Raw genomic sequence first — 40,871 nt, 5'->3', positions numbered from 1 at the left:
GAGCCCAGCGGGATCATGGTCCGGTCCAGCGCCAGGTCGCGGTCGGAGAGCTTACGGATGTAGCGCAACAGCTGGGTTTCGGAGCGGTGCGTGTTGAACACCGGGTGCTGCAGGTATGCGGAGGAACGCTCGACGGCGGCGTCCAGGGCGAAACTGCCCGTGGACCCCACTGACGTGGCACCAAAGACAGCAAGAACGTCAGCCACGATGGCCGGCGTCGTGGTTTCGTCAGTGGAGATGCCGACGCTGTCGGCGTCGATGCTGCGGAGGTTGATGCCCTTCTCTTCGGCGGCGGCGATGATGCCGGCGGCCTTGCCCGGGACGGAAACCGTCACGGTGTCGAAGAAGCTGGTGTGTAGGACGTCCAGCCCGGCGGCCTTGAGCGAGGCGGCCAGGGTCTTGGCATGGCCGTGTGCGGTTTCGGCGATCGCCTTCAGGCCTTCGGGTCCGTGGTAGACGGCGTAGAAGGAGGACACGATGGCCAGCAGCGCCTGCGCAGTGCAGATGTTGGATGTGGCCTTCTCGCGGCGGATGTGCTGCTCCCGGGTCTGCAGCGCGAGGCGGTAAGCGGGAGTGCCGGCGTTGTCCTTAGAGACGCCCACGAGGCGGCCGGGAAGGGAGCGTTCCAGGCCCTTCTGCACGGCCATGTACGCGGCGTGCGGTCCGCCGTAGAACAGCGGGACGCCCAGGCGCTGGGCGGAGCCGACGGCGATGTCCGCGCCCTGCTCGCCCGGGGGCGTGATGAGCGTCAGCGCCAGCAGGTCGGCGGCCACCGTGACCAGGGCGCCGCGTTCCTTGGCGGCGGCGATGACCCCGGTGTGGTCGAAGACGCGCCCGGAGACGCCGGGCTGCTGGAGGACGACGCCGTTGATGTCGCCGTCGGGCAGTCCCTGGGACAGGTCGGCGACCTCGACCTCGAAGCCAAGCGCCTCGGCGCGGCCCTTGACGATCGCGATGGTCTGCGGCAGGGAGTCGGCATCCAGGACCGTCTTGCCGTCCTTGGCGTCCTTGTTTTTGTTGGCCCTGCGCATCAGCAGTACGGCCTCTGCCACCGCCGTCGCCTCATCCAGCAGCGACGCGTTGGCGATCGGCAGGCCGACCAGGTCCTGGACCATGGTCTGGAAGTTCAGCAGGGCCTCGAGGCGGCCCTGGGAAATCTCCGGCTGGTACGGCGTGTACGCGGTGTACCAGGCGGGGGCTTCAAGGATGTTGCGGCGGATCACCGGCGGCGTGACGGTGTCGTAGTAGCCCTGGCCGATCATCTGGACGGCGGTCTTGTTCTTGGCCGCGAGATTCCGGAGTTCGGCGAGGGTTTCGACCTCGCTCAGGGCCGGGGAGAGCTCCAGCGGGGAGTCCTGCCGGATGTCTTTCGGCACTGCCGTGTCAACCAGTGCATCGACTGTCTCGTAGCCGACGGCCTTGAGCATGGCTTCGACGTCGGCCTGTCGGCGGGCACCAATATGCCGGTCGACAAAGGAGGCGGAGGCTGAATCTACGGTCAAAAGGAACTCCATAACTAAGGGCGCGGGGTACGCCACAGTGATTCGGGTTCCTCCCCGCTCTGTATTGGACCTGAGAGTTTCCGCGTTGCTGCGCCTACGCACAGCTCCGCTTGCACCGTCGGTGAGCACAGCATGCCCTGAACCGTCCGCGTGTTGGCGGAACATTCAATGCGGGCAGCCTGCTGCTTTCCAGAGTTGCCTTGCCGCGGCGGTACATGGGCCTGAGAGATTCCTGGGGAGGTTTTGCTCCTACGGCGCCTGCTTGTACCTACTTGCAGGACTCTCCCGCCGCAGATCAAAGGCATATTCAGTTGAGCGGTGACAGCTGTCACAGAGGCTATTCTCCTACGCCGGGATCGCGTCTGCAAACTGTGGCGGCGTGGGCTGGCCCACCCCCGGCGCGCAACTACCCGCGCAGCCGGCTTACCCCCGCAGCCGGTCGAGGGCCGCAAGAAGGCTTTCGACGTCGACCGCGGTCTCCGACGGCGTCGCGGCCGGGCCGACGGACAGCATGGCGTTGAAGTACAGCCCGTCCCCCATATAGAGGACGGCCTTGGCGAGGCCAGGTCCGACGTCGCGGGCAATCTCGTCGAGCCACCGCTGCTGGATATGGGCGAACCGGCGCCGGGTCTCCTCGTGCGCCACCTCGGCGAGCCTGGTGGCGGCCACGATCGCACGGTCGAGCGGGGTGTCCGCCCAGACGGACGATTTGATGAAGTAGGCGGCAGCACCCTCGGGAGCCGCCGCCATGGCCTGGGCATCCGCCTCCGCGAACTCGTCCAGCCTGTCCAGCAGGACACTGATCAGCGCTTCCTTGTTCGGAAAGTGATACAGCAGCCCGCCCTTGGACACGCCAGCACGGGCGGCCACGGCGTCAAGTGTGGCGGCACGCTCCCCCACCTCGATCAGCAGGGATTCAAACGCATCGAGCACTGCGCCGCGGGCGACCGGTTTTCTGGGCATGGCTTCCATCATGCCCCTTCGCAGCGGGAGATCTGTAACTATACCGTCTAGACGGTATAGTTAACTTATGACCATGAACCCATCCCTGCCCCGGGAGCGCACACCTGCCGGCCAGGTCTCCAGCGGTGGCGGCGCGCGCGACTGGCTTGCCCTTGCCCTGCTGATGTTCCCTGTCCTCCTGGTGGCCGTGGACAACACCGCGCTGACGTTCGCCCTTCCCGCGGTCGCCCGCACCCTGGACCCCTCGGGCGTGCAGCTGTTGTGGATAGTGGACGCCTACGCCCTTGTCCTGGCCGGACTTCTCGTCGCCATGGGTAGCCTTGGCGACAGGATCGGGCGCCGCCGGCTGCTGCTGGTTGGCATTTCGGGATTTGCGGCGGTCTCAGCGGCATCAGCCTTCGCCCCGAGCGCCGAATGGCTCATTGCAGGCCGCGCGGCCATGGGATTCTTCGGTGCCATGCTCATGCCCTCCACACTGTCCCTGATCCGCAACATCTTCCGGGAGACCGGCAGGCGGAGGCTGGCGGTGGCCATCTGGGCTGCCGGGTTTTCCGGCGGCGCCGCGCTGGGGCCGATCTTCGGCGGCTGGCTGGTGGAGCACTTCTGGTGGGGCGCCGTCCTGCTCGTGGCCGTACCGATCATGCTGCCGCCGCTGGTCTTCGGCCGCTTCCTCATTCCTGAGTCCAAGGACCCCAGCCCGGGACGGGTGGACGGGCCCAGCATTGCACTGTCCATGCTGACCATGGTGCCGGTGGTCTACGGCATCAAGGAACTGGCCACCCACGGCCCCGGCGTGCAGTCCCTCGGAGTTCTGGCGTTTGGCCTGGGCATGTGCTTCGTCTTCGTCCGCCGGCAGCGGGCCCTCGCATCCCCGCTGCTGGACTTATCGCTGTTCAGGAACCGGGTGTTCAGCACTGCGATCACGGCCAACGTCCTGGCGCTGTTCTCCTACAACGGGTTCATCCTATTCTTGGCCCAGCACCTGCAGCTGCTTGAAGGCATGTCGCCCTCGCAATCCGGCACGGCGATGCTGCCTGCCCTTACTGCCATGGTGGTGGCGGGACTGCTGGTGGTTCCGCTGGTCCGGAAGGTTCGCCCCGGGTTCGTGGTGGCCGCGGGACTGGCGCTGAGCGCCACCGGTTACGCCCTCGTGGCGTTCGGGAATCACGACGCCGGTCCCACAGTGCTGCTGGCCGCCCTCCTTATTCTGGCGCTGGGTGTGGGATCTGCCGAGACCATCTCGAACGACCTGATTCTCGGAGCGGTGCCCGCGGACAAGTCCGGAGCGGCCGCAGCGATCTCGGAGACCGGATACGAAGTGGGCTCACTCTTGGGCACAGCCATCCTGGGATCGATCCTGACCGCGTCGTACCAGCAGCACCTTTCCCTGCCCGACTCAGTTGCCCAAACCATCCCGGCGGCGTCCGCAGACCAGGCCAGGGAAACGCTGGCCGGCGCCATGGAGCTGGTCGGGTCGCTGCCGACCCCGGTGGCCGAGGGCCTCACGGCGGCCGCCCGGGCAGCGTTTGATTCGGGTGTCCACATCACAGCGGCGATTGCGCTGGTACTGATGGCGGGAGCCTCGGTGCTCGCCGCCGTCGTACTTCGCCGCGTTCCGCGCGCGAAGTAGCCGGGACCCAGTAACCGGCGCCGCACCCACGGCAGCCGACACAGCAACGGGCAGCCCCGGAGAAATTCCTCCGGGACTGCCCCTACTCCAGCCGGCGGCGCGCGGCGCGCCGGCTACTTGGCGTCAGGGTGCGTGACGCTGGCCGACGCCTTCATGTTCTCGGCGCCTACCATCCACGCATACTGCTCGAGCTTTTCGATGAAGGTGTGCAGCAGGTCCGCGGTGGTGGGGTCTTCCTCATCCACCTCGTCATGGACCTTGCGCATGGTACCCACGGCCGCTTCGAGTGCGGCGACTATGCGGTCGATCGCATCCTTGGTGCTGATGAGCCCGTCGGGGAACTGCGGAAGGTGGGTCGCCTTCGCCACAGTGGCGCTGCGCCCGTCCGGCAGGGCATGCAGGGCGCGCATGCGCTCCGCCATGTCATCGGCAAAGGCCCGGGCGGCATCGACGATCTCGTCCAGCTGAAGGTGCAGATCCCTGAAGTTGGTTCCAACGATGTTCCAGTGCGCCTGCTTGCCCTGGATGTGCAGTTCGATCAGGTCCGCCAGAACGGCCTGCATGTTGTTGGTCAGTGTCGGTGAAGCCTTCATGAATCCTCCTCGAATAGTCCAGTGGTTTCGACGCTACCGCAGGCACTCGGGCACAGCGAGCACCGGAACCCGAATTTCACGATCAGCTTACTTACTATTTTGCGGCCCACGCCCAAGGGTCATAAACGAGCGGCATTCAATATGCCCTTGCCACACTCGCGCGGCACGTGCATACTAAATGAACGTCATTCATTTAGTGACGGTCGTCTCACTGGAGAAATCATCATCATGATCGAAATAACCTGCCTCAACGCGCCAGCTTCGCTCGCCCGGACAGAGCCGTCCGGACGTCCAGCCTTGAGGGTCGGCGTGGTGCAGCACCGCTGGCACAGCAGCGCCGCCGCACTCCACGCGGAACTCAACGACGGCATCGACCGTGCCGCCCGGCTGGGCGCCACCGTGGTGTTCCTGCCCGAGCTCACCCTCTCCCGCTACCCCGCAGACCAGGTGCCGGAGAATGACCTTGGGCGGCAGGGCGAGGACCGGCCGCGCCCTTCCGACGCCGCCGAGGACCTGCTGACCGGCCCCACCTTCCGCTTCGCCGCCGACGCCGCCCGACGGAACGGCATCACCGTGCACGCCTCGCTCTACCAGCGCGCCGGCAACCCGGACGGCCCGGATGACGGACTGGGGCTGAACACCTCCATCCTCGTGTCCTCGTCCGGCGAGCTCCTGGCCCGCACCCACAAGCTGCACATCCCGGTGACCGCCGGATACTACGAGGACAAGTTCTTCCGCCAGGGTCCGTCCGCGGAGGACGCCTACAGGGTCCACGCCCCGGCTGAACTCAGCGGCGCCCGGCTGGGCATGCCCACCTGCTGGGACGAGTGGTTCCCCGAACTGGCCCGCATGTACTCCCTCGGCGGCGCCGAACTGCTGGTGTACCCGACGGCGATCGGTTCCGAGCCGCTGTTCCCGGACTTTGACACCCAGCCCCTCTGGCAACAGGTCATCGTGGGCAACGGCATCGCCAACGGCCTGTTCATGGTGGTCCCCAACCGCTGGGGCCAGGAGGGCAGCCTGAACTTCTACGGCTCCTCCTTCATCTCCGACCCCTACGGCCGCATCCTGGTGCAGGCGCCCCGCGACGAGTCGGCCGTCCTCGTGGCCGACCTCGACCTGGACCAGCGCCAGGACTGGCTGACGCTGTTCCCGTTCCTGACCACCCGTCGCCCGGACACCTACGCCCGGCTCACCGAGCCGGTCCGCCCGGAGGAGCCGTTCGGCAGCGAGGTTTCGACGGGCTCAACCAGCGGGGTTTCGGCAAGCTCAACCAGCGAGGACGCGACCTCAACCGGCGAGCGGGTGAACGCATGAGCACGTGGTGCATGCCGGCCGAAACGGCGCGCCAGGAGCGGCTTTGGATGGCCTTCCCCACCGGCGGCTACACCCTTGGGGACACCGCCGCGGAGGCGCACGCCGCCCGCTCCGTCTGGGCCGCCGTCGCCAATGCCGCCGTCCAGTTTGAACCGGTCACCATGGTGGTGGACCCGTCCGACGTCGGAACCGCCGCCCGCTACCTGTCCCCCGCCGTCGAGGTGCTGACGGCGGAACTCAACGACGCCTGGATGCGCGACATCGGCCCGACATTCGTCCTGGACGGAAACGGCGCCCTGGGTGCGGTGGACTGGGTCTTCAACGGCTGGGGCGCCCAGGACTGGGCGAGCTGGGACAAGGACTCGCTGGTCGCCGCCGAAGTGGCCGGCCGCTCCCGCGCCCGGCACCTCGTGTCCGAACTGGTCAACGAGGGCGGCGGCATCCAGGTGGACGGCGAGGGCACGGTGCTTGTCACCGACACGGTGCAGCTGGATCCGGGCCGCAATCCCGGACTGAGCAAGGCTGACGTCGAAGCTGAACTGGCCAGGACCATCGGCGCCAAAAAGGTAATCTGGCTGCCGCGGGGGCTCACCCGTGACTCCCAGCGGTTCGGAACGCGCGGGCACGTGGACATCGTTGCCGCCATCCCGTCCCCCGGCACCCTGCTGGTCCATTCCCAGCAGAACCCCGCCCACCCGGACTACGAGGTGAGCCGCGAAATCATCAGCTTCCTGTCCTCCACCACGGATGCCGCCGGACGGGAATGGTCCATCATCGAGGTGCCGGCGCCCGTTGCCCTGACGGACCCGGAAGGCTTCGTGGACTACAGCTACATCAACCATGTGGTGGTCAACGGCGGCGTCATCGCCTGCACGTTCTCCGACCCCAACGACGAGAAGTCGCTCCGCATCCTCGCGGACGCATATCCCGGGCGCACAGTTGTGGGGATCGATGCCCGCGAACTCTTCGCCCGCGGCGGGGGCATTCACTGCATCACCCAGCAGCAGCCCGCTGCCGTCTAGAAAGGGCCAGTCATGAGCCAAACCACGCGTCAGAGCATCCCGCCCGGCGGGAAGAACGCTTCCCCGGCCGGCGAGGCAACGCACGGCATCACCGGGAAGGGCCTGAAGGGCGGGCAGCTGGGCCTCCTGGCCGTCGTCGTCCTGGGTATTTCGACCATCGCCCCGGCCTACACGCTGACCAGCGCCCTGGGCCCCACCGTGAATGAGGCAGGGCTCCAGCTGCCGGTGATCTTCCTCATCGGCTTCATCCCGATGATCCTGGTATCGCTCGCCTACCGGGAGCTGAACGCGGACTCCCCGGACAGCGGCACCACGTTCACCTGGGTCACCAAGGCGTTCGGCCCGTGGGTTGGCTGGATGGGCGGCTGGGGCCTGCTGGCCGCCAACATCATCGTGCTGTCCAACCTCGCCGGGGTGGCGGTGGACTTCTTCTACCTCTTCCTGGCACAGGTCACCGGGTCCCCCGAACTGGCGGATCTGGCCGCCAACAAGCCGCTGAACGTGCTGACGTGCTTCGTCTTCGTGGCGCTGGCCGTGTGGGTCAGCTACCGCGGCCTGCACACCACCAAGGTGGTCCAATACGGGCTGGTGGGATTCCAGCTGGTGGTTTTGGGCCTCTTCGTCGCCATGGCGTTCGCCAACTGGTCCACGTCCAGCACCGCCATCCCGTTCAGCTGGGAATGGTTCGACGTGACAAAGATCGAGACGTTCGGCCAGGTTGCCGCCGGCATCTCGCTGTCCATCTTCGTCTACTGGGGCTGGGACGTGTGCCTGACGGTCAACGAGGAAACGGCCAACGGGAAGAAGACCGCGGGCCTCGCCGGCACCCTGACGGCCGTCGTCGTCCTGGGCATTTACCTGCTGGTGACCATCGCCACCATGATGTTTGCCGGCGTCGGGGACACGGGGATCGGCCTCAACAACGAGGAGAACCACGCGAATGTGTTCACCGCCCTGGCCTCCCCCGTCATGGGCCCGTTCGCCATCCTGATGTCCCTAGCGGTCCTGTCCAGTTCCGCGGCGTCGCTGCAATCAACGTTCACGTCCCCCTCGCGCAGCCTGCTGGCAATGGCGCACTACGGCGCACTGCCCACGCAGTTCAGCCACATGAGCAAGAAGTTCTCGACGCCGGGCTTCGCCACCGTCGCGGCAGGCGTGCTCTCCGCCGGGTTCTACGCCGTGATGCACGTGGTGAGCGAGAACGTCCTCAACGACACCATCCTGGCCCTGGGCCTGATGATCTGCTTCTACTACGGGCTGACGGCCTTTGCGTGCGCCTGGTACTTCCGCGGCAGCGTCTTCAGCAGTGCCCGCAACTTCGTTTTGCGGCTGCTGTGCCCGCTGCTGGGCGGAATCGGCCTGACGGTGGTTTTCCTGCAGACCGCCATCGACAGCTGGGCCCCGGAGTTCGGCAGCGGTTCGGAGATCTTCGGCGTGGGGCTCGTGTTCGTGCTCGGCGTGGGGATCCTGGCCCTGGGGATCGTCTTCATGCTGGTGATGGCGCGCCTGCGGCCCGGCTACTTCCGCGGCGACACCATCCGCAGGGACACTCCGGCGCTGGTGGTTCCCGAATAGCGTTTCCGCCTTCACCAGCAGCGATGCCCCGCCTCCCGGCCTGAACTGGTCCGGGAGGCGGGGCATCGCTGCTTATGAGTGACTGTCAGGAAACGGAACGTATGGGGACCCCTTTATCCCCAGCCGCTCTGCCCCTGCGCAGGCACCTCACCAGTAGTGTGCGACGTCGACGACAAGACGGGAGCCGGAGCCGGGACCGTCCAGCGTGTACACCTTGAACGGCAGCCGGGCGCGGACGCCGAGGCCAAGGGTGGTGTAGCCCTCGAAGCTGCCGGCCCACGCGACCTGCCGGAACGTGTGGTACCCGGACACCTTGGTCACCTCGGACCGGTTGGCCGGGATGAAGGTGGCCTTGCCGGTGGCATTGTCATAGGCCGGCGAGTTGATGGTGAGCTGCAGGAATGCGCCGCCGCGGAGCTTGATCGGCTGGCCTGAGCCTTCCTGGGACACCTTGGATACGTAGCGGACGTTGTAGCCTTTGGCTTTGCCCTTGAGATCGATCACGAGGCGGTCGAAGCAGTAGTGCTGCCCTGTGCGGACATTGGTGACAGCTGCGGTGCTCATGGTCTGGTTTGCCTTCGCCAGCGAGCCCCACACCTGCCCGCAGTAGGAGGCCGCCGAAGCGGAGCCCGGCGCCAGCAGGCCCAGTCCAACAGCCATAAGGATGACTGTGAGCCAGACGGGAATTTTTTTCATTTGGCCACCCCTTTCGAGTGAGTGTTTGGATAGCTCCAGAATAGGAGCGCCAAAAGCACTTAACGAGGGATGTGGCCGGTTCGGGGCGCAACCGTTAATATCGCAAAAACCGGGTCACGGGGCCGTAATTCCCGGGGTTCTTTTCAGGGCTTCGAGAGACGTTCGTGGCCCTTTCTCCACGTTTCCGTTACCGCGGATAACGGCGTTGGTGGGGAAAAAGCGAGGCGCCGGCCTCCCCATTGGGAGCCGGCGCCTCGCGTGGCTTTGCTCTGAACGCTGCCTGGCTATGAAGGCTGCCTTGCCGCAAAGCGGGCAATGCGCGGAGGGCTATTTAGCCTTCGCAGTCGTGGCAGTACTTCAGGCCGTTCTTTTCCTTGGCTACCTGGGACCGGTGACGGACCAGGAAGCAGGATCCGCAGGTGAACTCGTCGGACTGCTCGGGAACGACGATGACCGTCAGTTCCTCGTTGGAAAGATCGGCACCCGGAAGGTCGATGCCCTCGGCGGTGTCGTTCTCGTCGAGGTCGATGACGGCGGTCTGGGCACCGCCGCCGCGGGACGCCTGGAGGGCCTCCAGAGACTCGGAGGGAGTCTCTTCTTCTGTCTTGCGTGGGGCGTCGTAATCGGTAGCCATAGCGTTGTTCACTTTCGTTGCTGCACAGCGCCATTCAGGCACCTCAGTGAAGCAGTTTAGGTCATAAAAGGGCCACGTCAAGAATAGTGTGGCCAACGCGACACTAATCGGTCTTTTCGGCCTGTTCCGCGGCCTTGCAGGCGTCATTTGGGAACCGGGCCGGACAGCAGGGCGGACTGGCGGGGCGCCGTCGTCGGTCTTAGCCTTGACCTGTTCCTGGATCTGACTAGCCGGCAGGCGGAGGCACCACATGGCGACGAAACTGAACCGCAAGGCACTGGAGCACGCACGCAGCCTCGTGAAGAAGGGGAAGGTGGAGCGGGATGTCCGTGATGACTGGAGTGACCACGCGCCGTCAACGGAGGACGAGAACTCCTTTATCGACAAGCACGGCTTCGACGAGTTCTCGAATTGGCACCTCGGCATTGATAGCGAAAAATCCGAGGGCACCAAGGGCAGTGTGAGCTTTCCTTTTGGAGACCTCAAGAAAGTCCACCGCTGCGCCATTATTTCGCTGGAGAGCAGGGCAGCGCAGTACGATCACGACGACATCCGCAAGGCCGCAAAGGACTTGCTCGAGGAGATTGACGCGGACTAGCCCCGTAAAGGCCGCACGAAATAGACGTTGCCGGTGACCGCGAAGTCGTATTCGTCCTGCGAGTGGACCAGGCGGCGGGTACCAACCTCGTCCGTCACCCAGATGATGTGGCCGTCTTCTGTGCGGTCATCAATGACCCCGCCCCAAGGTGTCAGCCCCAAGGTGTCAGCCCCTGGCGACTGAAAGTTATGACGTCCCCTTGGGCGAGCGACAACCACTTCGCCGTGCGAGCGCTATTCAACCTGCATCTTCCCTTCGTGTTGTGGTGCCCGACTGTTGCGGCGGTGGGCGAACTGACCCCGCGCGGTGGGCAATGCCGTCGCTAGTGTGCGTACCCGGCGGCGGCTTCGGTGAGCGTTTTGCCCTTGGTCTCCGGAGCCAGCCACTGGGACAGCGCGGCACCGGCGAGTGCGACACCGGCCGCAATCAGCATGGTCGGGCCGGACCCGAGGGCTTCCATGGACATCGGCAACAGGAAGGTACCGATGCCTGCCCCGACCCGGCTGATGGCGGCCGCGAAGCCTGTTCCAATCCCGCGGATCTCCGTCGGGAGGACTTCGCCCGGGTAGACGTTCGTCAATGTGTTGTACCCCGCGTTGAAGAACGAGAAGACCAGGAACAGGACGAGCACGACGGGTGCCGGCGCTCCGGCCCACAGTCCGATGATGCCGAGGACGACGGCGCACAGCCACTGCGGCGGAACGGTCAGGGTGCGGCGGCCGGCCTTTTCGATGAGCAGGAACGTGATCACGACCCCGGCCAGGGCGACGGCGGAGAGCCCCACTCCGCCGGCGAGTCCCCCGGCGAGACCGTACTGTTCCAGGACGCTGTCGGCGAAGGTGGCGATCGCGAAGTACGGCGTCACGGCGCAGAACCAGAACCCGGAGATGAAGAGCGTGGAGCGCCAGTATTCCCTGGAGAACAGCATCTTAAAGCTGCCCTTGCGGACATCCTCGTGCTGGAGGTCGTCAAGCGCGTCGTCCGGCATGTACCTGTAGGCGAGGGCGCGCGCTTCATCCTTGCGGCCCACGCTCCACAGCCACCGCGGCGACTCCGGCATGCCGAGCCGGGCCAGAAAGAGGGCCACTGCGATGAAGGTGCTGGTCCCCAGGATGAAGTGCCAGCTGAGATCCGTGTACTCGTTCAACAGATGGCCGATCAGGAACGCGATCATGAAGCCGCCGTACCAGGCGATCCTCATTGCCGCCATGAGCCGCCCCCGCAGGTGCGTTGGCGAGAACTCGGCCATCAGGGGCCAGCCGACCGCGTACTCGGCACCGATCGCGATGCCCATCAGCAACCGCACAATAATGAGCAAGGTCGGCGAGTCGACGAAAAACTGCATTCCCGACGCGATGGCGAACAGGCCGATGTCGAACATGAAAATTGGCTTACGGCCCCACTTGTCGGAAGCCCAGCCACCGATCGGTGAGCCGATCAGGATGCCGATCAGAGCTGACGCGGCGATCAGGCCCTGCCAGAACGCGGTCAGCTGCAGGTCCTCGGCCATCCTTCCCGACACCGGTCCGATGATGCCTAGGACGTAGCCGTCCAGGACCATGCCGCCGATCAGGACTGTGACCATTCTGATCAGGAAGCGTCGCTTGCTCGCCGATGAGTCCGTACTCCGATGGGCGGTTGGGTTCTTCATGGATGACATGGTCGCTCCTGGCAGGTTGGGATGGACGAGGCGGCTTTTGCCGTGTTCGCGACATTGAGAAGCTGGCATTCGCGCAATTTGACCTCCCGGTCAATGAGGGGCACTGCGTGTAAGGCTGGGTGGCGGTGTGGGAAGCGGCTCCGGGGTCCGCCCTGTCTGAGGGCGGACTACCCGGGGCCACCGGCCCCGACCATGAGGCCGGGGCCGGTTCGGCGGTACTGACGACAGGACCGGGCTAGCCTCAGCCACGGTTGTACATGACGTGTTTGGTGCGGGAGAAGTCCTCCAGGGCATAGATGGAAAGGTCCCGGCCGTAACCGGAGCCCTTGAAGCCGCCCCAGGGCATTTCGTTGGCAATGACCAGGTGCGAGTTGACCCAGACAGTGCCGAAATCGAGCCGGCGGGGAGCGGAAAGCGAGCGGGCGGAGTTCGTCGTCCACACCGAGGCGGCCAGCCCGTAGACGGTTTCGTTCGCCCTGGTGATGGCCTCCTCGTCGGTGCTGAAGGTCTCCACCGACACGACCGGGCCGAAGATCTCGTTGCTCGCAATCGCGGCACCGGCAGGCACATCAGTGACAACGGTGGGTTCGATGAAGTAGCCCGGACCCTCCAGTGCGTTGCCGCCGACGGCGATCGTCAGCCCGTCCTTGCGGATCTCCTCCAGTGCGGCCAGGACCCGCTCATAGTGGGCCTTGGAGATCATGGAACCGATTTCGACGTCGTCCCCCGCACCGGGGGCGCCGACCGAAATCTCGCTCACTTCGCGTATCAGCAGCTCAATGAACTTCTCCGCGACCGACTCATGGACCAGGACACGGCACGCCGCACCGCATTCCTGCCCGCCGTTCCAGAACCCTGCCTCCCGTACGCCCTTGGCGGCGGCTTCCAGGTCGGCGTCCTCGAACACGACAACGGGTGCCTTGCCGCCCAGCTCCAGGTGCACGCGCTTGACGGTGGCGGCTGCGCTTTCGGCAACCTTCTGGCCGCTGCCAACGCTTCCGGTGATGGTGACGAGGTCAACGTCCGGGTGCTCCGAAATATGGTTACCCACCACCCGGCCGGAGCCGGTGACGATGTTCAGGACACCGGCAGGAACCTCGTCGGCGATGAGTTCGGCCAGCTTGAGCGTGGTCAGCGGAGTCTGCTCCGACGGCTTGAGTACCAGGGTGTTGCCGGCGGCCAAGATCGGGGCGATCTTCCAGGCAGCCATCAGCAGCGGGTAGTTCCACGGGGTGATCACGCCGACCACGCCCACGGGCTCACGGAAGACCACCGAGGTGTGGTTCTCTGCGTAGTCGTCAGCGCCGAGCGTGGTGAAGGCACGGGCAGCGCCCGCGGAGAACCGGAAGGTGTCGATCGCACTCGAGATGTCGTCCTCGGCCACGGCCGCGGGCTTGCCGGTGTTGACAGCTTCGAGGGTCTCGAGCAGCTCGCGGTTGTCCTCGATGATGTCCGCGATGCGCAGCAGGACCGAGGAACGATCCTTGGGGGTCTTCGCCGCCCAGTCGGCCTTGGCCGCTACGGCAGCCGCGACGGCGGCGTCGACGTCCTCGACCGAACCGGAGGGGACCTGCATGATGGTTTCCTCGGTGGCCGGATTCACCACATCGGCGGTGGCATCCGAAACCGGGGCGACGAACTTCCCGCCGATGAACTGGCCGAAGGGCGGGAGGGACGGCGTGGGCGCGTCCCCCGTCCGGCGGACGGTGAACAGTGCTGTTTCTGTCGTTGCCATGGACTATCCCACCTTTACGTTGAGGGCGGAGAGGGCCTGCTCGACGCGGGCGAGGTCCTCGGCGGTGAGGTCTGCAGTGGGGCGCCGGGGCGAGCCGGCCGGAAGGCCCTGCAGGGTGAGGCCGGCCTTGACGGCCGGGATGAACGGCACGGAGAGGAGGGCGTCGATGACCGGGTACAGCTGCTTCCACAGTTCCAGGGCGCCGGTGAGGTCGCCTTCGGCGATGAGGCGGCTGACGGCGACGATTTCGTTGGGGACAACGTTGGCGGTGCCTGCCATGACACCGGCGGCGCCTTCAACCAGCGCACCGTAAAGGTAAACGTCCCAACCGATGAAGGTGCCGATGACATCCGAGTGGTGGTGGATCAGCTGCAGGGCCTGTTCCCAGTTCGCGCTGGAGTCCTTGATGTACTTGATGTTGTCCACTTCTTCGGCCAGCGCACGGACCGTTGCCGGGTCCAGGTTCACACCGGTGACGGCCGGGATGTTGTAAAGCATCACGGGAATGCTGACGGACCGGGCGACGTCCTTGATGTACGTGACCGTCTCCTCCAGGGACAGCGGCTCGTAGTACGGCGTGATGAGCATGAGCACGTCGGCACCGGCCTTTTCGGCCGCCTGCGACAGCCGGACGGCCTCGGCGGTGGAGGTGGCGCCGGTGTTGGCGATGACGGGCACGCGGCCGTTCGCCTGTTCGATGACGGTGTTAACGAGGAGCAGCCGCTCCTCGGAGGACAGGGCGCCGACCTCGCCGGTCGATCCGGCGGCGACGACGCCGTCGACACCGGCGTCGATGGAGCGGTCAACGATGAGCCGCAGGGTGTCGACGTCGAGGGCGCCGTCCTGCTTGAAGGGGGTGGACAGGGCGGTCAGGACACCGCGGAGTTCGTTGGACATGAATGATTCCTCTTCTTAAGTACGTGGTTTGTGTACAGGTGGAAAACGATGTTTAGGTTCAGGCGACGATCGAGAGGCCGGAATGCGGCGGCGCCTGGCGGTGGGTGGCCAGCAGGCTTGCGGCCTCCTGCGCTGCCGAGAACCCGGTGGTGATGGAGCTTTCGGTGTAAAGAGTTCCGAGGTAGTCGCCCGCCAGGAACACGCGGTCGGTGCCCCGCATGAGCGTGGACTGGAGCTTGGCCCTGCCGGGGAAGCAGTAGGGGGACGCTACCTTCCAGCGGTCCGTCTTGGCCTCGACGACGCTGTCGGCGAAACCGTGGCCGAGGACCTGGTCGAGGTCGGTGAGGTGGGTCTTGATGACTTCCTCGTCGCTCTTGTCCAGCAGGGCCTTCCCGAGGCTGGCCGGCGAGAAGGTCATGAAGCTGCCGCCGGGCTTCCGCACAGACTCGGTACCGCGGACGATGCTTGCCTGGTTCAGCGCGATCGCGAACGAGCGCTTCGGCGCCGCGATGGCGTAGATGTCGTCCCACGGCCGGGCCGAGGTCTCGTTGGTCAGGAACGCAGTGCTGACGTGCGGGCCGTACTTGATCTGGCCGAGCGCACCGCGCAGGTCCTCCGGAAGGTCCACGCCCACCCGGTGGGTCACGTCAGCGGTGGTCGCGAGAACAACGGTGCGGGCCTCAACTTCGTGGTCCACACCGCCCTGTGTGTAGCGGACGACGACGGATTCCTTCTTGTGCACGACCTCCTGCACGGCGGCACCGAGCTGGATGCGGTCACCGAGGGAGGCTGCTACCGATTCGGTCAGGGTGGACGGGCCACCGACGATGCCCTGGCTAAGGCCCTGGCCGATACCCAGCACCAGGCTGAAGTATCCAATGCCGGCGCCGGCGGAGATCTCGTTCATGTCACCGGCCGAGCGGGTGACAGTGGTCTTGAACAGCGCGGCCGCGTCCTCTGACAGGTCTCCGATGAAGTCCTGGAACGAGCTGCTGTTCTCGAAGTCGTAGATGCGCTGCTGCCGCATCGCACCGGACTCCCCCGCACGCTTCCGGACAACGCCCGTGTACTTGGCGACGCCGCTGACAACCTTCATGCCGGCCTTCAGCGTGTCGATGCGGGACGACAGGGACATCGGGATGCGGAAGGGGTACGTGGCGATGTGCCCCTTGCGGATGAACTTTCCGTTCATCGACAGGGCCTGCAGGGAGCCCGGAATGTTGACCGAAGTCACGCCGACCTCGTTGAGCAGGGAATCGGTGGAGGATCCTGGGCCGGCGAAGACGTGACCGCCCCAGTTCAGCCAGTAAGCACCCCGGCGCTCCGAGCGGATCCGTCCGCCGACGCGGTTTTCGGACTCCAGAACAACGGTGTCCCAGTGCCGCAGCCGCCATGCTGCTGACAGGCCGGCGAGTCCAGCGCCGACGATCACTACATCTTTCATGATTTTGAACTTTCTTACTCAGGAAATCCGGGGTGCCGGGCGGGCCAACTTCAGCAGGCGTCCAGCGGCGGGGAAAGTATGGGGGTAATGCGGTCCAGGAGCGGGGTATGCCCCTAATCACCATTTAAAGATACATCATTGTATGATTAATGCAATAGCTTTTTTTGCGAAGGTGCGGAGGTGCGGAAGTGCTACGGAGTGCCGGACGGGGCACCGCCACCGCGGCAGATCGGACGGACCTCACCACATCGCCCCGGCGGGTCACCTCACGAGGTGACCGGCCGGCGTCGTACTTTCCTCATCTCTCCCGAGTTTTGTCCAGATAATGGCCCGTAAACTCCTCGTAAGCCGCGGTACGTGGACAAAAACTCCTTACGTTTCGGCCCGCGGGCCGTGGAAGAGCCCCCTCGATCGCCTTACCCGTTTGGGGCAGGATGTGACTCATGGCAATTGATGTGCGCGCGGTGCGCGAGCAGACCCGTGGGGTCCTGAACGTGGCCCACCTGAACAATGCGGGAAGCTCGCTCGTCCCCCGCCCCGTGGCGGAGACCGTGGTGGCGCATTTGCGCCGTGAGGAGGAAATCGGCGGCTATGAAGCGGCGGAGGAGGCGGCCGGCCGGCTGCAAGATGTCTATTCCTCTGTGGCGCGGCTAATCGGGGCACGGCCGGACGAGATCGCCCTTGCCGAAAGCGGCAGCCGGGCGTGGGCTGTGGCGATGCACAGCTTTCCCTTTGTCGCCGCCTCACGGCTCCTGATAGCCCGCTCGGAGTATGCGGGGAACGTCATCGCGTTGCGGCAACTCGCGCGCCGACGTGACCTGCAGATTGTGGTTCTCGACGACGACCCTTACGGTCAGGTCGATGTGGAACATCTTCAGCGGGAGCTTGAGCGCGGAAACGTGGCCATGGTCGCTTTGACGCATGTGCCCATGGCGGACGGCCTGGTCAATCCGGCAGCGGAGGTGGGCAGGCGCTGCCGTGCTGCCGGGGTGTTGTTTGTGCTCGACGCCTGCCAGTCGGTGGGCCAGATGCCGCTGGACGTGGAGTCTCTGGGCTGTGATGTATTGGCTGGAACAGGGCGGAAGTTCCTCCGGGGACCGCGTGGCACGGCTTTCCTCTATGTGCGTGCCTCGGTTCTGGGGAGGTTTGACCCGCTCGCCCTGGACGGGCTGTCTGCCTATTCCTCCGGGGCCGAGGGGCTCGAAGTTCGCGGCGATGCCCGGCGTTTTGAGAGCTGGGAGGCCAGCATCGCCGGAAGGCTGGGCCTGGGCCGGGCCGTTGATTATGCCCTGGACCTGGGCCTGGACGCTGTGCAGCAGCGCGTGGGCTCGCTGGCGGAGCAACTGCGGACAAAGCTGGCGGCGGCTCCGGCGGTGACTGTCCACGACCACGGCATCACCCGCTGCGGCATCGTGACATTCTCCGTGAAGGGAAGGGAGGCGGGAAACATCAGGGCACGGTTGGCGGACCACCGGATCAATGTCTCGGTGGCTCCGCGGCCCTCAGGCGAGGTCCAATCCATCCTTACCAGGAGCCGGCACGTGCCGGAAACGGTGGTGCGCGCATCAGTGCACTACTACAACACCGAAGACGAGGTCCTGCGGCTGGTTGACGTCCTTCGGTGACCGGGCCTGTTCCGCCGCGGCGTGTGCGCGCAGCAGGACAGCCTAGACGGCTTCCGCGAGCGTCATGGCGTAGCGGTTCTGGCTGTCGGTCCATTGCCCTGCGATGGAAAAACCGGCTGCTTCGAGCTCGGTGGCCACTCCCTCGAGCCGGAACTTCGCGGAAATCTCGGTGCGAAGTTCCTCGCCTTCGTCGAACCTGACATCCAGGCCCACACCCGGCAAACGCACGAGCATCGGTTTCGTCGCCCGCAGCCGCATTTCAATCCATTCTTCGTCGGGCATCCAGACGGCGACATGATCAAACGCCATCACTTCGAAATCGGCACCCAGCTGGGCATTGAGGACGCGGAGCACGTTCCGGTTGAACTCGGCGGTGACCCCCTCGGCGTCGGCATATGCCGGAACAAGGATGTGCGGTGACTTCACCAGGTCCGTACCAAGAAGCAGCGAACCGCCCTCTTCGCCGAGCAGCTCGCGGATCCCCACGAGAAAGCGTGCCCTGGCCGCCGGCTCAAAATTGCCGATGGTGCCGCCCAAAAACGCCACCATGCGGCGCCCGTTCTGCGGGAGCACGTGCAGCTGGGTTTCGAAGTCCGCTGCCACTGCCTCCAGCCGAAGGTCGGGGAAGGCGGGCGCCAGCTCGTTGCGCGCATCCAGCAGTGCACTGTCGCTGACGTCGACCGCGACGTAGCGGCGAAGAGGTCCCGCCATCCGCAGCGCATCCAGCAGCAGCGGGGTTTTCCTGGACGATCCGGAGCCGAGTTCGATCAGCGTTTCCGCCGGGCTCGCGGCCGCCATCTCGGCGGCGAAGAGCTCCAGCACTTCACGTTCAGCCCGTGTCGGATAGTACTCCGGCAGGTCCGTGATGCGCTCGAACAATGCGCTGCCGAGTTTGTCGTAGAACCACTTGGGCGGCAGCGTTTTGGGAGACGAGCCGAGCCCGGCACACACATCGGCGCGCAGGGTTCGCTCCAGGTGGTCCGGGGGCAGGTGGTGGACGATGTCGCTGCGGTCGGCGTCGAGGCTCATGTGGCTGCGTGTTCCTTCGTGAGAGTCGGAATGGGACGAACTTCGATGTGGCCAGGGGCGGCGGTCAGGAGTGAGTTGTCCGGGACCTCCTGCCACCCCGGGCCCTCATCGGAAGGCTCGCTGGCGACGACCACGCCTCCGGGGCCGGCCCGCCAAAATAGACTGTCGCCGGCGGCTGTAGCCGCGATGGCGGTGCCGTCGGTGAGCAGAAAGTTGAACCTGCCGCCGGCGACGGAGGAGACAGCGTTCACCACCTGGATCAGTGCCTCACCCGCGGCGGCGCCCGCGGCGAGCCGGTCCAGAACAAGGGCCCACAGGAACGCTGAATCGACCTGCGCCTCAAGGGCCAGCAGGCGGGAGGGCGGGAGTGAAGCGGCCAGTTCTTCCAGCGCATGAGGCCAGTTCTCCACCCGGCCGTTGTGGCTGAACAGCCAGGGTCCGTGCGAATACGGTGCAGCCGCTGACTCGTCCGGGGTCATCCCCGGTGTTGCTGACCTGACGGCCGCCAGTACCGCCCGGCTCGAGGTGACCCGGGCAACGTCGGCAAAGGACCTGTCCGCCCAGATCGGGACGGAACGGCGGTAGCGGGCGGGCACGGGATCGCCCGGGGCGTACCATCCGACGCCGAAACCGTCGGCGTTGATTGTTCCGTACCGCTGGCGGCGGGGCGCCCATGACTGCGCCAAGAGCCCATGGCTTGGGACGAGCAGGAGTTCGGCCAGCGGCATCGGTTCCCCGATGTAGGCGAGATGACGGCACATGGGCTACTGTTCCTCCGTCGGTGACGCGTCGCGCGCCGTGCGGAATCCGGTAAAGATCTGCCGGCGGATCGGGTAGTCCCAGTTCCGGAAGGTGCCCCTGCAGGCGGCAGGATCCGCGGCCCACGACCCGCCCCGGAGCACCTTGTAGTCGGACCCGAAGAACACCTCGCTGTATTCCGGATAAGGGAATGCGGTGAATCCCGGATACGGGCGGAAGTCGCTGGACACCCATTCCCAGACGTCACCAATGAGCTGCCGCACCCCCAGCGGCGAGGCTCCCGCGGGAAAGGACCCGGCCGGGGCCGGCCGGAGCGCCGCCCCGCCAAGGTTGGCGTGATGGGGTGCAGGATCGTCGTCACCCCAGGGGTAGCGCCGGGACCGCCCTGACCGGGGATCATAGCGCGCCGCTTTTTCCCATTCTGCTTCGGTCGGGAGCCGGCGCCCGGCCCAGCGCGCGTACGCGTCGGCTTCGAACCAGCTCACGTGCTGCACCGGCTCATCGTCCGGAACGCGTTCCACGACGCCGAACCTGGTCCTGCACCACCCGTCGCCGTCGCGTTCCCAGTACTTGGGAGCCACCAAACCGGCTTCAATGCAGTGCTTCCAGCCGTCCTTGCTCCACCAGCGGGAGTTCCGGTAGCCACCGTCCTCGATGAAGTGCCGGTAAGCGCCGTTGGTCACCGGAACGGTATCAATCCAGTAGGCAGGCACATTCACGGTATGGGCCGGACGTTCGTTATCCAGCGCCCACGGTTCTACCGACGTCCCCATGGTGAACTCCCCCGAAGGGACCAGCACCTCCTTGGCCAAAGCCTGCAGGTCCGTGGGACGGATGCCGGCCTCCAGTGGCTGGCCGTGGAGGACCGGTGCGCCGGCCCGGAGCTGGTGCGTGGCGAGCATCGTTTCGTCGTGCTGCTGCTCGTGCTGGATGATCATTCCGAACGCGAAGCCCCGGTGCACAAGAGGTGCGCCCTCCAACGGCGTCCGCTCCAGGATGTCGAGCGCCTTGTCCCGGACCTGGGCGATGTACCTGCGGGACTCCGCCGGTGAAAGCAGCGGCAGCGAGGGCCGGCTGCTGCGGGAATGCTGGAACGCGTCGTACATCTGGTCGATATCGCACCGCAGCGGTTCCATCTTCCCCACATCGCGTACCAGCCAGATCTCCTCCTGGCTTCCTACATGCGCCAGGTCCCACACCAGCGGTGACATCAGCGGCGAGTGCTGCCTGAGCAGATCTTCGTCGTCGCAGTCGGTCAGGGCATGGGTGCGGTTCCGGGCACGTTCCAGCCCTTCGGCGATGAACGTCCTGAGGGTTTCGGGGTCGGCAGGGGCCCCGGGAAGGTCATCTGGCATCAACGTAAGCCTCCCTCGGTTCCGCTTCGCCAAACCAGCTGCCGGTTCTGTGCCACAGGTCCAGCCGCTCCTGGGCTGGGCTCCGGCCCAGCGCCGTATTGCGCTCGATGAAGTCTTCGGTCCGGCTCCGGGTGGTGGCGTCCGCCCGCATGCGCGGCAGCGCGTTGAGCGCCGCCTCGGCGCACAACCGGGCGGCCACGGCGAGAGCACAATTCGCCAGCCCCTCGCGGGCGGCAGTTCTCATCGGGTCGGGCAGCGAAGCAAGGGGTGCGCAGGCTTCTGCGGCGAGGTCGGCAGCGTGTTCGTCGTCCATGAGCGCGGTGACTATCGCTGTGACGGGCTCCCAGTCATCGCCAGCCTGTGCATCGATCACCCGGAGTTCCATGAATCCACGTGGACGGACGGGCGGAAAAAGCGTTGTGAGGTGGTATTGCAGATCGCTCAGTGTTGCAGGCCTGGGCCCGCTCCCGCGCAACCAGTCCCGCATCGTCAGCCCCGGCGGCGGATCCCAGCAACGCCCCTGTGACGGGATGCAGAGGACCAGCGCGTCGAGCGCGTAGCGCGCCCACGCGGATCGGGGATCCTCCGAACCGGGGACGGCGGTGACGGCGGCGGTCCGGGTCGGGTCGATGTCCAGCCAGGTGCGCTGACGGTTGCTGTGCCATCCGTTGGGGACGCCGTGCAGGAAGGGCGAGTTGGCAAACATGGCGATGAGGACGGGGAGGAGATGATGCAAACGTGCCCAACGTTGCGCCGCGCCGGTGGATCCGGGGCTGTCGAATCCGGCTTCCAGTGAAATCTGAAGTGAAGCGGTGGAGCACATCATCGTTCGTCCGGCGGGACCGAAGCCGTCGAAGTGCCGCTCCATGGAGGCGTAGCGCGGATGCTCCAGTGACCGCACCGCCGGGCGTCCAGCATCCAAAGCGACCGGACCGCAGAACAGGCCAGCGTCCGAAAGACGGGTCTCAACGGCTGCAAGGTCTTTCCGCGTCGCGGCGATGAGGGCGGGAAGGCCGGGGGCGCAGCCGGAGCTCACCTCCAGCTGGCCGCCGGGTTCGAAGGTGATCGTTCCCCCGCCGGGCAGCGCCCCCGCCAAGGGCGCCATGGCCTGGCGCACACGCGCAACCGTAACCGGGGCCTGTGGATCAACGAGGTCGTGGACCAGCCGTTCGACCTCCACCCCGGCAGCACCCGGCGGTCCGGTCTTGAAGCACACGGAGGCCACATACACTTCGGCGTCGGACTCGGAAAGGGGGCGGATGTCGCGCCCGGCCTGCAAAGCGGAGGTCACGTGTCACTCCTTCGACGTCGGTGTCTTCTGGCGGCAAGCTAAACAGCCCCCTTCCGGCCTTGTCAACGGTTTATGCGCGCGCGCAAAAGTGCTACGGCGAAGTAGATGAATGCCCGCCCACGGCATGTCGGCTGACCCCATCAGAACGACGGCGGGTGGCGCCTCAGGGGTACCGCCGTCGTTAGTGTGCGTACCCGGCGGCTGCTTCGGTGAGCGATTTGCCCTTGGTCTCCGGGGCGAGCCACTGGGACAGCGCGGCTCCGGCCAGGGCCACGAAGGCGGCGATCAGCATGGTGGGACCGGGCCCGAGGTTCTCCATCGACAGCGGCATCAGGAACGTTCCGATGCCGGCCCCGATCCGGCTGACAGCGGCGGCGAAACCCGTCCCGATCCCCCTGATCTCGGTCGGGAGAACTTCTCCCGGGTAGACGTTCGTCAACGTGTTGTAGCCGGCATTGAAGAACGAGAAGACCAGGAACAGGACGAGCACGACGGGTGCCGGCGCTCCGGCCCACAGGCCGATGACCGCGAGGACGACGGCGCACAGCCACTGGGTTGGAACGGTCAGGACCCGGCGTCCGGCCTTGTCGATCAGCAGGAACGTGATGACCACCCCGGCCAGGGCGACGGCGGAGAGCCCGACGCCGCCGGCGAGGCCCCCGGCGAGGCCATACTGGTCCAGGACGCTGTCGGCGAAGGTGGCGATCGCAAAGTACGGAGTTACGGCACAGAACCAGAACCCGGAGATGAAGAGCGTCGAGCGCCAGTATTCCCTGGAGAACAGCATCCTAAAGCTGCCCTTGCGGACGTCCTCGTGCTGGACGTCGTCAAGCGCGTCCTCCGGCATGTACTTGTAGGCGAGCGCACGGGCTTCATCCTTGCGGCCAACGCTCCAGAGCCAGCGCGGCGACTCCGGCATGCCGAGCCGGGCCAGGAACAGGGCCACCGCAATGAAGGTGCTCGTTCCCAGGATGAAGTGCCAGCTGAGATCCGTGTACTCGTTCAACAGATGGCCGATCAGGAACGCGATCATGAACCCGGCATACCAGGCGATGCCCATGGCACCCATCAGCCGGCCCCGCAGGTGCGTGGGCGAGAACTCGGCCATCAGGGGCCAGCCGACAGCGTACTCGGTGCCGATCGCGATGCCCATCAGCAGCCGCACCACCAGCAGCCAAGCCGGCGAGTCGATGAAGAACTGCATCCCCGATGCAACCGCGAACAGGCCGATGTCGAACATGAAGATCGGCTTGCGGCCCCACCTGTCGGACACCCAGCCGCCCAAAGGCGAACCGATAAGGATGCCGATCAGGGCGGCGGCGGCAATAAGTCCCTGCCACACCACCGTGAGCTGCAGGTCCTTGGCCATCGTCCCGCTCACCGGTCCGATGATGCCCAGGACGTAGCCGTCGAGGAACATCCCGCCAATCAGGACCGTGACCATCCTGATGAGGAAGCGTCGTTTGCTTGCTACTGAGGCCGGGCCCCGTTGGGCTGTTGGATTCTTCATGGATGACATCGTCGTCACTCCTGCAGGTTGGGGAGGAAAGAGTGGTTTTGGTCTGATGGCGGCAGTTGCGCCGTCCGGGTCGCCGTGGGGGGCGCTACGGCCGGGAAGCTGAACGTGCCCCGGGTCGCACACTAAAAATACATCATTGTATGATTAATGCAATAGCTTTACCTGACTTACCGATAGCCCGGCCGCGGCATCTGCTGCACGCTGGAGGTTAAGGTAGGTCATGACCCACGATATTCACGCCGCCCCGGAACGTGCACCGATCCTGGCTCGGCTCAAGGCCGCGGGCGTGCCCGTTGACGTCTCGGGCCGCCGGTTGGCAGAGTACTCCTACGACGCGTCCAACTACCGTGTGCCGCCGCTTGCTGTCGTTTTCCCGGGCAGTGTTGAAGACGTCGTCGCCGTCGTGGCGGCGTGCCGGGAAACCGGAACGCCGCTGGTCAGCCGGGGCGGGGGGACGTCGATGGCCGGGAACGCCATCGGTCCGGGCCTCGTGCTGGACTTCTCGCGGCACATGAACCGGATCATCAGCATCGACGAACGAGCCGGAACAGCGGACGTTGAACCCGGCGTCGTACTGGCCACCCTTACCCAGGAGGCTGAGAAGGCGACGGGCGGGAGTCTGACGTTCGCCCCTGACCCGTCGTCGAAGAACCGCGCCACCGTTGGCGGTTCCATTGGTAACGACGCGTGCGGCAATCACTCGGTCCGCTACGGCCGGACCTCGGACCATGTGGTGGAGCTCGACGTCGTCACGTCCGGCGGCGCCCGGCTCACCGCCACTGCCACGGGACTGCGGGCAACGTATCCGGCCGATGCCTATTCCGTCTCGGTCGCCTTCCAGCTCGCTGAAGACCTCAAGCAGCTGGCCCAGGACAACCTCGCGGCGTTCCGCGTCGAGCTTGGCCGCATCCAGCGCCAGGTCTCGGGCTACCCCCTGGCCAACCTCCTGCCCGAACACGGATTCAACGTCGCCCGGGCACTCGTCGGCACCGAAGGCACCTGCGCCGTAGTGGTCCGGGCCCGCATGAAACTGGTCCCCAAAGCCCCCAGCGCGCTCCTCGTGTGCCTGGGCTACGCCGACGTCGTGGATGCCGCCAAAGACATCGAGACGATCCTCGAATTCTCCCCGGCAGCCGTCGAAGGCGTCGATGAAGCCATCGTCGACACCATGCGGCTGCGCCGCGGCTCCGACTCCGTCCTCGGCCTTCCCGAAGGCAAGGCCTACCTCTACGTCGACCTGGACGGGGACAACCCCCACGATGTCGCACAGGAAGCCAGCCGGCTGCTGGAGCGGCTGGCCGCCAACGGCCGCCTCGTCGACGGCCGCGCCGTCCCCGACACCACCGAACGCGCCACTCTCTGGCGGGTCCGCGAAGACGGCGCCGGCCTGTCCTCCCGGCCCGCCAGCGGCGGGGAATCCCAGCCAGGGTGGGAGGACTCCGCCGTCGCCCCGCAGAACCTGGCCGCCTACCTGGCCGGCTTCCGGGACCTCCTGGCGGACTACGGCCTGACCGGGATCATGTACGGGCACTTCGGCGCCGGGTGCATGCACATCCGGATCACCTACAACCTGCGCAGCGAGCAAGGCCGCAGCGTGTTCCGAAAGTTCACCCAGGCTGCCGCCGAACTCGTGGTACGCCACGGCGGCTCCCTTTCCGGTGAACACGGCGACGGCCGTGCCCGGTCAGAGTTTCTTCCCGTGATGTACTCCCCCGCGATGATCGCCGCGTTCGAAACCTATCGCAGCCTGTGGGACCCGGCCGGGATCCTCAACCCCGGATCCATCACCGACGCGGACCCGATCGACTCCAACCTTGCACTGGACGGCATCCCGGAGCGCGAGTGGCGAACCCACTTCGAACTCCGCCCCGTCAAGGCAGCAGCCGCCGGAGCCGACAAGTGGGTGCACGCAGTTCAGGCGTGCATCGGCGTCGGCCGGTGCCGCTCCGACGCCGGAGGCGTCATGTGCCCCAGCTACCGGGCGACAGGGGACGAAAAGGACTCCACCCGCGGCCGCTCCCGCGTCCTGCAGGACATGGTCCGGGGTGCCCGCAGCATCGACGACGGCTGGAAATCCGAGGACGTCCGCGAGGTCCTGGACCTGTGCCTGGCCTGCAAGGCGTGCTCGAATGACTGCCCCGCCGGGGTGGACATGGCCACCTACAAGTCCGAGTTCTTCTCGCACTACTACAAGGGCAAGATGCGGCCCGTGTCGCACTTCTCCCTCGGCTGGCTGCCGCGCTGGCTGAAAATCACCACGCTCATCAGCCCGCTCGTGAACGCCGTCATGGGTAGCCCGCTCGGTAAGGTTGTTGCCTCCGCGGGAGGCCTCACCACCAAGCGTTCCATGCCGCGGTTCGCGTCCCACAAGATGCTCCGCGACGCCCTCGAACCGTTCGGCACGAACAACGGGACGGCCGACACGGTCCTCTTCGTCGACTCGTTCACCAAGGGCTTCCGGCCGGAGGTGGCGGGGGCAGCCGCCCGCGTCATCGAAGGCACCGGAAGGCAGGTCGGCTGCGAAGCCGATGCCTGCTGCGGCCTGACCTGGATCTCCACCGGCCAGTTGGGCATCGCCAAGAAGATGATGGCCAAGGCCGTGGCAAAGCTCGACGACGGCACCGATGCGCCGATCGTCGTCATCGAACCCAGCTGCGCCGCCGCGCTGAAAAAGGACGCCCCCGAATTGCTTGGCACCGACGCCGCCAAGCGGGTCTCGCACCGCATCCAAAGCTTCGCCGAGGCCGTCAAGGGCTGGGTCGACGGCGGGTGGCAGCCGCCCGCCGTCCCCCAGGCCGTGACTGTCCAGACGCACTGCCACGAATACTCAACCTTCGGCGCCACCGTGCAGCGCAAGGCACTGGCGGCCCTGGGCGTGGCCGATGTCAAGGAAGCAACCGGCTGCTGCGGCGTCGCAGGTAACTTCGGGTTCGAGGCCAACCATTACGACATCTCCATGAAGGTCGCCGAACAGGCCCTCGCACCCGCCCTTACCAAAACGGCGGCAGACACACCGGTCCTCGCCGACGGCTTCAGCTGCGCCATGCAAATCAAGCAGCTGGACCCGGAACGCAAGAGCCTGCACCTCGCCGAACTCCTCGACCCCCAAGCCGCTGATGCTCGGAAAGGCAGCGCAAGTAGGGACAATTGACGGCTTGGATGGCTGTCGGCAGAACGGAGCAGGCCCGGGCCGATCTGAGGTCAAAGGAAAAATGGAGCCCCCTGTCGGATTCGAACCGACGACCCCCGCTTTACAAGAGCGGTGCTCTGGCCAACTGAGCTAAGGAGGCGCACCCGTAAGGGCAGGCGCCGAGACGGCGCTAGATAAGGTTAGCCCAAGGACCGCCCGCCCGTAAAAACGGACGCCCGGCAACAACAGACACCCAGTTAAACAGAACAGTGGCCCGGCGTCCGGAAAATCCGAACGCCGGGCCACTGCCCATGAAGAACCTCTAGGCCTTGGCCTTAATGGCCGCCTCGACGAAAGCGGGGAATTCAGTCTGGGCACTGTCGCCCTTGCCCCACTGCTTGCCGTCCACGAGGACCGTCGGTGTACCGCTCACGCCAATGGCCGCGGCCTCCTGCGTGGTGTACTTGACCCACGGACGGTACGTCTTGTTCTCGACGCAGGAGTCGATGCTCTTGGCGCCGACGTCCGTGGCCAGCTTCTTCAGTTCGTCGTCGGAGAGCCCGGCGCCGCCTTCGGCCGGCTGGTTGGCGAACAGTGTGTCCACAAATGCCGAGTACTTCTCCGGGGATTCGTTCACCACGCAGGCGGCGGCGTTGGCTGCACGGGAGGAGTAGTTGGTGGTGGAGCGGGTGTCCAGGAAGCCCAGGGCCCGGTACTCCACGGTGATCTTGCCTTCGTCGCGGAGCTTCGTCAGGGTCTCGTTGTACGTCGCTTCGAAGTTCTTGCAGACGGGGCAAATGAAGTCGATGTAGAGGACAACCTTCACGGGCTTGCCCTTTTCGGCCTCCGCACCCGGCGCCGTAACGGTGGCGGGTGCCGAGGCCGCAGGCGACGGAATGTCTGCCACGTTCACGGTCGCGGCGTCCGACTTAGCCACTTCGGTGCCCTTGAGCAGCGTGACACCGCCATGGACGTTTCCGTTGGCCGGGGTGGGGCCCTGGTCCGCCACCGGGGCGTTGTTCTTGAGGCTGCTGGTCACCACAAGCGCGACGACGGCAAGGATGGCCACGACGGCGACCACGATGCCCCAGCCAATGAGCAGTTTGTTCCGCTTGTCCTTCTTAAGCTGCGCCTCGCGGATTTCGCGGGCTTTCTCGCGGGCGTCAGCCGTGCGTTGTGCTTTGGACTGGCGGGGTTCGTTTGCGGGGCTCATTAGTTCCTCGTGTCGTACGGACAGATGCGGACCACCCGGGGCCAACTCCCCCAGTTTAGGGGAGAACCCGGAGCTTGCGCTTTCAAGTATTTCGTTCAGCCTGACCAACGGACGAATGGCCCGGAAGATTCCGGCCCGATAGGGTTAATGAGAGCCACAAGCAACCTCAGGGAGCCCCAATGCACGGAGCTGTAAGCGACATATCCGACACAAAAACGGAAAGCGCGGCCGTGCCCGGCAGCAGCTCGGACCCCGCCAAGGACGGTCCGAAGGATGCCACCAAGTACGACTTCATGGTGGTCTCCAACCGCCTGCCGGTGGACCGCTGCGCCCCCGGCGAGCCGGGAGATGACGGCTCCGGCTGGCGGCGCTCTCCCGGCGGCCTGGTCACCGCCCTTGCTCCGATGATGACCAGGACGGACGGAGCCTGGGTGGGCTGGCACGGTGCCGCGGACGAGACAGTCGAGCCGTTCAGCCACGGGGGCATGGACCTTGTCCCGGTCCAGCTCAGCAGCGATGACGTTGAGCTGTATTACGAAGGCTTTTCCAACGCGACGCTGTGGCCCCTGTACCACGATGTCATCGCGCCGCCGGAGTTCCACAGAACCTGGTGGGACGCCTACCGCACGGTGAACAAAAGGTTCGCCGACGCCGTCGTCCGTACCGCCGATGAGGGCGCAACTGTATGGGTGCAGGACTACCAGCTCCAGCTGGTGCCGCGGATGCTGCGCCAAGCGCGGCCGGACCTGAGGATCGGATTCTTCAACCACATCCCGTTCCCTCCGCCGGAGATCTTCGCGCAGCTCCCCTGGCGCCAGGCCATCATCGACGGCCTGTTGGGAGCCGACCTGGTGGGCTTCCAGCGCAGCAGCGACGCCGGCAACTTCATGCGGTCAGCCCGCCGCTTCCTGGGCGCCAGCGTCAAGCAGCAGCAGGTCCACGTGAAAGACGCCGACGGCGCGCACACCCATATCGCCCGCGCCCAGGCCTTCCCCATTTCCATCGACGTCCAGCACATCACCGAACTGGCGCAGAAGCCCGAGATCATTGAACGCTCCCGCCAGATCCGGCAGGACCTCGGCAACCCGAAGACCATCCTGCTGGGCGTGGACCGGCTGGACTACACGAAGGGCATCGGCCACCGGCTCAAGGCCTACGAGGAGCTCCTGAACGAGGGCAAGCTCAACGTGGGCGACGCGACGCTGATCCAGGTTGCCAGCCCCAGCCGGGAGCGCGTGGAGCAGTACCGGCTCCTGCGCGAAGAGGTCGAGGGTACCGTGGGCCACATCAACGGCACCTACGACACCATCGAAAACACGGCCGTCCGCTACCTGCACCACAGCTACCCGGTGGAGGAGATGGTGGCGCTCTACCTGGCGGCGGACGTCATGCTGGTCACGGCACTGCGCGACGGCATGAACCTCGTGGCCAAGGAGTACGTCACGGCACGCACCAGCAACGACGGCGCCCTGGTGCTCAGCGAATTCGCCGGCGCCGCGGACCAGCTAAAGCAGGCACTGCTGATGAACCCGCACGATATCGACGGCCTCAAGGACGCCGTAATGCGGGCCGTCAACATGCCCCCCAAGGAAGCGGCCCGCCGCATGCGCTCCATGCGCAAGCAGATCCTCGACCACGACGTCGACCACTGGTCCGCCGACTTCCTGAAGGCCCTCAACGAGAAGGTGGTCCGCGATGACTCCTGAGGCTGATCACACCGGCGAGGCCGGCCGCACCCGGCTGGCACTGTCCCCCGAACTGCTGGAGGCGGTGCGGCGCATCGCCGGCACGGACCACCTGCTGGTCGCCATGGACTTCGACGGCACCATCTCCCCCATCGTGGACCACGCCGGGGACGCGCGTCCGCTTCCCCGCTCGGCTGCCGCCTTCGCCGAATTAACCGCTTTACCGCGTACGACGACGGCACTCATCTCCGGGAGGGCACTGGACAGTCTGCGCGCGGTCGCCTCCCCGCCGGAGGAGACCCTGCTGATCGGCAGCCACGGCGCCGAGGCGTGGCTGGGTCCGGGGTCGGTGCCGCTGACCCTCGACCCGGAGCAACTGTCGCTCCTGGACGAAGTCCGGGGCATCCTGACCGAAATCGTGCAACTGGCCCCCGGGACCGTCCTGGAGGAAAAGCCGGCCGGCGTTGTGCTGCACACCCGGCTGGCCGCGGACGACGTCGCGGAGGACGCCGTGGCAGCGGCCCGCGCCGCGCTCCAGGACCGGACGGGCGTCTACCTCAAGAACGGCAAGCGCGTCCTTGAGACATCCGTGGTGCACGCGTCCAAGGGTGAGGGCGTTGACTTCCTGCGCCAGGCCACCGGCGCCACGGGCGTGCTCTTCGCTGGCGACGACACCACCGACGAGGATGCCCTGGCCCGCCTCGGGCAGCACGACGTCGGCGTGAAGGTGGGCCTCGACTTCACCCAGGCGCAGTTCCGGGTGGAGGCGCCGGTGCACATCGCCGAGCTCCTCGAAGCGCTGCTGCGGGAACGCCGCAAAGCCGTCGCTCCCGCGTAGCGTGCAGGAGTCCTGTGACGCATCCCATCTGTGACGTCCGTAACATTTTGTCCGATTCACGATAAATCTGACATACTCTTCTTTGTGATGTGGCGCACAGAACCGTGCGGCGTCACTCGATGCTCCTCGGCCTGGGCCGGGGAGTCACCATGTAGGGCATAACTGAATTACATGAACCATTCACTACGGATCGTCCGGCACGTACCTGCCGGTGAAGGGATTGATAACTGTGGCAACAGTTACTTTTGACAACGCTACGCGTCTGTACCCGGGCACCGAAAAGCCCGCTGTTGACAAGCTCAACATCGAAATCGCCGACGGCGAATTCCTGGTCCTCGTTGGACCCTCCGGTTGCGGTAAGTCCACCTCCCTGCGCATGCTCGCAGGCCTCGAGGACGTCAACGCCGGCCGGATTCTCATTGGCGACCGCGACGTCACCGACGTTCCGCCGAAGGACCGCGACATCGCGATGGTTTTCCAGAACTACGCGCTGTACCCGCACATGACCGTGGCGGACAACATGGGCTTCGCCCTCAAGATCGCCGGTGTCAGCAAGGAAGAGCGCGCCGAGCGCGTCCGTGAAGCCGCCAAGCTCCTGGACCTTGAGCAGTACCTCGACCGCAAGCCGAAGGCACTCTCCGGCGGTCAGCGCCAGCGTGTCGCCATGGGCCGCGCCATTGTGCGTAACCCGCAGGTCTTCCTCATGGACGAGCCGCTCTCCAACCTGGACGCCAAGCTCCGCGTCCAGACGCGCACCCAGATCGCTTCCCTCACCCGTCGCCTGGGCGTCACCACCGTTTACGTGACCCACGACCAGGTCGAGGCCATGACCATGGGCGACCGCGTTGCGGTGCTCAAGGACGGCCTGCTGATGCAGGTGGACACCCCGCGCAACCTGTACGACCGCCCCAAGAACGTCTTCGTAGCAGGCTTCATCGGCTCCCCCGCCATGAACCTGCTGGAACTTCCCGTGGTAGACGGCGGCGTCCAGTTCGGCGGCACCGTCTACCCCGTGCCGCGCAACGTCCTTGAAGAGGCTCACGGCCAGACGGTTACCCTGGGCAGCCGGCCCGAGGACCTCGAGACCGCAGCACAGGGCGAAGGCATCCAGGTAGAGGTCGACGTCGTCGAAGAACTCGGTGCCGACGCCTACGTCTACGGCCACACCACGCTGGACGGCAAGACCCACGACATCGTGGCCCGCGTCGACGGCCGCCGCCCGCCGATGAAGGGCGAGTCCCTCTGGGTCCGTCCGCAGTCCGGCCACGTGCACCTGTTCGACACCAAGACCGGCGAGCGCCTGGGCGACTAACAGTCCTCCCCACCGGCACCCTAACCTCGCTCCGCTTCGGCCAGGGAACCCTGCCGGCGTGGGCCCAGCGCAAACGACGGCGGTCCTCCCCTAAACCGGAGGGCCGCCGTCGGGCTTTAACCGCTGTCCCCTTTTAGGCACCCCCTGCAAAATACGGAAGAATTGAGCCATGACCGAGGAACACAACGCGCAGTGGCACGATGAACCCACCGACTACGGGCAGATCGGCAAACTGCCGCGGTTCGAAGCGGCCAGCGCCAACGACGACAAGGCAGCCTCGGTCGCCAGCAACCTCAACATCACGGCGGCCGCCGCCGACCCCGAGCTCCTGGACCTGCCGTGGCACATAGCGCTCGAGGACTGGCCGGCGGAAAACCTCGCCGCGCTCCCCCGCGGTATCTCGCGGCACATCGTGCGGTTCGCCCACCTCGGCGGCTCAGTCATCGCCATCAAGGAAACGTCCGAGCACGTGGCCCGCCACGAGTACCACATGCTCCGCAAGCTCGCGCGCCTCGACGTACCCTGCGTGGAACCCGTCGCCGTCATCACCGGCCGCACTACCCCCGACGGCCGTCCCCTGAACCCGGTCCTCGTGACCCGGCACCTCAAGTTCTCCATGCCGTACCGGGCGCTCTTCTCGCAGATGCTGCGCAAGGACACGCTCACCCGGCTCATCGACGCCCAGGCGCTGCTCATGGTCCGGCTGCACCTCATTGGCTTCTACTGGGGCGACGTCTCGCTCTCCAACACCCTGTTCCGCCGGGACGCAGGAGCCTTCGCCGCCTACCTGGTGGACGCCGAAACCGGCGAACTGTACCCGGACCTCTCCACCGGCCAGCGCGAGTACGACCTGGAGATCGCCCGCGTCAACATCGCCGGCGAACTCATGGACCTCCTCGACGGCGGCCTGATCGAGGAGAAGGTGGACCCGGTGGCCACCAGTGAACTCATCATGGAAAGCTACCGTCGCCTCTGGACCGAGCTGACGGCCAAGGAATCCTTCGAACTGGGCGAGCGCTGGCGCGTCGGCGCCCGCATCCGCCGGCTCAACGAGCTCGGCTTCGACGTCGAAGAGTACGCGATCAAGACCACCCAGAACGGCTCCACCATCCAGCTGCAGCCGAAGGTGGTCGACGCCGGCCACCACATGCGCCGCCTGCTGCGCCTGACCGGACTCGACGCCCAGGAGAACCAGGCCCGCCGCCTGCTCAACGACATGGACACCTTCCGGGCCGACAACAACCCGGAGATGGACGAGGAATACAGCGCGCACCTGTGGGTCAGCCAGATCTTCGAGCCGATCGTCCGGTCCATCCCCCGCGACCTCTCCGGCAAGCTCGAACCCGCCGAAGCCGTACACGAGGTGCTGGAGCACCGCTGGTACATGTCCGAGAAGCAGGAACGGCACATCCCGCTGGCCGAGGCCGTCCAGTCCTACATCGACTCCATCCTGCGCCACCGCCGCGACGAAGCCGCCATCATGCTCAACCCGGACACGGAGCTGCTGAAGATCCTCGCGGTGGAAACCGAGGAATCCCGGTACGGGGACGATGAGACCGAGGACGACTATCCCGACGCCGACGACTGAGGTGCTGCGTTGACCACCCTGATCCGTGCCGTCCGGCCGTGGGGACAGTCGCTGAGCGATGTCCTCATTGCAGACGGCAGGATCTCAGCCGTCGAACCGCACCGCGCGGCGAGACCGGCGGCGACTACCGTCGTCGAAGGCCGCGGCCGGCTGCTGGTGCCGTCCTTCTCCGACGTCCACGTCCATCTGGACTCCACCCGCATCGGGCTGCCGTTCCGCGAACACACGGGCGGGCCGGGCGTGTGGACCATGATGATGAACGACCGGCTGAACTGGCGCAACGCCGAAGTCCCGCTGCAGGAGCGCGTCAACAACACCCTCGGCCGAATGATCGCGCGGGGCACCACCCGGGTCCGTTCCTACGCCCAGGTCGATGTGGACTGCCGGCTGGAGCGTTTCGACGCCGTCGCCGCCGCCAGGGACCAGTTCAGGGACCGGGCCGACGTCGAAATCATCGCCTTCCCGCAGGCCGGCCTTCTGCGGGAGGAGGGCACCGTCCCGCTGATGGAAGAGGCGCTGAAGGCCGGCGCAAACGTCATGGGCGGCATCGATCCCTGCAGTCTGGACCGCGACCCCGCCCGGCACCTCGACATCGTTTTCGGGTTGGCCGAGAAGTACCAGGTCCCCATCGACATCCACCTGCACGAGCCCGGCGAACTGGGTGTTTTTAGCACCGACCTGGTGCTTGAACGCACCCGCGCGCTGGGCATGCAGGGCAAGGTGACCATGTCCCACGCCTACCAGCTGGGCAGCGTCTCCGAGGCCACCACCCGCCGGCTGATCGATGAGTTCGCCGAACTGGACATCTCCATGGCCTCGGTTGCACCGGCAGCATCCGGCCAGCTCCCCCTCCCGTTGCTGGCGGAGGCGGGTGTCCGTGTGGGCCTTGGCGAGGACGGCCAGCGTTACTACTGGTCCCCGTACGGAAACACGGACATGCTGGACCGCGCCTGGCAGCTGGCCTTCACGCACGGCTTCCGCCGGGACGAACTGATCGGGCACTGCCTTGCCATCGCCACGGTCGGCGGCGCCAGCGTCCTGGACCCGTCGGCAACCCGGCTCAATGGCACGGCGCACCGCCCGGGCCTTGAGGCTGGCGACCCGGCCGAGCTGGTGCTGCTGGACGGCGAAACGGTGGCCTCCGCGGTCATGGACCGGGGCACCGACCGCACCGTGATCCACCGCGGCAGGGTTGTGGCCGACGGCCTGGAACTGGTCTAGGTCTGCCGGGGGCCCTGGCCGCCCTCCGTTAGATCGCCTTGCCCGGGTTCAGGATGCCGGCGGGGTCGAAGAGGTTCTTGATACGGCGCTGCAGCTCACGGAGCGGCTCCGGCTGCTCGAGGCCCAGCCAGCGCAGCTTGTACTGCCCCACGCCGTGCTCGCCGGTGATAGTCCCGCCCATTTCCAGGGCCGCAACAATGGACGCGTCGAGTGCCGTGTTCAGGCGAAGCATGGCGCCGGCGTCCACCTCGTCGTTCACGCGGTCAATCCAGAACGTGGGGTGCAGGTTCCCGTCCCCCGCGTGGGCCACCACCTTCAGCCTGACATCGTGGGCCTCGGCGAGCGCCTCAAGCGCCGCCACGTAGTCCACCAGCCGGGAACGCGGCACGGCAACGTCCTCACCCACGCGGTACTCGTCATCCACCTCGACGCCCCTGCTGTTGCGCCGCAGTTCCACCAGCTGTTCCGCCTCGGCGCTGGCCTCGGTGGTCACCACCGCGCCGCCGGCCGCCAGCACTTCACGCACGACGTCGGCCTCAGCCGCCGCCCCGAAGCCGTCCGTCTGGACCAGGAGCAGCGAAGCTCCCCGGGCCGCGAGATCGGAGCCGTGCAGCTCGTCCAGCTGGGCCAGCGATCCGCCGTCGAGCAGTTCCATGAGGGCCGGCTGCACGCGGGCCTTGCCGACAGCGAGCACGCCGGCCGCCGCCTGCCGGAAGTCGGGGTAAAACGCGGCGATGGTGTGTACCTCCCGGGGCAGGTACTTGAGCCGGACGGTCGCACCCACCACGATTCCCAGCGTGCCCTCCGATCCCACGAACAGCCCGGTCAGGTCGTAGCCAGCCACGCCCTTGAAGGTCTGGTGCCCGGTGTGCAGCAGCGAGCCGTCCGCGAGGACCACGTCCAGGGCCAGCACCGAATCCCGGGTCACGCCGTATTTGGCACACCGCAGGCCGCCGGCGTTGGTGGCCACGTTCCCGCCGATGGTGGAAATCCTGAAACTCGCGGGGTCCGGAGCGAACATAAGCCCGTGCGCCGCGGCGGCGTCGTTCAGGTCGGCGTTGATGACGCCGGGTTCGACGACGGCGGTCTCGTCGTCCGCGTTGAGCTCCAGAATGCGGTTCATCCGTTCCAGGCCAAGGACAACGCACCCCTCGCTGGCATGGGCGCCGCCCGAGACTCCGGTCCCGGCACCGCGGGCCACCAGCGGCACATTCCGGGCAGCACAAGCCTTGACGGTGGCCTGGACGTCGTCGACGGACTCCGCCAGAACCACGGCGGCGGGCAGCCGGTAGTCCACCACGGGGGCCTGGTCCACCGCGTAAACCGCGAGTGCGGCGCCGTCCCGGAGGACCTTCTGCGGCCCCAGGATTGATGTCAGTTCGTCGGCGATGCTGCCCATGGGTCTCCCGTCCAATCACTTTGCTCCAGTCTAGATGTCACGTGGACCACACCCCTCGCCCCTTGGCTCGATCGAAGCCTGTGCTGTCGCACCAACAGCTGGAAGCGTTTCCAATTCAGTCTCTTGACGTGACCACGTTGCCGCGTGCTGTGACTCAATTATCAATCGTTCGAGTGGTGTAAGCGCTTTCATTAATGGCCCTCCCACCCTTAGGATTGGCCAATGTCTGTTGACTCGTTTCTGCACTCGGCGTCGCCTCTGGCCGGCGCCCTGACGCCCATCCACGCCCCGGACAACGCCCACGGCTGGTGGCGATCAGCCGTCATTTACCAGGTGTACCCACGCTCCTTCCGGGACATGAACGGCGACGGCATCGGTGACCTCGCTGGGATCACCGCCGAGATGCCGCAGCTTGCCGAGCTCAACGTGGACGCCGTCTGGCTCTCACCCTTCTACCGCTCGCCGCAGCGCGACGCCGGATACGACGTCAGCGACTACTGCGACGTCGACCCGATCTTCGGCACGCTCGGCGACTTCGACGGCATGGTGGCTGAGGCGAACCGCCTGGGCCTGCGCGTCATCGTGGACTTGGTTCCTAACCACTGCTCAAACCAGCACCGCGATTTCCAAGCCGCACTGGCCGCCGGCCCGGGCAGCCCCGAACGGGACATGTTCATCTTCCGGGACGGCCGGGGCACCGAGGAAAACGAACCACCCAATAACTGGGAATCGCACTTCGGCGGCTCCGCCTGGACCCGCATCACCGAACCTGACGGCACGCCCGGCCAGTGGTACCTGCACCTCTTCGATTCATCGCAGCCGGACTTCAACTGGGACAACCAGGCCGTGCATGACGAGTTCGAGCGCATCCTGCGCTTCTGGCTGGACCGGGGCGTCTCCGGGTTCCGCGTGGACGTCGCGCACGCCCTGGTCAAGGCCCCGGGCCTTCCCGCCTGGGGCGGGCGCGCGGACGGCAGCAGCTCCGACGGGTTCCCCGGACACGAGGCGCCGATGTTCGGCCAGCCGGCACTGCACGACATCTACCGTGCGTGGCGCAGGATTCTCGAGGAGTATGGTCCCGACCGCATTCTCTGCGCGGAAGCCAACGTGGACCCCCTGCCGCGGCTGGCCCACTGGGTACGGCCCGACGAAATGCACCAGGCCTTCAACTTCCCCTACCTCCACGCAGGGCTGGACCTCCCCCGCCTGCGCCACATCGTTACCGAGTCCCTGACGTCCCTGGATGCCGTCGGTGCCCCCAGCACCTGGGTGCTGTCCAATCACGACGTCGTCCGGCACGCCACCCGCTTCGGGTACGACTGGTCTGGGCCGCGGGACGGCGACGGCATCGGCCCCAAGGACCCCCAGCCGGACGAGGAGCTGGGCCGGACCCGGGCCGCGGCGGCGTCGCTGTTCATGCTGGGCCTCCCCGGCGGCGCCTACCTGTACCAGGGCGAAGAGCTTGGCCTGCCCGACGGCATCGACATCCCGGACCGCCAGCGGCAGGACCCAACATTTGCGCGCACCGGCGGCGCCCGGCTGGGACGCGATGGATGCCGGGTCCCGCTGCCGTGGAAGGCATCCGAACGCCACAGCGGCTTCGGCGATGGCGACGAGCCCTGGCTCCCGCAGCCGGAGAGCTTCGCGAAACTGGCGCGGGACGCCCAAGCCGGGGACCCGTCGTCGCACTTAAACCTGTACCGGCGCATGCTCAATGTCCGGCGGGAACTGGACCTTGGGCGGGGTTCGCTCGCCTGGGCGGAGGAATGGTGCACCGCGTCGTCCCTGGCATTCCTCAACGGGGACATTCTGGTGGTCATGAACATCGGTCCAGATCCCCTGGAACTGCCCGCCGGCGAGGTTGTGCTCCGCAGCTCGTCGCACTTGGGCCCTGGCGACGAAGATCAGCAGTTTGGCCTGGGCCCGGGGGAAGCCGTCTGGCTGCGGATCTCTGCAGAGGGCATGAAGGGCTGAGACATGGCCGGCATCAAGGACGTTGCGGAACGGGCCGGGCTTTCCATCGCCACCGTTTCGCGAGCCTTGAGCGGCAGGGGGCACGTGTCGCCGGCGAGCCGCGAGCGTGCCCGGGCAGCTGCGGCCGAGCTCGGCTTCGTGCCCTCCTACCAGGCATCCAGCCTCGCCTCCGGCCGCACCCGGAATATCGGCCTTGTGGTCCCCACCGTCCGCCGCTGGTACTTCGCCTCGGTGGTGGAGGGCGTCTCAGCAGCTCTCCTCGACGCCGGCTATGACCTGACGCTCTACAACATCACGGAGGGGACCGTCCGGCGCCGGAGCATTCTCCAGGACTTCCTGCTGCGGAAACGCGTGGATGCGGTCATCGCGGTGGCACTGGCGCTGACGGAGGACGAGATCGGCCAGATGCTGGCCATCCAGCGGCCCCTCGTGGGCATCGGCGGAGCGTTGCCGGGAGCCTCCACCGTCCGAATAGACGACCACGGCCTGGCGGAAACTGCCGTCAACCACCTGATCCGGCTCGGCCACAGCCGGATCGCACACATTACGGGCGATTCGGTGTACGAGCAGGACTTCAAGATCCCGCGCACCCGGCGTGCAGGCTATGAGAAGGCGATGACGGCTGCAGGACTTCCCGTGCGGCCGTCGTGGGTAGTCCGGGCTGACTTCACCGTCGAGGGTGCCTACGCCGTGGCACGGGACCTGCTGGGGCGAACCTCGGAACGGCCCACCGCCGTCTTTGCAGCCTCAGATGAGATGGCGATCGGCACCATACTGGCGGCCAGGGATTTTGGGCTCAGGGTGCCGGAGGACCTGTCGGTACTCGGCATGGACGGGCACGAACTGGGGGAACTATTCGGCCTGACCACGATCGATCAGGATCCGCGCGGCCAGGGAGCCTTGGCTGTGCGCTTGCTGCTAGAAGGGTTCGACGGCGGAACGGACCGGGCCGTCCTGGACACCGAATACCCGACGCGGTTTGTGGTTCGCCGGAGCACGGCAGTGCCCCCGGCGTAGGTTGCCGCTACTGTGCAGCGCTGCCCATGAACCTTGCGAAGCGGTTCAAAACTTCCGGCCAGTCCTTCTCCCAGGCGGCACGGGTGCCGGCCGGATCCTCGGCCCCTTCCCAACCGTCATGGACTACGCGCACCTCGGCGCCTTCCTCAACGCCGCGGAACACGACGCGCAGCTCGGTTGACCACAGCGCGGTACTGCCGGGATACCAGGATGCGTGGAATGACAGCGGAGGCTGCCAGTCGTCAATGGTTCCCCAGGTGGCGCCCCGGCCGTCATCGGAGCTTTCGAGAATCAGGTTCTCCTCGAACTCCACGTACGAGCCCGGACCATACACACTGTTGGTCTCCAGCGGCCACCAGAGATGAGTGTGGTCGGTGAACCCCATAAAGGCGCGGGACACAGGCCCGGGGACCACCACGGTGCAGATGACCGGGTCCAGGTTATCTACGGGCTCGGGCGCTTCGTTGCCGGCGGCGTGGCTGAAGAGATTTTCCATGGCTACCAACTCTACCGGGCCTCCCCCGACGCTTCCTCACATCCCGTCGCTTCAACGTGGGCCCTTCCTCACATCCCGTCGCTTCAACGTGGACCCTTCCTCACATCCCGTCGCCTAAGCCGGACTGCTCGAGGACCGCGTTACTGTAGCGGGGCTAGCTGCTCGCGCCGGACGCGATAACACCGGCGCCCAACGCGGCGATGATGCCGCTGCTGACGCGTTCGACGCCGGTGCTCACCTTTGGGCGTCGCAACCAGCCCATCGCTTTGTAAGCGATAAGCGCGACGACGGCCAGGTAGGCGAATGCGATGACCGCCTCCACTGAGCCAAGGATCATCGCGGTGCCCATGGTGTCGCCGCCCTGAGGGATGAACTGCGGGACGACGGCCAGGTAGAAGAGGCCAACTTTGGGGTTGAGCAGAGTGGACAGCGCCCCCGCGCCGAGGCCGGCCAGGTTGCTGTACCGGAGCGCGCCTCCTTCTTTACCGCTCTCCATGCCGTCCCTAGCAGCCTTCCGCGTCTTCAGGAACGAGGAAATGCCGAGGTAAAGCAGATAGAGGCCCCCCGCGATCTTGAGCCAGCGGAACACCTCGGCGGACTGCTCCAGGATCGCTGCGAGTCCCAAGCCGACGAGGGCCGCCCACCCGATAGCGGCAACTGCCGAACCCGCCGCGGCCGCAATCCCTGCGCTGGGCCGGTTTAACGCGATACGCAGCACCAAGAACGTATCGGGACCGGGCGTAAGGGACAGAATGAGGCACAGTCCAGCGAAGGCAGCGGGGAAGCAAAGGTCATGGTGACGATTATCCCTGATGCTCGAGCGTCCGGGAAAAGCGGCGGGAGGTGAGGACGCGTCGGTGAAAACCCTGCAGGAGGTGAGGACGCGTCGGTGAAAACCCTGCAGGAGGTGAGGCCGCGTCGGTGAAAACCCTGCCGGAGGTGAGGACGCGCCCGGGGGCGTTGGTTGGGCCTGTCGAAACCAGGGCCCGGGTTTGTGGGTGGCCCCGGGTTGGATTACATGTGGGTTAAAAGGCTCAGGCCCCGACGTTTCGTTGTCGGGGCCTGAGCCGTAAATAGTGTCCGGCGGTGACCTACTCTCCCACACCCTCCCGGGTGCAGTACCATCGGCGCTGTGGGTCTTAGCTTCCGGGTTC

General features: G+C 66.2%; 32 protein-coding genes, 1 tRNA gene, 1 rRNA gene, 1 pseudogene and 1 riboswitch. Of the genes and pseudogenes, 14 read left to right on the top strand and 21 right to left on the bottom strand.

Annotation, left to right across the window (positions count from 1 at the left end; genetic code table 11):
- Positions 1–1,514, bottom strand: a pseudogene (locus ACTHQX_RS20445) (glycine dehydrogenase (aminomethyl-transferring)); the annotation flags it as partial.
- Positions 1,515–1,701: 187 nt separating this feature from the next.
- Positions 1,702–1,800: riboswitch (glycine riboswitch) on the bottom strand.
- Positions 1,801–1,925: 125 nt separating this feature from the next.
- Entirely contained in the window at positions 1,926–2,465 is a 540-nt protein-coding gene (locus ACTHQX_RS20440; protein WP_440159098.1) for a TetR/AcrR family transcriptional regulator, read from the bottom strand.
- 67 nt (positions 2,466–2,532) lie between these two features.
- On the opposite strand from ACTHQX_RS20440, the gene ACTHQX_RS20435 reads away from it, so the two are divergent.
- A complete protein-coding gene (locus ACTHQX_RS20435) occupies positions 2,533–4,095 on the top strand; it encodes an MFS transporter (RefSeq protein ID WP_440159096.1) in 1,563 nt (520 codons plus the stop codon).
- Between the two features lie 113 nt (positions 4,096–4,208).
- Here ACTHQX_RS20435 and ACTHQX_RS20430 read toward each other — a convergent pair whose 3' ends face one another.
- The gene (locus tag ACTHQX_RS20430; RefSeq protein ID WP_440159095.1) at positions 4,209–4,688 is read right to left on the bottom strand and encodes a Dps family protein; all 480 of its coding nucleotides are present in this window, start codon (positions 4,686–4,688) and stop codon (positions 4,209–4,211) included.
- 228 nt (positions 4,689–4,916) lie between these two features.
- On the opposite strand from ACTHQX_RS20430, the gene ACTHQX_RS20425 reads away from it, so the two are divergent.
- From ACTHQX_RS20425 to ACTHQX_RS20415, 3 genes are read left to right on the top strand one after another with little or no spacing between them, the layout of a single operon-like run.
- Positions 4,917–6,005: a nitrilase-related carbon-nitrogen hydrolase gene (locus ACTHQX_RS20425; protein WP_440159094.1), complete on the top strand. Its 1,089-nt coding sequence runs from the start codon at positions 4,917–4,919 to the stop codon at positions 6,003–6,005.
- Positions 6,002–7,027 carry an agmatine deiminase family protein gene (locus ACTHQX_RS20420; RefSeq protein ID WP_440159093.1) on the top strand — a complete coding sequence of 342 codons (1,026 nt, stop codon included), beginning with the start codon at positions 6,002–6,004 and terminating at the stop codon, positions 7,025–7,027. The genes ACTHQX_RS20425 and ACTHQX_RS20420 overlap by 4 nt, the downstream gene beginning before the upstream one ends.
- Before the next feature lie 12 nt (positions 7,028–7,039).
- Complete coding sequence (locus ACTHQX_RS20415; RefSeq protein WP_440159092.1) at positions 7,040–8,602, top strand: APC family permease; 1,563 nt, start codon at positions 7,040–7,042, stop codon at positions 8,600–8,602.
- Positions 8,603–8,749: 147 nt separating this feature from the next.
- Here ACTHQX_RS20415 and ACTHQX_RS20410 read toward each other — a convergent pair whose 3' ends face one another.
- Together ACTHQX_RS20410 and ACTHQX_RS20405 are read right to left on the bottom strand one after the other, a co-directional pair.
- Positions 8,750–9,298, bottom strand: coding sequence for an AMIN-like domain-containing (lipo)protein (locus ACTHQX_RS20410; protein ID WP_440159091.1), 549 nt, complete (start codon positions 9,296–9,298; stop codon positions 8,750–8,752).
- Positions 9,299–9,629: 331 nt separating this feature from the next.
- A complete protein-coding gene (locus ACTHQX_RS20405) occupies positions 9,630–9,932 on the bottom strand; it encodes a DUF4193 domain-containing protein (protein ID WP_102973153.1) in 303 nt (100 codons plus the stop codon).
- Between the two features lie 250 nt (positions 9,933–10,182).
- On the opposite strand from ACTHQX_RS20405, the gene ACTHQX_RS20400 reads away from it, so the two are divergent.
- Entirely contained in the window at positions 10,183–10,530 is a 348-nt protein-coding gene (locus ACTHQX_RS20400; protein ID WP_440159088.1) for a hypothetical protein, read from the top strand.
- On the opposite strand, the gene ACTHQX_RS20395 is transcribed toward ACTHQX_RS20400, so the two are convergent.
- From ACTHQX_RS20395 to ACTHQX_RS20375, 5 genes are all read right to left on the bottom strand, one after another.
- On the bottom strand, positions 10,527–10,691 hold the full coding sequence (locus ACTHQX_RS20395; protein WP_440159087.1) for a hypothetical protein: 165 nt from the start codon (positions 10,689–10,691) through the stop codon (positions 10,527–10,529). The genes ACTHQX_RS20400 and ACTHQX_RS20395 overlap by 4 nt on opposite strands.
- A gap of 161 nt (positions 10,692–10,852) precedes the next feature.
- Positions 10,853–12,190: an MFS transporter gene (locus ACTHQX_RS20390; protein WP_440159086.1), complete on the bottom strand. Its 1,338-nt coding sequence runs from the start codon at positions 12,188–12,190 to the stop codon at positions 10,853–10,855.
- 241 nt (positions 12,191–12,431) lie between these two features.
- Positions 12,432–13,925 (bottom strand): aldehyde dehydrogenase family protein, encoded by a 1,494-nt coding sequence (locus tag ACTHQX_RS20385; protein ID WP_440159085.1) that lies wholly within the window; start codon positions 13,923–13,925, stop codon positions 12,432–12,434.
- 3 nt (positions 13,926–13,928) lie between these two features.
- On the bottom strand, positions 13,929–14,822 hold the full coding sequence (gene dapA, locus ACTHQX_RS20380) for a 4-hydroxy-tetrahydrodipicolinate synthase (RefSeq protein ID WP_440159084.1): 894 nt from the start codon (positions 14,820–14,822) through the stop codon (positions 13,929–13,931).
- Between the two features lie 58 nt (positions 14,823–14,880).
- The gene (locus tag ACTHQX_RS20375; protein WP_440159083.1) at positions 14,881–16,266 is read right to left on the bottom strand and encodes a protoporphyrinogen/coproporphyrinogen oxidase; all 1,386 of its coding nucleotides are present in this window, start codon (positions 16,264–16,266) and stop codon (positions 14,881–14,883) included.
- 443 nt (positions 16,267–16,709) lie between these two features.
- On the opposite strand from ACTHQX_RS20375, the gene ACTHQX_RS20370 reads away from it, so the two are divergent.
- Positions 16,710–17,891: an aminotransferase class V-fold PLP-dependent enzyme gene (locus ACTHQX_RS20370; RefSeq protein ID WP_440159082.1), complete on the top strand. Its 1,182-nt coding sequence runs from the start codon at positions 16,710–16,712 to the stop codon at positions 17,889–17,891.
- 42 nt (positions 17,892–17,933) lie between these two features.
- On the opposite strand, the gene egtD is transcribed toward ACTHQX_RS20370, so the two are convergent.
- The 5 genes from egtD to ACTHQX_RS20345 form a co-directional block, all read right to left on the bottom strand.
- A complete protein-coding gene (gene egtD, locus ACTHQX_RS20365; RefSeq protein ID WP_440159081.1) occupies positions 17,934–18,920 on the bottom strand; it encodes an L-histidine N(alpha)-methyltransferase in 987 nt (328 codons plus the stop codon).
- Complete coding sequence (gene egtC, locus ACTHQX_RS20360) at positions 18,917–19,681, bottom strand: ergothioneine biosynthesis protein EgtC (protein WP_440159080.1); 765 nt, start codon at positions 19,679–19,681, stop codon at positions 18,917–18,919. The genes egtD and egtC overlap by 4 nt, the downstream gene beginning before the upstream one ends.
- 3 nt (positions 19,682–19,684) lie before the next feature.
- The gene (gene egtB, locus ACTHQX_RS20355) at positions 19,685–21,034 is read right to left on the bottom strand and encodes an ergothioneine biosynthesis protein EgtB (protein ID WP_440159079.1); all 1,350 of its coding nucleotides are present in this window, start codon (positions 21,032–21,034) and stop codon (positions 19,685–19,687) included.
- Positions 21,024–22,325, bottom strand: coding sequence for an ergothioneine biosynthesis glutamate--cysteine ligase EgtA (egtA, locus tag ACTHQX_RS20350; protein ID WP_440159078.1), 1,302 nt, complete (start codon positions 22,323–22,325; stop codon positions 21,024–21,026). The genes egtB and egtA overlap by 11 nt, the downstream gene beginning before the upstream one ends.
- 181 nt (positions 22,326–22,506) lie before the next feature.
- Entirely contained in the window at positions 22,507–23,835 is a 1,329-nt protein-coding gene (locus tag ACTHQX_RS20345; RefSeq protein ID WP_236807107.1) for an MFS transporter, read from the bottom strand.
- 229 nt (positions 23,836–24,064) lie between these two features.
- Between ACTHQX_RS20345 and ACTHQX_RS20340 the strand changes: the two genes are divergently transcribed.
- Positions 24,065–26,995, top strand: coding sequence for an FAD-binding and (Fe-S)-binding domain-containing protein (locus tag ACTHQX_RS20340; protein WP_440159077.1), 2,931 nt, complete (start codon positions 24,065–24,067; stop codon positions 26,993–26,995).
- Between the two features lie 62 nt (positions 26,996–27,057).
- On the opposite strand, the gene ACTHQX_RS20335 is transcribed toward ACTHQX_RS20340, so the two are convergent.
- Positions 27,058–27,134, bottom strand: a tRNA-Thr gene (locus tag ACTHQX_RS20335).
- 162 nt (positions 27,135–27,296) lie between these two features.
- Positions 27,297–28,187 (bottom strand): DsbA family protein, encoded by an 891-nt coding sequence (locus tag ACTHQX_RS20330; RefSeq protein ID WP_236806885.1) that lies wholly within the window; start codon positions 28,185–28,187, stop codon positions 27,297–27,299.
- A 293-nt stretch (positions 28,188–28,480) separates the two neighbouring features.
- On the opposite strand from ACTHQX_RS20330, the gene ACTHQX_RS20325 reads away from it, so the two are divergent.
- From ACTHQX_RS20325 to ACTHQX_RS20305, 5 genes are all read left to right on the top strand, one after another.
- On the top strand, positions 28,481–29,893 hold the full coding sequence (locus ACTHQX_RS20325; protein ID WP_236808957.1) for an alpha,alpha-trehalose-phosphate synthase (UDP-forming): 1,413 nt from the start codon (positions 28,481–28,483) through the stop codon (positions 29,891–29,893).
- Positions 29,883–30,710: a trehalose-phosphatase gene (gene otsB, locus ACTHQX_RS20320; protein ID WP_440159075.1), complete on the top strand. Its 828-nt coding sequence runs from the start codon at positions 29,883–29,885 to the stop codon at positions 30,708–30,710. Before ACTHQX_RS20325 ends, otsB begins: the two co-directional genes overlap by 11 nt.
- Before the next feature lie 229 nt (positions 30,711–30,939).
- Positions 30,940–32,022: an ABC transporter ATP-binding protein gene (locus ACTHQX_RS20315; RefSeq protein ID WP_236806882.1), complete on the top strand. Its 1,083-nt coding sequence runs from the start codon at positions 30,940–30,942 to the stop codon at positions 32,020–32,022.
- Positions 32,023–32,191: 169 nt separating this feature from the next.
- Positions 32,192–33,610 carry a DUF4032 domain-containing protein gene (locus ACTHQX_RS20310; protein ID WP_440159074.1) on the top strand — a complete coding sequence of 473 codons (1,419 nt, stop codon included), beginning with the start codon at positions 32,192–32,194 and terminating at the stop codon, positions 33,608–33,610.
- A 9-nt stretch (positions 33,611–33,619) separates the two neighbouring features.
- The gene (locus tag ACTHQX_RS20305; protein WP_440159073.1) at positions 33,620–34,831 is read left to right on the top strand and encodes an amidohydrolase; all 1,212 of its coding nucleotides are present in this window, start codon (positions 33,620–33,622) and stop codon (positions 34,829–34,831) included.
- 28 nt (positions 34,832–34,859) lie between these two features.
- Here the strand turns inward: ACTHQX_RS20305 and ACTHQX_RS20300 are convergent, their stop codons facing one another.
- On the bottom strand, positions 34,860–36,230 hold the full coding sequence (locus tag ACTHQX_RS20300; RefSeq protein ID WP_440159072.1) for an FAD-binding oxidoreductase: 1,371 nt from the start codon (positions 36,228–36,230) through the stop codon (positions 34,860–34,862).
- Positions 36,231–36,452: 222 nt separating this feature from the next.
- On the opposite strand from ACTHQX_RS20300, the gene ACTHQX_RS20295 reads away from it, so the two are divergent.
- A complete protein-coding gene (locus ACTHQX_RS20295; protein WP_440159071.1) occupies positions 36,453–38,204 on the top strand; it encodes a glycoside hydrolase family 13 protein in 1,752 nt (583 codons plus the stop codon).
- 3 nt (positions 38,205–38,207) lie between these two features.
- Entirely contained in the window at positions 38,208–39,221 is a 1,014-nt protein-coding gene (locus ACTHQX_RS20290) for a LacI family DNA-binding transcriptional regulator (protein ID WP_440159070.1), read from the top strand.
- Between the two features lie 7 nt (positions 39,222–39,228).
- Here ACTHQX_RS20290 and ACTHQX_RS20285 read toward each other — a convergent pair whose 3' ends face one another.
- From ACTHQX_RS20285 to rrf, 3 genes are all read right to left on the bottom strand, one after another.
- Positions 39,229–39,717: a hypothetical protein gene (locus tag ACTHQX_RS20285; RefSeq protein WP_440159069.1), complete on the bottom strand. Its 489-nt coding sequence runs from the start codon at positions 39,715–39,717 to the stop codon at positions 39,229–39,231.
- 154 nt (positions 39,718–39,871) lie between these two features.
- Positions 39,872–40,435, bottom strand: coding sequence for a LysE family translocator (locus ACTHQX_RS20280; RefSeq protein WP_440159100.1), 564 nt, complete (start codon positions 40,433–40,435; stop codon positions 39,872–39,874).
- Positions 40,436–40,795: 360 nt separating this feature from the next.
- A 5S ribosomal RNA gene (gene rrf, locus ACTHQX_RS20275) occupies positions 40,796–40,871 on the bottom strand; the annotation flags it as partial.

Source organism: Arthrobacter sp. SAFR-023 (genome assembly GCF_051965295.1).
Classification (GTDB): Bacteria; Actinomycetota; Actinomycetes; order Actinomycetales; family Micrococcaceae; genus Arthrobacter.
Note: the sequence above shows the minus strand (reverse complement) of the source record. Positions and strands in the feature narration are given on the sequence as shown.

Excerpts from the sequence above, each read along its gene's own strand:
- ACTHQX_RS20440 (WP_440159098.1), bottom strand. The coding sequence starts at position 2,465 with ATGCCCAGAAAACCGGTCGCCCGCGGCGCAGTGCTCGATGCGTTTGAA.
- ACTHQX_RS20435 (WP_440159096.1), top strand. The coding sequence starts at position 2,533 with ATGACCATGAACCCATCCCTGCCCCGGGAGCGCACACCTGCCGGCCAG.
- ACTHQX_RS20430 (WP_440159095.1), bottom strand. The coding sequence starts at position 4,688 with ATGAAGGCTTCACCGACACTGACCAACAACATGCAGGCCGTTCTGGCG.
- ACTHQX_RS20425 (WP_440159094.1), top strand. The coding sequence starts at position 4,917 with ATGATCGAAATAACCTGCCTCAACGCGCCAGCTTCGCTCGCCCGGACA.
- ACTHQX_RS20420 (WP_440159093.1), top strand. The coding sequence starts at position 6,002 with ATGAGCACGTGGTGCATGCCGGCCGAAACGGCGCGCCAGGAGCGGCTT.
- ACTHQX_RS20415 (WP_440159092.1), top strand. The coding sequence starts at position 7,040 with ATGAGCCAAACCACGCGTCAGAGCATCCCGCCCGGCGGGAAGAACGCT.
- ACTHQX_RS20410 (WP_440159091.1), bottom strand. The coding sequence starts at position 9,298 with ATGAAAAAAATTCCCGTCTGGCTCACAGTCATCCTTATGGCTGTTGGA.
- ACTHQX_RS20405 (WP_102973153.1), bottom strand. The coding sequence starts at position 9,932 with ATGGCTACCGATTACGACGCCCCACGCAAGACAGAAGAAGAGACTCCC.
- ACTHQX_RS20400 (WP_440159088.1), top strand. The coding sequence starts at position 10,183 with ATGGCGACGAAACTGAACCGCAAGGCACTGGAGCACGCACGCAGCCTC.
- ACTHQX_RS20390 (WP_440159086.1), bottom strand. The coding sequence starts at position 12,190 with ATGTCATCCATGAAGAACCCAACCGCCCATCGGAGTACGGACTCATCG.
- ACTHQX_RS20385 (WP_440159085.1), bottom strand. The coding sequence starts at position 13,925 with ATGGCAACGACAGAAACAGCACTGTTCACCGTCCGCCGGACGGGGGAC.
- dapA (WP_440159084.1), bottom strand. The coding sequence starts at position 14,822 with ATGTCCAACGAACTCCGCGGTGTCCTGACCGCCCTGTCCACCCCCTTC.
- ACTHQX_RS20375 (WP_440159083.1), bottom strand. The coding sequence starts at position 16,266 with ATGAAAGATGTAGTGATCGTCGGCGCTGGACTCGCCGGCCTGTCAGCA.
- ACTHQX_RS20370 (WP_440159082.1), top strand. The coding sequence starts at position 16,710 with ATGGCAATTGATGTGCGCGCGGTGCGCGAGCAGACCCGTGGGGTCCTG.
- egtD (WP_440159081.1), bottom strand. The coding sequence starts at position 18,920 with ATGAGCCTCGACGCCGACCGCAGCGACATCGTCCACCACCTGCCCCCG.
- egtC (WP_440159080.1), bottom strand. The coding sequence starts at position 19,681 with ATGTGCCGTCATCTCGCCTACATCGGGGAACCGATGCCGCTGGCCGAA.
- egtB (WP_440159079.1), bottom strand. The coding sequence starts at position 21,034 with ATGCCAGATGACCTTCCCGGGGCCCCTGCCGACCCCGAAACCCTCAGG.
- ACTHQX_RS20345 (WP_236807107.1), bottom strand. The coding sequence starts at position 23,835 with ATGAAGAATCCAACAGCCCAACGGGGCCCGGCCTCAGTAGCAAGCAAA.
- ACTHQX_RS20340 (WP_440159077.1), top strand. The coding sequence starts at position 24,065 with ATGACCCACGATATTCACGCCGCCCCGGAACGTGCACCGATCCTGGCT.
- ACTHQX_RS20330 (WP_236806885.1), bottom strand. The coding sequence starts at position 28,187 with ATGAGCCCCGCAAACGAACCCCGCCAGTCCAAAGCACAACGCACGGCT.
- ACTHQX_RS20325 (WP_236808957.1), top strand. The coding sequence starts at position 28,481 with ATGGTGGTCTCCAACCGCCTGCCGGTGGACCGCTGCGCCCCCGGCGAG.
- otsB (WP_440159075.1), top strand. The coding sequence starts at position 29,883 with ATGACTCCTGAGGCTGATCACACCGGCGAGGCCGGCCGCACCCGGCTG.
- ACTHQX_RS20310 (WP_440159074.1), top strand. The coding sequence starts at position 32,192 with ATGACCGAGGAACACAACGCGCAGTGGCACGATGAACCCACCGACTAC.
- ACTHQX_RS20300 (WP_440159072.1), bottom strand. The coding sequence starts at position 36,230 with ATGGGCAGCATCGCCGACGAACTGACATCAATCCTGGGGCCGCAGAAG.
- ACTHQX_RS20295 (WP_440159071.1), top strand. The coding sequence starts at position 36,453 with ATGTCTGTTGACTCGTTTCTGCACTCGGCGTCGCCTCTGGCCGGCGCC.
- ACTHQX_RS20290 (WP_440159070.1), top strand. The coding sequence starts at position 38,208 with ATGGCCGGCATCAAGGACGTTGCGGAACGGGCCGGGCTTTCCATCGCC.
- ACTHQX_RS20285 (WP_440159069.1), bottom strand. The coding sequence starts at position 39,717 with ATGGAAAATCTCTTCAGCCACGCCGCCGGCAACGAAGCGCCCGAGCCC.